Below are 56,460 nucleotides of genomic sequence, written 5' to 3'. Positions count from 1 at the left end.
AGACGTCCTCCAGCTTGTCGAGCAGCCTCTCGATCTCCTCGTAGTATCGCGCCCCTTCCGCCGTCAGGATTAATTTCGGACCGGCGCGCTCAAACAGGGTAAGGCCCAGAAAGCCCTCGAGATTTTTTATTTGGCGGCTGATCCCGCTCTGCGTGATCCCCATATCCTCTGCCGCCCGGGTAAAGCTTAGGTGACGCACGGATGCATCGAATGCATGAAGTGCGCTGAGGGACGGTAGAAAGCGACGCATCGAGAAACTCCCATCTGAAGAGCATGATTAAAAGTCATGAAGAACCTATTTTTCAATGCTTTTCTTTGGGAAGGTTTGGCCGCAAGCTCCCTTCAAAAGAAAGTGGGAACGCAATGGACTACGGCGACAGCATCGACCGCAATCTGCTCAGACTTCTGGAGGAAAACGCCCGCGCCCCCGCCAGCGAACTGGCCCGGCGGGTCGGGCTTGCGCGATCGAGCGTCCAGGAGCGCATCGAGCGGCTGGAACGCCGCGGCGTCATTCTCGGCTATCGCGCCATCGTCGGCCGTCAGAGCGCCGATCAGAGCGTTTCCGCCTATCTCTTCATCACGACTGCCTTGCGCGCCACACAGAGGCTGTTTGCAGCGCTGCGCCAATATCCCGAAGTTCTGACCGCCGACGCGATCAGCGGTCCGGCAAATATCCTCTGCCGTGTGAACGTCCATCTTCTAGAGGATCTAGAGGCGCTTATCGATGAGCTGGCCCGTATCGAAGAAATCGAAAGCGTGACCTACTCGGTCGTGCTTTCCAACAAAATCAATCGCGAAAACGCATTGATCGCCCGCAAGGCGCAATAGGGAACGACCAATCAACTGGGATATAACCATGAACAGACGCGATTTCGGAAAGGCAATGCTTCTGGCAGGTGCTGCCGCACTGCTTTCACCCTCCGTGCCTCTCGCAGCAACCGAAGGCCCGACGCTTGAAGCCATCCGGGCGCGGGGGACGCTGCGGATCGGCGTGTTTGCGGGTACGGAACCCTACTATCACAAGAACCTGGCAACCGGAGAATGGGAAGGCTTCTGCGTGGCGATGGGCCGCGACTTCGCGCAATATCTCGGCGTCAAGCTGGAACTGGTCGAAACGACCTGGGGCAATGCGGTGATTGACCTCCAAAGCAACAAGATCGACATGATGTTTGGGCTCAGCAACAACCCGGAGCGCGCCAAGGTTGTCGACTTCACCAAGGCATTGATGGACAACACCTTCACACTCGTTGCGCGCAAGGGCCTTGAGGTGACGAAATGGGAAGAAATGAACAAGCCAGAGATGCGAGTGGCGGTCGACCTCGGCTCGACGCAGGACGGCTTCGCGCGCAAGACCTTGCCGAACTGTACACTGGTTGCACTCAAGTCTGCGGATGAAACCATTCTGGCGCTTCAGTCGGGCCGCGCCGACGCCATCATCCAGGTCGCCCTCCTCGCGGTCGTGACGACCAAGCACCTGTCGCCAAACGTCAAGCTCATCATTCCAGAGCCACACGCAAGCCAGCCGACGACGATCGGCGTGCGCCGCGATCCAAATGGCGAGTTCCGCGATTACGTCGATACCTGGCTTGCCGAGCGTCGCGGGCAAGGCAAGGTCTCAAGCTGGATCGTCGACAGCCTCGCGCTTGTCGGCGTCGACAAGGCTGCGCTGCCCGCAAATCTGACCTTCTGACGGCGCCGCTTATGTCTGCTCCCTCCCGCGCCCTGGGCATCATCATGCTGGATACGGTATTCGAACGTCCAGCCGGCGATGTTGGCCATGCGGCATCATGGCGATTTCCCGTCAAATATCGCCATGTGCGTGGTGCATCTGTTTCCCTCGTCGTCCGTGCCGGCGGCGAGGGTCTCGTCGAAGACTTTATAGCCGCCGGCCACGAGTTGGTCGCCGACGGCTGTAGCGCAATCATCACATCCTGCGGCTTCATGGCCCGCCACCAGCGGAAACTGGCCGAGGCGCTGGGCGTGCCGGTGGCCGCCTCCAGCCTGATGCAACTGCCCATGGTCGAAATGGCACTCGGCGCGGGGCTACGCCCTGGCGTGATAACCTACGACGAAGCAAGCCTCAGTCCCGAGGTGTTTGAAGCCTCTGGCGCCGATCCGTCCGCGCCCGTGCGTGGCGTACCGGCGGGCGGAGCATTTCACGCGCTTATCGAGGGGTCTGCCGCCTACGACCATGCTGCGCTGGAGGCCGAGGTGATCGATGCCGCTCGACATCTTGTCGCCGCGCATCCCTACGTCGGCGCCATCGTGCTGGAATGCACCAATATGCCACCTTTTGCGCAGGCGATCTCGGCTGCCGTCTCCCGGCCCGTCTTCGATATCCTGACGCTGGGCGAATGGCTTTTCACATCAACCTCTCCCCGGACATTCCCCCGGGTCCAACAAGGCGCGGTGTGATGGAATATCAATGGGACTTTTCCGGCTTGTGGCAATACCGCGGTCTCTTTCTTCAGGGCTTGGGCTACACGGTCGGCTTTACCATTCTGACCATCGTCTCAGGAATCCTCGTTGGCACGGTCTTCGCTCTCGCCCGACTCTCGGGACAGAAAATCGTCACTCTTCCGATTTTGGCGGTGGTGGAACTGTTCCGCTGCACTCCTGTCCTCGTGCAGCTCGTCTGGTGCTACTATGCGCTGCCCATGCTGGTTGGGATTCAAATCTCCCCTGCGATGGCCGCCTTCATCACGCTGACCATGTACGGCGCCGCGTTCTATGCCGAGATCATTCGGGGCGGCATCGTCTCGATCGACGCCGGGCAATGGGACGCCGGTCGAGCGATCGGTATGCGCCGAAGCCAGTTGATGGCCAAGATCATTCTGCCGCAGGCTTTGCGTCGAATGGTGCCGCCGCTGGTTAACCAGTCTGTTCTCCAGCTCAAGAATACCTCCCTGCTCTCGGTGCTGGCGGTGCCTGACCTGCTCTATCAAGGTCAACTCGTCACCTCGGCTATCTACCGGCCGCTCGAAACCTATACGCTGATTGCGTTCATCTATCTGGCGGTCCTGTTCCCCATGACACGCCTCGCGCACTGGCTGGAGGGCCGCAAGGCATGAATGGCAAGGGACAGATGACGAATGGCACGGAAACGATGATCGAGGTCGTGAGCCTGAAGAAATCCTTCGGCCCGCTGGATGTCCTGAAAGATATCAACCTTTCAGTGCCGCGCGGCCATGTCGTGGCGATCATCGGGCCGAGCGGTTCGGGAAAGTCGACCCTCCTGCGCAGTCTCAATCTGCTGTCGCTGCCGGATGCAGGCTGCATCACCATCGGCGGACGAAGGATGGATTTTTCCGCCGGCCACGTTGCCATGCGCGACCGGGATCTGGCCGCCTTCCGCGCCAATACCGGCATGGTCTTCCAGAATTTCAACCTCTTTCCGCACATGAGCGTCATCGACAATGTGATGATCGGGCCGGTGTCCGTGCTGAAACAGGAAAAGAATGCGGCCCGCGACCATGCGATGCAGCTTCTCGCCAAGGTCGGCCTGGCCGACCGTGCCGATGCGCGACCTGAGCAGCTTTCGGGCGGACAGAAGCAGCGCGTGGCGATTGCGCGGGCGCTCGCAATGAATCCGGAGGTCATGCTGTTCGACGAGGCCACGTCCGCGCTCGATCCGGCACTTGTCGGGGAGGTTCTGGCGGTCATTCGCCAGCTTGCCGATCAAGGCATGACGATGATCCTCGTCACCCACGAAATGGCCTTCGCTCGTGATGTCGCCGACACGGTCATCTTCATGCAGGACGGGTTTGTCGTCGAGTCCGGCGATGCGCGGCAAGTCATCAACGAACCCCGCGAGACAGCAACGCGAGAATTTCTCAGCCATTTCCATGGCGGACTTTCCTGAGAGCAGGACGAAAACGGCAATGACAGGCAAGATAATCGTGGTCGGCGCCGGCATCATCGGTGCTACCGCAGCATTGAGATTGGCGGAAGCAGGCTGGGACGTCGCGCTTTGCGACGGCAATCCGCCAGGCAGCGAAGCCGGCGCAAGCTACGGCAACGGCGGCTGGATCAGCCCGGCATCGATCATTCCGATGAGCATGCCCGGCCTGTGGCGAAAAGTTCCCGCCTTTCTCCTGGATCGAAACGGACCTCTGACGATCGATTGGACATCGCTGCCGCAACTGGCGCCCTGGCTCCTGCGCTTCTTGTGGGCCGGGGCCAGCAGAACCCGCGTACGACGGACGGCGAAACTGCTGAACTTCCTGCTCCACGATGGGCCTGAGCGGCATCTGGAACTCGCGCGGAAGATCGGACAGGACCAGCTCATTCTTCAAAAAGGGCTGCTTTACGCCTATCCCGATCGAGCTTCGTTCGAGGCAGAAGCACTGAGCTGGGAGCTGCGTCGCGAGAACGGCGTCGCCTATGTCGAGTGGGACGAGGCGGAACTCCGCAAAAGGCTCCCCGCGCTCAGCCCCAGCTATCGGTTCGCCGTCCATGTTGTCAATGGTGCGCACTGCCGCGATACCGGACGCTATGTGGCCGGCATCGTAGAAGAAGCGCAACGCAAGGGAGTACAATTCCATCAGTCCACGGTGACGGCCATCCTGGATGGTGCGATGCCGCAGGTGGTGCTTGAGAGCGGTGAGACACTCTCTGCTGATCGCATCGTCATCGCCGCCGGCATATATTCTGGCCGCCTGCTGCACCGACTGGGCGTGCGCATTCCGATGCAGAGCGAACGAGGGTATCATGTGACCGTGGCGTCAGGACAAACGCCCTTCGAGATACCCGTGATGCCAAGCACTGGTCGGATGGCCAACACACCGACCGATATGGGACTGCGCCTTTCGGGCCAGGTCGAACTTGCGACGGTGGACAAGCCCCCCAATTGGGAGCGCGCGCAGGTGCTTCAGCGTCACGCCCTGGCTAGCTATCCGTATCTGTCCGAGGACAAGACACCCAAACTTCGACTGTGGATGGGACATCGCCCTTCCACACCTGACGGACTGCCGGTGATCGGGCCTCTGTCGCGGCATCCGGCTCTCATCGCTGCGTTCGGCCATGGACATGTCGGCATCGCCGCCGCCCCAAAGACGGCAGATCTGGTGCTGGAAGCGGTTGAGAACCGTGTCAACGATGACGCTCTCCCCTTTCTGCCGAGCCGCTTCCGACAATAACGAACCGATCCGATTTTCCTGATGTGTAGGAAACCGCCACATCTGGAAGCCATGAACCCATCGGTCCATGCCTTCAGCTATGGCGAGTTGTCGCCGGCTATTCAGGCAGCCAGCATCGCGCTGACCAATCGGGCAGTACGCGGCGCAAGGGTCAATCCTATATGCCCGTGGCCAAAGGCGAGAATGACGTCTTTTCCGCCTTTCGATGGCCTGATGACCGGTACGGAATCCGGCATCGAAGGGCGAAATCCGGACCATTTGCGGCTCGGCTCGCCAAGTTCCGGGAAATAGCGGCGCGCATTCGAGGACAAGGCCTGCAGGAGCCGCGGATTTTCAGGGGCAGCAAGACCGCCAAGCTCGACCAGGCCAGCGACACGAAGCCGACCTCGCATCGGGCAGAAATAGAAACCGCGTGCGGTGGGGCAAACCGGCCGCCCGATTGGCAAATCCGACATATCGAATTCGATATGGTAGCCGCGCTCTGTATCGAGCGGCACAGGATCACCAAGCTCAGCGGCCAGCTTGCGCGAACGGGCGCCGGCGGCGATAACCACTGCGCGCGCATGTATATCGTATGGCGAGGCAACGATGCGAACGCCCTTTTGCTCACGCGCAATCCCGGTAACGGAGGCCTGGACGAATTCAGTACCGGCCCGCTTCACCGCCGAAGACAGACGTCGCATCACCTCGCCTGGATCGCTCAGATTGATAGCCTCCGGAAAGAGGAGGCCGCCGCCCTCAAAGCGCGGGAGGGCAGGTTCCAGCTTGAGCACTTCGCTTGCGGAAAGAAACTCTTGTGAGACCCCATGGCTGCGACGCAGGTCGATGTCCGCACCGGCGGCCAGGAAAGCCTTTCGCGTATCGTAAAGGTAGAGGCAACCCTTCGCCGACAGGAGTTGCGATGCGCCGATCTCGGCGGCAAATTCAGTCCAGGCCGACGAGGCGTCCGAAACGAGCTCGGCAATTCGGCGGGCATTGTCGCGGTAGCGGTGTGGAAGGGATTCATAGGCAAACCGCGCCAGCCAGGGAAACAGTGTCGGCAGCGCCGAGGTCCTGATTGCCAAGGGACTGTTCGGATCGAGCAGCAGCGACAGGAAATTTCGCAGCACAGACGGCGTTCCCACCGGTATGATCGCGTAGTTTGCAATCGTCCCGGCATTCCCGTAGGAAGCGCCGGAACCTGGCTCGTTTGGCTCGATGACGATGACATCGCGGCCGTCAGCGCGAAGCCGAAGTGCTATTGCCAAGCCGATGACGCCGCCGCCCACGACGGCGATATCTGTCGAAATCGTTTTCATCTCACCCATGATCGTTGGAAGAAGCCATCAGAAATGCGCCCGGAAACCAAACCCGATGCGCTGATGGGGTTTTGCGTTCAGGCCGGTTTTGCGTATCTCGCAACATAGGCCGCCGTGCGCGGCTCCCGGGGATTGTCGAGCACATCGGCAGCTGGCCCCTGTTCAATAATCCGGCCGCCATCGATAAAAACGACCCAGTCCGATACTTCGCGGGCAAATGGGAGCTCATGCGTGACGATGATCATCGTCATGCCGTCGTCTGCCAGTTCGCGCATGACGCGCAACACCTCGCCGGTGGATTCCGGATCGAGCGCCGATGTCGGCTCGTCGAACAGGAGCACGGTCGGCGCGAGCGCAAGAGCACGCGCGATGGCCACACGCTGCTGTTCGCCGCCGGACATGCGCTCCGGATAGGCCATCGCCCGATGCACGAGACCGACCCGCGTGAGCAGCCTCACCGCCCGCTCGACCGCTTCACGCTCCACGACAGCCGCGGCGTGCATCTGTGCCAGCACGACATTTTCCACAGCGGTCAGATGTGGAAACAGGTTGAAGCGCTGGAACACCATGCCGACACGTTGGCGCAGCTTGGCAAGGTCCTTGCAGACCACCGCGCCCTTTGAAAAAATCGCTTCGTCATTGATTTCGATGGAGCCGTCTTCGGGTTGTTCAAGCAGATTGACGCACCGCATGAGGGTCGTCTTGCCGCCGCCGCTCTGGCCAATAATGCTGATGATACGGCCGGACGGCACATCCAGGTCGATCCCGTCGAGCACCAATCTTCCATCGAAGGATTTTCGCAGACCCCTGATTTTGATCGCGGGGGAATTATCGGATGGAGTTACACCGCGAGCAGTGTCGACTGTCACATGTCTCATCGCTCTGGCCCTCCACTTTCAATTAGAGTTTTGACCAGCCTCAGCCGGCGTCGGCGTCCAAGCGACAATGGTACGCCTGCGTGAATGGTGCGCTCGAGCCAGAGAAGACATTGCGAAACGGGGTAACAAACAGCAAAGTAGATTGCGGCGATCACCAGGTAGACTTCGAGTGCGCGGAAGGTTTCCGAGGCGATCAATTGCGCTCTGGTCATAAGCTCTGCGGCGGAGATGGTCACCAGCAGCGATGTCGACTTGAGCAGATCGACAAACATCGTGTTGGTACCCGGCAGCGCGAGACGAAGCGCCTGAGGCAGGACGACATGGCCGAATGTCGTAACCCGCCCGAGGCCGAGTGCTTGGGCCGCTTCGTTCTGGCCCGGATGAATGCCGGCAATAGCTGCGCGAAAGATCTCGGACAGATAGGCGGCATAGAACAAGATCAGGCTCAGTACACCAGCAACAAAGACGCTGAACCTTATCCCGACAGACGGCAAGCCGAAATATGTGACGAAGATAATGGCGAGTAGAGGTACATTCTTGAATATCTCCGTATAGATGACGGCAGGCAAGCGCACCGCTCGCAACCGATTGAGGCGCATCAGTGCAAGGACAAGACCGAGGGCTGCAGCGCCTATGAAGCTTGCTATCGTATAGGCAAGGGTCCGCAAGAGACCCTCGCCCAGATTGCCTGCATACTCACCCCAGGGAACTTGAAACATTTCAGCAAATGATTGCCAAAGGCTCATGTCCGCTCTCCCGGTATTCACTCAGCAATTGACGGCGGCACCCAAGTCTGCGGGCGGTCGACTCCACGGCGTTGGGCTGCCATGTCCGGCGAAGGAACCAGAAACTGCTTGGGATCTCCTCCCCATTTCGTCACCAGCGCGGCAAGCGAGCCGTCCTTGTACATGGTGTCGATCTGGTCGGAGATCGCCTGGGTGAGCTTCGGAGCCTGCTTCGGCAAATAAAAGCCGGTCATATAGGGCTGGAAATATTTATAGTCCGGATGTGCCGCAACCTGCTCGGCGGTCGGAGCATTCAGGTATGCGACCTGAAATTTCATGTCCGGCCGCTGCTTCTGTTGGTAGATGATCAGCAGAGGATCGAGGAAGCCTACATCCAGCCTTCCCGATGAAAGGTCTTCGAAGACGCTGTCGGCCGTCGGGAAGGTCCGCGCATTGGCCTTCGGGACTTCGGCGATCGACTTGGCCCAGACGTATCCGGTAACAGTGCCGAGTGCCTTACCCTCCAGGCTTTTGACGTCCGGGTAGGAGGCCGAGCCATGGACAGCCATGGCGGGCGGGGAATAATAGGGGGGATCTGTGAACAGCCCCGCCTTTTGGCGCGCATCCGACCAGGCGATGCCTCCGATCGTAATATCCACGCGTTGCGACTGCACGGCAGCGAGCATGCCGGGAAAATCCGTTACGGTGGTCTCGATCTTGAGGTCAAGCTTCTTTGCGACAGCATCAAGAATGTCGCTGTCGAGCCCGACAAGCTTGTCATCCTTCAGCGCCGTGTACGGCATATATGGCTCGATTGCGACCTGAAGCACGCCCGGCTTCAGCGTTTCGAAGTCTTCAGCCTGCACCGCCGCAGTTGTGGCGAGAACCCCAAATCCGAAGCCCAGCATCGCCACCACACCGCGTTTAAGCCGGGAATATCTGAAAATACCGTTGTCAGTCATCGTTCACCCTCCTTATATTTTTGTAATATATTACTGAGTATATTATTGATGTGCATTGTCAAGTGATTCTGCGCGCAAACGGACCGGATCACACTCAGGACGGAGACGACGTGGATGGACACTTGGATGTCTGAAGAAATGCTCGGCGACCCGGAAGCGTCGCTGACCTTGGCCGAGCGCACCTATTTGCAACTGCGCGAAGACATCATCACGGTACAGCTGCCGCCAGGCACGATCCTGCGTGAAAATGACGTAATGCGTCGCCTCGATGTTGGCCGCACTCCGGTGCGAGAGGCCTTCCTACGGCTACAACGCGACGGTTTCGTCGATGTCAACGCGCGTCGAGGCACCTTCGTCAGCAGGATCGACATCAGCGACCTGACGGCAATCTATGAGGCCAGAGCACGGATCGAATCCTGGGCGACCCGCCTGGCCGCAGAGCGTTTGCGTGAGCCCGAACGCCGCGAGGCCCGCCAGTTGATCGAAGCGCTGGAGGCGCTTTCCCTGCCGACGGAACTCGAGGCCTTGCTGTCGCTTGACCGGCGTATTCACCGCTTCATCTACCGAAGCGCCAAGAACCGGTATCTCTTTGACACGCTCGACCACTATCACAATCTCTCGCTTCGAATTCTTCACGTCGCCATCAGGCGATTTCCGGAACTGACGCCCGAGCTCGATAAGGTCGTACAGGAGCAGATACTCATGCTCGAGGCCGTCTGCCGCGGAGACGCCGATGCCGCCGAGCGCATTGCCTTGCATCATGTTCTGAGCTTCGAGCAGGAAGTTCGCAAAGTCATCTGACCGGCTTGAGGCGCCGCCCGTTGAATTCTATACGAAACGCACCCCGATTGCCGTTTCACGATAGCCCGCAATTGGTTCAAAATAGTGAAGCACTTCATAGGGCTGCCTCTGCCTAGCAGGGCCAGCACCAAGCGGAAGCAGGGTCAAAATCAAGGCGGCATTCAGCAGAACGTCACGCAAGCCGGGCAACACATCGCCCGACGGCTTCCCCCAATCACGCTGTCGGACGCATCTCTATCATTTCGGCGACTTGCTCAATTCGAGCTGGACTCTCCCTTTCCGACTGATAGGATCAGTCAGCGTCACTGACCAATCCTATTTGCGGTGACGACCGAGAGTTTTCGCCTGAAAGGATAGGAGGAGTGAACATGCCCCTTCAACGTCCGTCAGACATGCCACAAGATTCGCAACTTCGCGCTCTTCTTCGCGAGTGGGCCAGAAAGTTTGTCGACTCTGATGCGGCCGCAGACCGCGTGGTGCAGCGAACCATCAACGTCATTTGCGACAATCCAGAGCTTTTGGATGGAGCTCAAATGAATGAGGCGCTCTTCGCCCTCTTGCGCCGATACGCCTTCGGCGAAAACGATTTGCAAGCGAGCCAGCAGGATAAAGGTGCGTTTCCGGATTTCGGCCGCAGATTGGATAAAGAGGGCACCAGGTCGAAATAACGCTACCGCCAGAGCTTCTTAGGATAGACCGCGTCCCTCAAACTGAAAACGGCTTGCGCATCGCTATTTGCAAGCTGGGCAGGACTAGGGCCTCTTGCAACAATTTAGGGTTCTTCCACAATTTCTGTGATTCAGCGGCAGCATTGATTGCCGCAGGATTGTGTCGTCGCTGACCGGCATGCCGAGCCGATGCATTAAGTACTCGCCCGGGCGACCGCCCCTCCTGTGGCCAATCAAGCCTACAATCTCGGCCATCCGTTCAGTTCGTCGTGTGTAGGGTGACACAATCTCGGGCAACCTGTCTGTGAAAGTTCGTTGCCCGTATTTCCGGTGTCTACACGGCCACCTGTTCAGCGCGAGTTTGACTTTCACGACTTGGCCCTGAACTGGCAAGTCCCGGAGACTGCGGCTGTGCCAGCCATGCCGGTAACGACTTCGCGCTCCGCAATCCGGACAGATCGCGGCAGGTTTCGCAGCGGCGGAAACAACCCGGTTTTTTTCATCTTGAAGGGTGATACCCAGAATTCCGACCCTGGGCCGGGTGTCCAATTCGACTTCGTTCGCATTCACGCCGATAGCAACCTGCCCGCTAACAGTCCGCTGACCACAGAAATTGAGGAGGAATCCGGCCAATGCAATTCGTCCGTGAGCAGTTGGCCCTCTGTGAGGCTGAAATGAGCGTCCGCAAACTCGGTGGTTGTCTCACAGATGCGTAAGAGACGGTGGAGCGGATCACGAAAATTGAAGGTCATGCCCGAATAAACGCAGACCAAGATGATCGTCGGTTAGTATCACAATACGCCCTCGGGCTCTCGCCCGCACTCCATCAACAGCCGGATGAGCTCGCCCTGCCTACGTACGCCAGTCTTCTCGAATATGTGACTGAGATGCGCCCGGACTGTTGCAGCTGTGATACCAAGTCGGAGGCCCGCCGCGGCGCGTCCGTCACCCTTGAGAATCTCCATTGCAACGTCGGCCTCCGCCCTCGTCAACCCGAACCGGCGGCTCAGGTATTCTTTTGCTTCCGCGGGTGTCACGTCGAAAGCCGCGGCCATCGACGACCCAATGAAAACGGCGGCCATGGCCTCGGGCTCTAGTCGTGTACGCATCTCACTCCCGTTCAGAGGCAGGACATGCGCGAACAATGGCGGCGTTTGCGATGAGTTCAGACGTATGGAAAGGCCGACTTGCCCGAGTCTTGTTTCATCCCTTGCTGCGATGCGGATCGCGCTGCGAAGTTCCTGGGTTGCTTGTGGCGCTCTGGCGCCGAGTGCTCCATCCGTGTCCCGCAGCGCGTCGCCGTTTCGCAGCATGCTTTCGGCGGAGCGGTTCGCATGCAGGATCTTGCTGTCGCCATCGGCCAGCACGACGGCGCAGGGGAGCGCATCGAGCACTTCGGCCATGCGTGCTCGCTCGACGGCCTGAGCATCCAGTATGTTACTGATGGTCACCGCTCGGCGCAGATGCGGGAGCATTAGCATTCCGAGCTCGATCTCCCGATCAGTGATAATCCCGTGTTGCTGATGGCGTGCGACGACGATCTCAGAGAAATGTGCAGGCGTGTACATCAGAAAGAGATGCATGATGTCGACTATGCCGAGAGGCTTCAAACAGTGTTGAACGTAGGGGGCGCGCTCCAAATATTCAGCCGAGAGCTGCCTTGATGCGATAAATGGATCGTCGAGAGAGGGGCCTTTCGCGAACCATTCATTCAGCCGTGCGTGAATTTCCGGAATGTGTTTCTGCCGTTCTTCAAGCCCGAACTGACCCCAGCCAACGCTCTTGTCGATCACGAGGCGGTCGTTGCGGAGATCATTGAGAGAGAGGATGATGGATTCACCAGACATCGCCTCCATGAACTCGGCCAGCGTCCGCTCCCAGAGCGACGGATCAAGAGCGCAGTCGTAAATCGATCCGATCAGCCCCGAAACTATGTGGGGTGAGATACCAAGATCATTCTGGATCATGCTATTGGAGCTATGCATACCACGTCACCCCATGTCTCGTGATATCAAACAGGCCTAAGCTTGCACGCATTGGCCTCTGCATGTTCTCGCAATCTGAAGTTAATGGCACCTCGTTGTCGCATCGCATTGCTGCGAGAATAAAACCAATTCGTCGCATCAGCCGCTCCCCCGAGCCTGCCGAAAACACAGGATATAGAACGAACGTCCGATGCGCCAGCGGATAAGTTGTGACATGGTTCACTTGTTATCGCTGTTTGCGAGCATCCGCGCCGACAGTGGAAAGATTGGAATGAGAGTCATCACCAGCGGCATACGCGGGCCGAATTGGTGAGAAATGTGTACTAATGGCGCGTTCACGATCCGCCGTTGACTGTTAATAAGGGGACCGGATTTAACGCTAGAAGACATAGCGATGTCGAACATACCCGCTTATCTCGACATCGGTCTCACACGCAAAGTAAGACAGTGATGAGGATTCCATTTCTTGCATCATCTGAGACCTAGTATCTGCGATCGAGCAGGTCTGCGGCAGGATTTCCGTATGGATTCCAATAGGTAGAGTTTTGGCTTCTCCAGCAGTCGGCATATCAATCGAAGACCTGAAAGCCTTCGAGATTGGCGTCATTGTCATACAGAAAGCGACGATCGGCAATTTGCCGACTATTGATCAACGTCGTGGAGCAGCAGCCTAAATATCTATCAAGTCATGGTTAAACGAAATCTATCAATCGTCCGCACAAGCGGCTTCTCTACTATTCTACACCGTGATCCAAATCCAGATTGGGGAGGAAATTATGGCTACATGGCAGGACAATGCAAATCGAGGCCTCTATCTCTTCGAAGGAAGCGGCGATGATCCGGGCGACAAAACATGGCAGATTCTGAACCATATCCTCGATGAGAACAACTCGGATGCCTATATCAGTCGAGACTTCTATAACGTGCAGCAGACCGCCGGCGGCCTTCCTGATGGTATGAGCTTCGACCAGTTCCTTGAGATGATCCAGGGCCATGTGCGAAGCGAACTGGAGAGCAGCAGCTTTGGCGCGGACGTCAGCGACGAAGACTTCAAGCAGGCCGCACTGACATTCGACGACAACATCCGCCGACATATCCGCTTCTTGAACGGGGTCGTTCATCAGGGAGCGCCAGGGGAGGTTCACGTCGCCTTGTGGAATCTGATCCTGGAAGGCCGAAGCCACAGCCGCAGCATCTACTCCTGCTACAGCGACTATCTCGTCGACGCTTGAATGCCAGGCGGGCGCCTGGCCGCCTGAGATAAATGACGGTGCCGGCGGTGACACGCCGAGTGAATACCACTGAACAGCGCTCAACATCGAATTCGGCCGCGACGGCCGATGCTAGGCTTCGGCATTCGGCCGATGCCATCGATCGGCCTTGCCTAAACTCATCGAGGCAGCCGCATCAGCAGCAACATGCGTCACCAATTAGGGAGGCACAAATGCCTGGAAGCGATCTTCAGATTACCGGCGGGATAACGCAGGCGTTACTCGACGCACTCGACCAACTCCACACGGCGGTGGCCGCACAGCTCGTCAACCCTGACGGATCACCATCAAATACGGCCGTCTATATGCATCTTCCGATCGGTCAGCCGGTCGATCCGAAAATGTACGCCAATCCGTGGACTCCGGCCGGCGGCAGTGCCTATGGCGCGGTATCCAATACCGGCGCCTTCGCGGCGCCAGCACCAGCGGCGCTACCGCAGGGAACGCCAGCGACCCCTGCCGGCCAGCTTGCCGCGATACCCGCGCCCGATCCGAAACTGCAATTGGCCATCAACAGCGCCTTCAACACGGCGCAGCGGGTGGACAATATGCTGATGGTGACGAACAAGGGCGTCGCCGTCTCATGGCCTGAGCGGACAGTCAGCATCGAATATTTCGCGGCTTTATCGGGAATGCAGGCCGAACCCATCCCTGAGCCCTCTGCCGACGTCAAAAAGCGCATCGCGGATGCCGAGAAGACGCTCTATCTGATGGATGCGGACGGCAATTTTACCGGCTACACGCAGCGCCATACCGCATATCGGCACAATCAGAAGGTTCTTGCCGATGCACGTAGCGAGTACGCACTCGCCTATTCCCTGGCTATGTCCGATCCAATCCAAGGTCAGTCCTGGCCAATAACCAGCGCCAGATATCAGAATGCTGTCGATCAAGCTTATAACGATTTCAGGGACATGGGTGGGCAGCAGATCGACGACGCCATCGCAACGCTTCAGTCAATCGGTGGCAGCGCAGCCGCAGCGCTCATCGCCAAAGCCCGCAAGATGTATGACGAGTATAGTATCGGCCTTGGGGGCGCCATCGCCATCAGAGTACCATGGTCATACATCGATCCTGTCTCGTGGTGGGATCATACAAACGACGATTTCGGCATCATGAAAATCACAGCCACGTCGAAGCGATATCAAGCGGCTGGCGGCAGCGGCCAGCACAGTTTTTCCCACAGCTTCTATAACAATGAATCGTCGTCAACGTCAGGCAGTGTCGGGTACAGCGTGTTTGGCTTCGGGGCATCGGCCAGCGCCTCGCATAGCTCCTCCAACCATGATGACGGCTGGAATGCCGATCAATCGTCCTGGACCTCGCATCGGGATCAGAGCTCGTCGGCGGAGGTCCGCTTCGAATGGTTTCTGGCCAGCATCGAGAGACCCTGGCTTCTGGGCGACCTGTTCCACATGGAAGGTTGGTATTTGGCCGGACAGAAGAAGAATGCCATCAGCGATGGCACCATAGAGGGCCAGATCGGCGACGTGCCGAAACTCCTGCCGATGATTCCGAAAGCTTTTCTGGTCATCCGCAACGTCAGGATCACCGCCGATTCCTGGGGTAGCATGGGAAGCGCCTTCCAGAGTGCCACCGATAGCGCCAGTGGGCATACCGAAAGCAGTTCTACGTCATTTGGCGGCAAGGTGGGCTGGTTCGGCCTCGGCGGCTCGGTGCAACATTCGAGTTCCGAAAGCAGCGGCGCCTTCACCAGCCAGCACGACGCAACGCAAGGTTTCTCCTTTACCAGCAGCGGGAATGGTGGAACGCTCGAACTGCTTGGCTCGCAGATCGTCGGATGGATCGGCCAGATCCAACCCGCTGCACCGCGCAAGGACGATCCGGCGCTTGCGGCGGGCGGAACGACAGCCGGCGCTGGTGGCGCACCTGCCGTGCCGACCGACGCCCATGCAGCACCTGAAAGCTGAGGCGCGTCATGGGCGACAATACGGATCAGCTCGCGATCCTCGGCCAAAAAGTGATTGATACTCTGATCGCGACCTACAACCCGAGCAACGATCCGTCGGTGGCGCTTGCCCTTCATCCGGGGCAGGCGCTGGCCGATGACATAGTCCAGAACGGAGTGACGAACCCCCTGCGGCTGTCGGAATGGATCGAAGACCAATACGACTATCCGCTGTTGCTGAAACGCTCAGACGCTTCATCCATCTCGGCAGCATCGGTCGGCAGCCTGTCTGCCAAGTCGGCCTATTTGGCAATGGTGCCTTGGGCGCAGCCGAGCATGCCCACGGATTCGCCGGCCTTCGCCCGCATCGCCGCCCTGATAGCCGAAGCACGCAAGGATCTCGGTGACAATCCCGACGCCTTGCCCTTCAGTTGCGAGCCGACCGACTTCGCCGAGCCCGACAGTACGGCCTGGCATGTCTTCGACCAGAGGATTTCGGCCAGCACCTCGACGACAACCACATCTTCCCCGCCAGTAAAATCAAATCCGCAATTGTGGAAGATGCGCCAGTTGACGGACGACGTCCTGTCAACTCTGACACCCGCCAACGAGCTCGCAAGGGAGCGCAGGGCATTTGCCGCGGAATTGGCGAGGGAGCCGCGTAGCGAAGTCGTCAAGAAATTACGCACGCTGCCGACCCCGGCGGAGTTCGCCGTTCAGCCCATCGAGTTCATGACGGTTGCACCACCACCGGCAACGTCGCCTGCGCGGCCAGTCACGGCCCGACTGTCAGGCCTATCAGTCACGGATACGCTGCGGGTTTCTGATGCCCCCGTCCTGCGGACCGCAACCCTTCGGCAGGCAAGCCGCCGCCGGCTCGTCTTCAACCCCGGGCATTCGCTCAATCCGGAGGAGCCGCCATTTGTCGTGGCGGGCCATACCGGCGAAGTGGCACCGGTCAAAACCGTCGACAGGATGATGCTCAACAGGCTTTCGACGTTGCAGCTGCATGATCTGGTACAAGTTCCGGCGGTCGCCGAGGTGACGACGTCTGACAGCGAGCTTCACGTGCATTTCGAATATTGCCTGCTGACCATCACCCGTCGTCTTGCTGGTACCCGATGGTGGCGTCCCGATCTGATCTCGGAAGACGACTGGTACGTGCCAGGCATGAAGCGGGGCGATATGGTCAAACCATCGACCGACGAAGCCTATGCATATTGCCTGCCGCAAGGCCTGCTAGTGGTCCGCAATGTTGAGTTCAGCGGCTCCTGGTCGGCTGAAGCACGGGCTGCGATGGACAATGCGGTATCGTTCCTGGGGCCTTTCCTGATGCAAGCACCCCGGACCACAATGGCGAGTATGCAGAACGCGGAGCAAATCAGTGTACTCGGTGTTGGGGTTCAGGTAATCGGCGAACTTTGCTTTACATTACCGCCCCTACCGCCGGGCGACGATCCGGCTTTGGTCAGCTAGGAATGCGCTGATATGCTGCGCCAACGTACCTCATAAGAAATTACGTGGCGTTCACCGCATCGTCGCTCTTCATAATATATGAACTGTCGATACTATCAGTTAGTTGGTCAAATCGGCTTTAATATATATTCGAGTATCGCTTCTCATTGGCCTCGACCTTAGCCCCAAGTTTCCTTCGCGCGTGATAGCCCGCTCTGGTCTCTCGCCCAATTCTATCGCGCCGGCAGGAAGGGTATAGCCCTTCCCGGATGCCTCTTGTTGAAGAAGCAGCCGTTCTTGCGAGTTCGAAATGCCGCTATCACTGACGGAAAAAATCAACTGAAACCCTATCTTCGAGCGAAGCGATTTTGCGTCGTCTGACTACGTGGCAGTTCGCGCAGTGTTTTGGTCCGGTTGTTCTACTGGCAATGAACAACGAGCAGGGGCCGACGGGCGATGTATTGATTTCACAGACACGCTCCTAAACGTCGCTCGCCCAACGGATCGGAACTCCGATCTCCCGCCGCAGCCAGGGGTAGAAGCCGTTGAGGAAGCGAGTGGCTGCGGGAATGTAATAGCCGCCATGATGCATATGTGGATCAAGCGTCGTTGCGATCAGCCGGCCGCGGAAGCCGCGGCGGTCGTCGAAGAGGATATCGCCGATGCGTTCCTCGCTGTGCGGCCGGCATAGTTCGACGATCGTGTCCGCCGTCCCGGCCTTCAGATAGTAACCATGGCGGTGCCACTGCATATCCTTCAGCCCGATATAGCGGTGCAGGCTGTGGTCAATGGTTCGCAGACGGTGGCCGCTGTCCGGATTTTCCTGCATGAACCAAGTGAAATTGGTCGGCGTCGGCATGAAGGTCAGCCGGGGATCGATGATGTCGGCTCGCATGCCGCCCATGATTACCAGCAGGCCGCCGTCGTCGAGGAAGGCGCGCAGACGGCTCGCGTGGCGCTTCAGCTGGTCGTTGTCGGAGCGACAGGCGATAACCACAGCCTTGCTGTGGGCGAGATCGTCCTCGACCAGTTCCGGGAAATAGGCAGTCCGGTCGATCATCCGGCCGTAATCGCGCAGGAAATTGAGATGCTGCGGCAAGCCATTGTGGATCACGGTGACGCTCATGCCCGTGCCTCCACCAGCCAGCTGATCAGCTCATGGGTCAGGTTCGGCGTGTCTTCCTGTCCGCTATGAAAGGCGGAAATGTCTGGACCGCCGTGGCAGAAGAAAATGCCGCCGGCCTCGTTTTCAAGATACCAGTCGATCGCATAGGCGCCGCGCCCGATGGTGTTGACCACCGTGGCGCCTGGCGGCGGCGGATTGTGGCCGACCCCGTAGACGCCGGCCATGCCCTCAAGCAAATGGAACCGGTCGACTGGCAGGCGGTCGAAGGCGAGATGGGAGCTGTGGCGTTCGACTGAATAGTCGCCGAGGCCAGGCTGTGGGATCGGCTCGAACGGACGCAGGAAGGACATATAGGGGCGAGCGACGATATCATTCGCGAGGATAGACGCGCCTTTCAGCCAAACGTCCTCCAGCCAGGCACCCTTGCGCGAGAGCATGATCTCGTCGCTCTGCATGGGGATGATAATCAGCCGGTGGCGAAGCGCCGACGGCGCTTCGGGCAGATCGCGAACGTGAACGATCTCCAGCGTCAAGGGCGCCGTCCGATAGGCCTCGGCCGGGGGCTCGTCCTCGTTGCGGCTGCGGATATAGAGGGCGTCGACCATGACTAAGTGCTCGCGTGCTGTTTCTACAAAAGGGTCCGCCGTAGCGGACCCTCCTATCGTTTTACTTGGTGGCGAAGCGCTCGTAGCCCTTGGCGCCGGCATTCATGTCCATACGAAGGATAGCGTCGATCTGCTTGTCGGTCGGAGTCTGCCCGTAGAGTTTCGGGTACCAGGCCTTGACCTCGGCACGCAGGTCGAAATTGAAAAGATCGGGCTGCAGGATATCGGCAAGCCACATCCAGCCGAGCGGCGATTCCGCGCTACCGGGGTCCCAGCGATAACCGCCCATCGGCACCTGATAGACCCGCTTGTTCTTCGCCGCGTCGGTCAGGCCAAGCACTGGATCGTCATAGAAGCGCTTGACGCTCGCCTTTTCCTCGAAGGTGCTGATGAAGATCACCTCCGGATTCCATTCGGCAACCTGCTCGACGCTGACCTGCTTCCACTTGTCGATATCGGCGGCGGCGTTGCGGCCACCTGTCAGCTGTATCTGCCAGCCGTCATGGTAGTTGTTGCCCACCGTCCAGAGCTTGTCGACCGAATAGAAGAAGTAGGCAACCTTCGGCTTCTTGTCCTCTGCCACGCTCTTCAACCCTGCCTGCAGCTTGCCGATGACATCATTGTGCCAGTCGTTGATCATCTTCGCGCGGTCCGGCTTGCCGATCGCCTGCCCGAGCATGGTCAGGCTCTGCTGCACATAGGTGTCGTCGTCGCCGCTGACGACGATGGCGGTTTTGATGCCGGCATTGACCAGCGGCGCAATATTGTCATTGCCCGCATGAGCCCATTGCAGCACAAGATCCGGCTGAAGCGCGGCGATCGCCTCGACATTCGGCTTGCTGCCCTGGGCGGCACCGCCGGCGAGAATTCCGGTTCCAAGTGCCTTGGCCTTGGGAAAGAACTCGCCGAGAATGCCCTGTTCGATAGCCGAGTAAGCTTCGGGATGAGCGGCGATCAGGCGGTCTGCGCTCTGGTCCAGCGCAATCACCATCGATGCCATCGGCACCGGAAAGGCAATGATGCGCTCGGCCGGCTTTTGGAGCGTGATCGTCTTGCCGGTAAGATCGGTGACGTTGATCTCCTCGGCATGGGCGCATGTCCCGACAAACAGCGACAGGGTGGCCAGCAATCCGGCAAAGCCCAGCTTTCTCATATTCGTTTCGACTTTCCTTGATGAGTGTGTTGGCAAGTTCGTGAGTGCGAGGGTCGCTCAGGGCAGCAATCGCGCTGTGTAGATGTCGGCAGCCGGCAATGGCAGCAGACGGGCCGCCATTTCAGCCTTCAGCTCTTCGAGCCGGGCGTCTTCTTCGGCAGTCCTGTTCGTCTGGGCGCCGAGCCTCACGAACTCCTCGCGCACATGGCCGGGCTTGATAATGGCTTCGGCGGTTCTGCCGCGATAGGTAAAGCGGAAGACGTAGGGGCCTGGGGGTTCGCTGATCACGTCCTTGCCGCCAATCGAGCGGTCGACAACAAACCGACCGTCCGTCAGCGCGCGGGTCGCCATCTCAATTGCGTCGCGCCCGCCTGGGCCGGAGAAAGCCGTCAGAACGGAAATCTCGCGACGTTCTAGCGGCGTCTCCGAAAGCAGGGGAAAGGCGGCCTGCATGGATTTCAGGCCGTGCGCGACGCCGCCCGGAAAGCCGCCGCCATGGAAGGTGTTGATATCATCGAAGGAGAAGGTTAGGTCTCTGCCGTTTTCGCGGACAGTAATGGTGTCATGCATGGAGATAGGCCTTCAGGTTGGGCACGAAACGGTCGAGAAACCGCGTCGTGGCGGGCATGAAATGCGAACCGTGGTGGAACATCGGATCTAGTGAGGAGAGGATCATGCGCCCCGGCGTCGAGACCTCGTCGACATAGAGAATGGCGCGGCTCTCGGCGTCTGTCGCCAGCACCTCCGCCCCGGCAGGCGGGACGAACCAGCCGTGCAAATGCCAGGTGATGTCTTCCTTGACCATGCCATGCATCAGTGGATGGTCGGGCGCGACGATCTTGACGCCGAGGTCGGCCTCGGAATCCTGCCACCACCACCAGTTCGTTGGCGTCTCCGTGAAATCGATTGACGGAAGCCAGAGATCGGAGCGGCTTTCGCCGAGCGCCACCACAGTTCCGCCGGCCTGCAGATGTCTGGCGATGACTTCGCGCTGCGGCATCATCCGCTGGGCCGGCGTGCGGCAGGGAACCCAGAGGATGTCATCAGGACGAAGTATGTCTGCGAGCTCCTCGGGCGCCGTAATCACATCGAAAGCGGCGGCGTAACGCGGTCCTTCGAGGCTGCGGATGATATGGTAGGAGCCGACCGAGGGAGCGACGATGCTACCGACCCTGCCGGCCGCTGACCTGGCGCCGGCAAAAATCTCCGGCTCCTCCAGGGTTCGCTCGCCCGCTGCACGTGCGGGATTGGAGGGCCATGGGTCAAGGCAGGCGCCGCCGCCGGCCCAGTCGAGAATCCGACGCGTGAGTTCGGGCGAAAGCCCCCAATCCTGGCCCATCGCGCCGAGATCGTTGCCGGCATGTGAGAAGACACGGCCGCCGCCGGGTCTTGCCCAGACCCAGTCGACCGCCACCTGCGCTTCGCCGAGACCGTTGACGGCGACAGCACCCGCAGGCAGCGGATTGCAACCACGTCCATAGAAGCCGGCAACGCCCTTGTTCGTCTCGATCTGCGTGAGATCGATGCCGGCAAAGATCGGGTGTGGATTGACCGATGTCAGGACGAAATCCGCTCTTCTCGGAGTATCGATCGGACGATACTGCGCCATGCCATCGAGGATCGGACGCACGATGTGCCCGTTGAGGAACCAGCGGCCGCCAGCATCAAGGAAGGCCGCGAGAGCCTCCCTCATGCCGAGCATCGCGTTCTGGTCCAGCTGATTGCCGGTGATTAACCCTCGGCTGGCAAGCAGCCGCTCGCGTGTCAGCTCGACCTGCTCGATAATCTCGACGGCCCCTCCGGCGGCGGCCTCCAAGACCGTTGCCGAGGGAGTGTCATAGGCGGATTTCAGATAGATGACGGTCATGCCGCCACCTCTATGCCGGCAAAGGCTGGCAGGATGGCTTTCCGGGTCTTGCTGTCGACACTCGCCACATCGACCCAGCGCATGGGAACGCCATAAAGTTCGGAGAGTTTTTCCGGCTCGATCATGTCGGCGACCGCGCCACTGATTTCGCGCCCACCAGGCATCATCAGCAGGACGTCGTCGGCAGCAGCAAGTGCATGGTTCGGATCATGGGTGGTGAACAGAACCGCCTTGTCGCGCCGGTGTCTAAGCGCATTCAGAAGGTCGAGGGTTCGTGACTGGTTGCCGAGATCTAGCGCGGAGGTCGGCTCGTCGAAGACCAATGCCGGCGATCCGGTCGCAAGCGCCCTGGCAATCAGCACCATCTGGCGCTGGCCACCCGACATGCGGTCATAACGCAGATCTGCCAGCTCACTGGCGCCGACTACCACCAGCGCCTCCTGTGCCGCGGCTCGATCCGCCGCTTTCGGCTGGCCGAACAGGCCGAGGCGGGCAGCTCGGCCCATGACGACCACTTCAAGACCGGTAAGCCTGGCCTGCGAAGCGCCGTGCTGTGGCACGTAACCGGCAACATCAGGCGCCTGTCGCGTGCCGCTTGCCAGAGTCTGGAAGCCGAGAAGCGCCCGAAGCAAGGTCGTCTTGCCGCGGCCGTTGGGACCGAGGATCGCCATGGAGCGGCCGACCGGCACGGTGAAGGAGATGCCGGAAAAAAGCGTCCGGCTGCCGAACGCGACCGATGCATTGTTGAGCCCGATCATGCGCGGTTCGCCTCCTTGAAATGGCGGCGCAGCAGATAGCCGAAAACCGGTGCGCCGATCAGGGCGGTCAGAACTCCAAGCGGGATTTCCGCCGCCGTCAGCGTTCGCGCCAGCGTGTCGATAAAGGTAAGGTAGGCAGCGCCAAGCAAAGCGGCGGCCGGGATCAAGGCGCGGTGATCTTCGCCGACGAGAATGCGCGCCGCATGCGGCACGACGAGGCCGATCCAGCCGATGATACCGGCGATGGAAACCGACGTGCCGGTCATCAAGGCGATGGCGATGAAGACATACCAGCGCTCGCGATCCGGATTGACTCCAAGCGAACGAGCCTCCTGCTCTTCGAGCGCCAGAAGATTCAACCGGTAACGCAGCAGGAATATAGCGCAGAGACCGATCGCCATACCCGGAATGGCAAGACCGAGCCGAGCCCAGGTGGCGGTGGAAAACGATCCCATCAGCCAATAGACGATGGCGGGAAGCGACGTGTTGGGGTCTGCCACGAACTGGACGACAGACACGAGGGCTGCGAAGAGCGCGCCGACGACCATGCCGGAAAGAATGACGGTGATGACCTCGGTTCGCCCGTTGATGCGCGCGAGCATGCCCACAAGCACCAAGGCCGACAGGCCGAGCACGAAGGCCATACCGAGCATCTCGACACCTGAATAGCCAAAGAGGATGGCAAGCGCGCCGCCGAAGGCCGCCCCCTGGCTGATACCGAGCACCTCGGGTGCCACGAGCGGATTACGGAACACACCCTGCAGCGCAGCACCCCCGACGGCAAGTGCTGCGCCGGACAGTGCTGCCAGCAGCACCCGGGGCAGGCGGACCAGCAGAACGATACGCTCATCCATCTGCGCCGGCATGGCGTGGGGATGACTCAGCGCGCCCAGCAGAATTTCGCCGATCCGCGGAATCGTGACGGAAAAGCGTCCCGCTCCGATCGAGAACAGCATGGAGGCGATGAGCACGAGGATCATGGCGCCAAAGACGCCGATACGGACACCCATCATCCCGCGGCGCCCGCTTTCCGCTACAGCCAGGCTCATCTCACTTCGCCTTGAACTGTGCGTAGTTCGCAGTATCGCCCTGCATGCCGATCCAGAGGATTCCGTCGATGTCGGCGTCGGTCAGCTGGTAGCCGTAGAGGGTCGCATAGGCCTTTTTCATTTCCGCCCTGAGGTCGTAGGAAAAGACGTCAGGATGCAGAAGGTCGGCAAGCCACATCCAGCTCAGCGGGCTTTCCTGGCTCGGCGGGTCCCAGCGGTAGCCGCCGAGCGGCATCTTGTAGACCTTGTTATTGCGCGCCGCATTGGTGAGCGACAGGATCGGATCGTCATGGATACGGCTGATCGAAAGCTTGGCCTCGAAGGCGTTGAGCAGAATGACGTCCGGATTCCATTCGGCGATCTGCTCCGGGCTGACCGTCGTACCCTGCCCCACGACATCGGCAGAGGCGGATACACCGCCAGCGAGCTCGATGGAATAGGCATTGTAGTTTCCCTTGTTGCCGGAGGCGCTGAGTGACTCGAGCGCGCGGCCGAGATAGAGCACCTTCGGCCTCTTATCGACAGGAATAGCCTTGCCCTTTTCCAGCATCGCCGCCTCGACCTCGGCACGCCAGCCATTGACCATCTCAGCCCGCTCCGGCTTGCCCATGGCGGTCGCCACCATGGCTTGATATCCGCGCGCTTTTTGTTCAGTACCGTAGGAGATCAGCAAGGAGGTGAGGCCAGCGTTGTTGATCGGATCGACGATATTGGCGCCGTAGTCAGCCCATTGCACCACAAGGTCAGGATTGGTTGCCGCCAATTCCTCGACATTCGGGATAAAATTCGGCGCGGTGATGCCGGAGGGAATATCCTTCGCCTCGGGAAAAATCTTCCCGAGGATGCCCTCGACGATCGCGCTTTTTGCGGTTGGGTTCATACCCACCAGCCGCGACGTGCCGCCATCCATGGAGATGATAGTCGAGGCCATCGGGATCGGAATAGAAGCAATCCGCGCTGCTGGCTGCTTCAGGCTGACGACACGATTTCCCTGGTCGGTGATCGTGATAGGCTCGGCAGAGGCTTTACCCTCAATACTGATAGCCGCAAGGGTCAGGGAAATGAGGAACGTGGCGCGCCTTATAGACATTGAGGAACCCAAAAAATATAGGAGTAAAATTATCTTGTTTAGCCTCCATCACAAACTTGATTACTATTGTCAAGAAATTGGCGATTGTATCAGTGATACCTGTTGGATCAGCCAGGGGCGCCGATCACGTCATCAACTTGGGCTCTGTGGTTCCTCCTCAATTTCTGTGGTCAGCGGACTGTTAGCGGGCAGGTTGCTATCGGCGTGAATGCGAACGAAGTCGAATTGGACACCCGGCCCAGGGGTCGGAATTCTGGGTATCACCCTTCAAGATGAAGAAAACCGGGTTGTTTCCGCCGCTGCGAAACCTGCCGCGATCTGTCCGGATTGCGGAGCGCGAAGTCGTTACCGGCATGGCTGGCACAGCCGCAGTCTCCGGGACTTGCCAATTCAGGGCCAAGTCGTGAAAGTCAAACTCGCGCTGAACAGGTGGCCGTGTAGACACCGGAAATGCGGGCGACGAACTTTCACAGACAGGTTGCCCGAGATTGTGTCACCCTACACACGACGAACTGAACGGATGGCCGAGATTGTAGGCTTGATTGGCCTCAGGAGGGGCGGTCGCCCGGGGCGAGTACTTAATGCATCGGCTCGGCATGCCGGTCAGCGACGACACAATCCTGCGGCAATCAATGCTGCCGCTGAATCACAGAAATTGTGGAAGAACCGATTTGAACTTACGACCGCTGTTTAGCTCGGGCTATTGCGGCTACGTCGGCAATCAGTAGCAAGCAATCGCGGCAACAAACGTGAGTTTGGCACTATCCCCACAGATCGTTCCATAGTCGGCAAGCCTGCTAATATCCTTAAAGATTTTGGGCGGTAACCGTCAGGAAGCGAACGGGCTCGAGATCGACGTCGTTTGCAATCAAACCCAGCCGCTTCAGCGTCAGGTCGATGGCACGGCGGGCCTGAACTTCCGGAGCTTGATCGAGAACGATCGTCATCACACCTTCCTTCAGGTAGCCGCGTGTCGCATCGGAAAGCTCATGCCCGACCCACAAGACAGGCCGTTTGCGATGTCGGCGCAGAACGGTCGCGATCGCGGCGTTGTCGCCGCCGGCGCTATAGAGGCCGACGATATCGGGATATCGGGCGAAGGCACTCGTCAGCAGCTCCATCGTCTTCATTTCATCGTCCTCGTCGAACATGACTTCGGCGAAGCGATGCGACGGGCTGGCATGATCCAGCAGATAGTCGGAAAAGCCGCGGATGCGCGCCTTGTGGTTCTCGTAAGCGCCGCTGTGACAGAGCGCGAGGAAGGTGCCGGAGATGTTGGCCTGCATCTGCGTCATGTAGAAGCCGGCGGTGCGACCGGCAGCCTGGTTGTCGATGCCGACGTAAGGCAATTCCGGCGCCGGCCGCGTCATGATCTGCACGACGGGTATGCCGCCGCCGGCAGCTTTGCGAACACTGCCGACCACATCGGGATGATCGGGCGCAACGACGATCAATGCGGAGCGCCGCGCCTGCGGATTTGCGATATGGCGCGAAAAATCGGCGGGATCATCCTCGTGCGCGAAGGTCCGCTGGATCAAAATATCCTTGTCGAGCAGGGCTGCGATGCGCTCGAAGGCGCGATTGAGCCTTGAGTAGAAATAGGTCTCGGGCCGCAGGAGGACCACCTCGATACGCACCAGGCCGTGTCTCGTGCCGGCAGGCGGCGCGCGATAGCCAAGCCGCTTGGCCGCGATGAAGATCTTCTCCGCCGTTTCCGGCAAGACGTTGCCGCGACCGTTCAGTGCGCGCTCGACCGTCGCAGCGCCGACGCCGGCCGCAGCCGCCACATCCTTCAGCGTAACCTTGACCACGCTCCCCTCGCCCTCCCAAGCCGATGATCAGATTTGATCATGAATTCGCGACCAGCGAAAGAGGTTCAGCCGTCAGCCGAAGCGGTCCACGAGAAAATCGATGACACTACGCAACATCGCTGTCGGACGCCGATCCGGCGCATAGACGAGGTGCATCGGCGTCGGCTTGTAGGACCATTGCGGCAACACGGGCTCCAACCGCCCGGCGTCGAGATCTGCGGCCAAAAGCAGCTCCGGCTGCAGCGTGATGCCGGCTCCGTGCAGGGCGGCAACGCGCAGAGCCCCACCCTGGTTCGTGGTAAACCTGCCGTTGATGGCGACTTCGCAGGTCTGCCCCTCCGGGCCGACGAGATGCCAGCGCCCTTGCAGACGCCAGTAGGAATGGCCGAGGCACATGTGATTGGCGAGATCCTCGGGGGTTTGCGGCCTGCCGCAGCAGTCAAGATAATCCGGCGATGCCGCAAGCACACGGCGATAGGGCTTCAGCGGCCGCGCCACCAGATTGGTGTCCGTCAGCTCGCCGATGTGGATGCCGAGCTCGTAGCCCTCGCCGATCAGATCATGCGGGTTGTTGTCGAGCGCCAGATCGACACTGACGTCGAGATTCTCATGCAGATAGTCGACAAGTGCCGGCACGAGGCTTTGTGTCCCGAAGCTGACGGGCGCGACGAGCCGCAACCGCCCGCGCGGGGCCGATTGCAGCTCGGATGCCGACTGCTCGGCAAGCTCGACCTCAGCGAGAGCCGTCCTGCAGCGCTCGTAATAGAGCTTGCCGACCTCGGTCAGCTGGTGGCGGCGTGTCGTGCGGTGAAGCAGACGCGCGCCGAGGCGCTGCTCGATCGTCCTCACATGCTTGGCGACCATGGCCGACGACACCTCACTGACGTCAGCCGCGGCGGCGAAACTGCCAAGCTCGACCACCCTGACAAACATCGCCATGCCCGCCAACCTGTCCATGATTGCATACCCATAGGTTCGGAATGAAGCAAACAGAAGCCTATTTATCGCCCTATGGTTTTGCAAGATAGTCCGTAGTGCCTAACGTCAGGCATTTATCGATACAGGAGCTACCATGCCTATCCTTCGCTTGGAAATGCATCCCGGACGCACACAGGACCAGAAGCGCGCCTTCGTCCGCGAAGCGACCAAGGTTGCCGTCGAAACGCTCGCCTGCCCGCCGGAATCGGTGGAAATCGTCATTACCGAGATCTCGAAGGAGTCCTGGGCGACGGCAGGCAAGCTGAAATCGGATAGCTGAAAAGATCCGATCGGGTCATCACGGAACCTGGCGGTTGCAACGCGACCGTCAGGCTTCGTTCGGCGTGAGCTTCTGGCGCCCCCAGGCCTCGGCCCATTCCATCAGGCGGGTCAGTTCCTGCTTGAGGGCATGCGAGCGGATAATATCGGCGGCATGATCAACATTGGTGCGTGGATTGTAAAATGCGCCGATCTCTTCGCCGCGTTCCCTTCTTGCCGCCTCGAGGCGGGCCTTCACATCATCCACTTCGGCCTTCACCGCAAAGTACCGCTTCATGACTTCGACAAGGTCGCGGTCGCTTGCATTGGTCTCCATGCGTACTCCATCCTACTCATTTCAGCGTTTCCGCAATGATCCGATTCGGATGGCGAAATCTAGGTCATCGTTTAGCCGGCAAGGTGAGTAGGTGGACGATAGCCTCGTCAAATGGGCTCGGAAGTACAAGAAATAGGACGCGGATTCATGACCAGTTTTCCTTGACCGACTGCATCACCACATTGGTCGATGTGCTTGCCACGAACGGCAGGCTGGAGATCTTTTCGCCGAGAACGATGCGGTAGCGGCGGATGTCGGACGTCCGCACCTTGAGCAGATAATCGAAGCGACCGGCGATCATGTGGCACTCTTCGATTTCCTTGATTTTCTTGATGGCATTGTTGAAGCTGAGCAGAGCCTCCTCGCGCGTATCCGTCAGCTTCACCTCGGCGAAGGCGACGTGGTTGAGGCCAAGCTTGATCGGATTGAGGATGGCCTTGAAGCCGTCGATGTAGCCGGAATCGATCAGTTTCTTGAGGCGCGCCTGGCATGGGGTCTTGGAAAGGCCGACCCGCTCGGAAAGCTCCGTGATCGACATGCGGCCGTCCTCGACCAGCGCGTCGAGGATTTTTTGGTCGAACTGGTCAATTTCACTGGATTTGGTCATTCTTGCAGGCATTCCTATTTGATATTGGCATTATTGAAGTTCAATATGACTGGAAAGCCGCAGTTTCAAGGCGGAACGCTTTCCCGGAATGAACTATGTTCTGATCGAAGCAACGGGAGGGCTGCGTGAGGCGATATCGCTGACGCCCACTTACGCCATCGGGACCCTTGCACCTTGAGGATATCATGACTGTCTCTGCCAAGCTCGCCACCGAAGAACCAGCTCCAGACGTTGCCCCATTTTCGCATTTCGCACCGCCCATCCGTGAGCAGAGCCCGCTCCGCCAGGCAATCACCGCCGCCTACAGACGCCCTGAAACCGAGTGCCTGCCCGCCCTGATCGAGGCTGCCACCTTGCCGGAGGCTACCCGCGAGGCTGCAAGGAAAACAGCCAGGAAGCTGATCGAAGCGCTGCGCGCCAAGCACAAGGGCGATGGCGTCGAAGGGTTGGTGCAGGAATATTCCCTTTCGAGCCAGGAGGGCGTTGCGCTCATGTGCCTCGCCGAGGCGCTGCTGCGCATTCCCGACACGGCAACCCGCGATGCGCTGATCCGCGACAAGATCGCCGGCGGCGACTGGAAGTCGCATATTGGCGGCGGCCGCTCGATGTTCGTCAACGCCGCCACCTGGGGATTGGTCGTCACCGGCAAGCTGACCTCGACCGTCAACGAAAGCGGACTTTCCGCCTCGCTGACGAAGCTGATCGCCCGCGCCGGCGAGCCGGTCATCCGGCGTGGTGTCGACATGGCCATGCGCATGATGGGCGAGCAGTTCGTCACCGGCGAGACCATCGATGAAGCGTTGAAGCGCGCTCGTGCGCTAGAAGCAAAGGGTTTCCGCTACTCCTACGACATGCTTGGCGAAGCCGCGACGACCCATGCCGATGCCGAACGCTACTATCGCGACTACGAAAACGCGATCCATGCGATCGGCAAGGCATCCGCCGGCCGCGGCATCTATGAAGGCCCCGGCATCTCTATCAAACTTTCCGCACTGCACCCGCGCTATTCGCGCTCGCAGGCCGACAGGGTCATGGGTGAGCTTCTGCCGAAGGTGAAGGCGCTGGCGCTGCTCTCCAAGGGCTACAATATCGGCCTGAACATCGATGCCGAGGAAGCTGACCGGCTCGAACTCTCGCTCGATCTCCTGGAAGAACTGTGCCTCGATCCAGATCTTTCCGGCTGGGACGGCATCGGCTTCGTCGTGCAAGCCTACGGCAAGCGTTGCCCCTTCGTCCTCGACTTCATCATCGATCTTGCCCGTCGCTCCGGCCACCGCCTGATGGTCCGTCTCGTCAAGGGCGCCTATTGGGACGCCGAGATCAAGCGCGCGCAGCTGGACGGCCTGGAAGGCTTCCCCGTCTATACCCGCAAGATCTATACCGACGTATCCTATGTCGCCTGTGCCAAGAAACTGCTTGCAGCGACCGATGTGGTCTTCCCACAGTTTGCCACTCACAACGCCCAGAGCCTGGCCACCATCTACCAGATGGCCGGCAGCGACTTTTCGGTTGGCAAGTACGAATTCCAGTGCCTGCATGGCATGGGCGAACCGCTCTATGAAGAGGTCGTCGGCGCCCAGAACCTCGGTCGCCCCTGCCGCATCTATGCTCCGGTCGGCACGCATGAGACGCTGCTTGCCTATCTCGTGCGACGCCTGCTCGAGAACGGCGCCAATTCGTCTTTCGTCAACAAGATCGCCGATCCCGCCGTGCCGGTCTCCGAATTGACAGCCGATCCCGTCGAGCGCGTGCGCGCGATGACCGTTGTCGGCGCGCAGCACGATAAGATCGTGCTCCCTGCCGACCTGTTCGGCGGTGCGCGGCAGAATTCTGGCGGCATCGACCTCTCGAATGAGACCACGCTCCTCGAACTATCCGCGCAGCTGCAGGCCTCGGCGGCGAAGGACTGGATCGCAAAGCCGCTCCTTGCCGATGGCTCCGAACGTGGCACCACCCGTGCCGTTCTCAATCCCGCCGACCACGCCGACGTCGTCGGCCAGGTCACCGAACTTGAGCCGCAGGATGCGGCCGACGTCATGCGGCTCGCAGCCGCCGCTGCCGAGCGTTGGGCGACAGTAAGCCCCGACGAGCGCGCCACCATCCTGGAGCGTGCCGCCGATCTCATGCAGAGCGAGATGCCTGCCCTCGTCGGCCTGACCATCCGCGAAGCTGGCAAATCGGCTGCGAATGCCGTCGGCGAGATCAGGGAAGCGATCGACTTCCTCCGCTACTACGCCACGCAGGCACGCAAGGTGCTGAATCCGGAAAGCATCCCGCTCGGCCCTGTCGTCTGCATCAGCCCGTGGAATTTTCCGCTGGCGATCTTCACCGGCCAGGTTGCCGCCGCGCTGGTCGCCGGCAATCCTGTCGTCGCCAAGCCCGCCGGCAATACGCCGCTGATTGCCGCTCAGGGTGTCCGCATCCTGCATGAAGCCGGCATCCCGCGCGATGTCCTGCAGTTCGCGCCCGGCAGCGGCAGAATGGGTGCCGCACTCGTCGGCGCGCCCGAAACCGCCGGCGTCATGTTCACCGGCTCGACCGAGGTCGCCCGGCTGATCCAGGCACAGCTAGCCGAACGGCTGTCCAAATTCGGCAAGCCGATCCCGCTGATCGCTGAAACCGGCGGCCAGAACGGCATGATCGTCGACTCCTCCGCCCTTGCCGAACAGGTGGTCGGCGACGTGATCGCCTCGGCCTTCGACAGCGCCGGACAGCGCTGCTCGGCACTGCGCGTTCTTTGCCTGCAGGAAGAAGTGGCGGATCGCACGCTGACCATGCTGCGCGGCGCGCTTCGCGAGCTCTCGGTCGGCAGGACCGATCGTCTCGCCATCGACATCGGCCCGGTCATCGACGATAGTGCCAAGCGCGGCATCGACGAGCATATCGAGCGCATGCGCCAGCTCGGCTGCAATGTCGAACAACTCGATCTTCCTTCCGCCGCCGACAAGGGCACCTTCGTCGCCCCGACCATTATCGAGCTGAAGAAGCTCAGCGATCTCAAGCGCGAGGTCTTCGGCCCGGTTCTCCATATCATCCGGTATCGGCGCAAGGGTCTCGACAAGCTCATCGCCGATATCAATGCCTCCGGCTACGGCCTGACCTTCGGCCTTCACACCCGGCTTGACGATACGATCGCCCATGTCACCGAGCGCGTGCGCGCCGGCAATCTCTATGTCAACCGCAACATCATCGGCGCCGTCGTCGGCGTACAGCCCTTCGGCGGCCGTGGCCTGTCCGGCACCGGTCCGAAGGCAGGCGGCCCGATGTATCTGCGTCGTCTGGTCGCCTCCCCGACCGAACCGTTGCGCGACGCCTCTGTGCAAAGCGATCCGGCCGCACAACAGTTCATCGCCTGGCTCGAAAGCAAGGGGGCTGCGGACGCGGCCAAGCAGGCCCGTGCCGTTGCTGCCCGGTCGTCGTTGGGCTTCAACACAGAGCTTCAGGGCCCGGTTGGCGAATTGAACCTTTACGCGCTGCATCCGCGCGGCAGAATCCTGCTTGCTCCGCAGACAGCCCTTGGCCTGCATGTCCAGATCGCTGCCGGGCTTGAGACAGGCAATTCGATCATCATCGATGCCGCATCGGGCCTGCAGGACGAGCTTCGCAATCTGCCGGCGCAGGTCGCCAACCGCATCTCCTGGTCGAAGGACTGGGCAGCGGATGGACCTTTCGCCGGCGCTCTCATCGAGGGCAATGCCGAGCGGGTCCAGCAGGCGATCAAGGTGATCTCGGCAATTCCAGGCCCGCTGGTTCTCACCCAGGCAGCCTCGAGCGAAGAAATCGCTAAGAATGCCGACGCCTATTGCCTCAATTGGTTGCTTGAAGAAGTGACGACGTCGATCAACACCGCAGCGGCCGGCGGCAATGCCAGCCTGATGACGATCGGCTAACACCAGCCGCAATCTGAAATTTACGCGGCGGCCGGACCGGCAAGGTCTCGGCCGCTGTTTTTTTGGGAAAACGCGGGCCATCCTCGCCCTTCGAGGCTTCGCACCTCAGGGTGAGGATGGAGCACACGTCGTCACATAAAGAAGATTCCTGCTCCATGAGACCAGTTCAGTGTGGCGCATTGTACAAGAGGTTAGCCCTCATGGTGAGGTACGCAGGCTCCCGAGCTTGTCGAAGGGGCCGGCGCCTCGAACCACGAGGGCGGGTGGTGAAGGACCGCACCCCACTCAAATCTCCCACTTCGCATCGGTCTCGTGCTCAATGCACGTTTCAACATAGTCCGCGCATCCGCATCCGCCTTTCACGGCGTCATTCTCCTCCATGCAGAAAATTTTGAGAAAAGCTTTTCTCTAGTTGACTCCTGCGATGAGAAAAGCTTTTCTCAAGAAAATCGAGTGGGAGAAGACATCTGGAAAATCAGCGTGCGAAAAGCGGGCGTGCAACGATTCACGACGTTGCGGCGGCCGCGGGTGTGAGCATTTCGACGGCATCGAAAGCCCTGAACAATACCGGCCGCATGGGTGACGACACCCGCGAGCGGGTCAAGCGGGCCGCTGCCGAGATCGGCTTCCGGCCGAATGCTCTCGCCAAGGGATTGCTCAGCAATCGCACGTTCACGATCGGTCTTTTGACCAACGATACATATGGCCGCTTCACGCTGCCGGTCATGGCCGGCATCACCGAAGCGCTCGTCGATCATGGGGTTTCGGTCTTCCTCTGCACAATCGAGGATGATCCGGCGCTCGGAAAGGTTCATGTGGACGCGCTACTGGACAAACATGTGGACGGCATCATCGCCTCGGGCAAGCGGATCGACCGCCGCCTGCCGGTCGATCTGTCCAATCTGCTCGTGCCCGTGGTCTATGCCTTCACCGAGGGTGCGCCTGACAGCGTCACCTTCTGTGCCGACGATTTTCAGGGAGCGGTCCTCGCCGTCGAATGGCTGCAGCGCCTCGGTCGTCGCCGGATCGCTCATGTCACCGGGCCGGACAGCTTCGTCTCGGTGCGCGAGCGCGCCAAGGCTTATCGTGGCCTTGCCGGCGACGCGCTGCCGGTCATGTACGGCAGCTGGTCGGAGGCTTGGGGCCATCAGGCGGTGGCGCAGCTTTGGAAGGCGACCGGCGCAAAACCGGACGGCATCTTCTGCGGCAACGATCAGATCGCGCGGGCGGTCGTCGATGCGCTGCGCGAGCGCGGCGTGCGGGTACCGGAGGACGTCTCGGTGGTCGGCTTCGACAATTGGGAAATCGTCGCCGCGCAAACAAGACCGCCGCTGACGACGGTCGACATGAATCTCAAGGCGCTCGGCAGGGAGGCCGGGCTGACGGTTTTGGCGCTGGCGGAAGGACGTAGTGTCGAACCGGGGATCAGGACATTGCCCTGCGAACTTATCGTGCGGCAATCATGCGGGGGAGACCCCGAGCTTTAATCAAGAAGGGGCAATGGGAGTTGCCCCACGGGAGGAGAACATGATGAAGCGATTTCTGGCCGCAACCGGCCTCATATCCTTAATGCTTGCATCCGGCGCATCTGCGGAGAACATCTCCATGTGGGTGCGCAGCGGCATCGGCGATTCCTTCAAGAAGGTCGTCGAGGCCTATAATGCCGGCCATGACGACAAGGTCACGCTGACAGAAGTGCCCTTCTCGGAACTCGTGCAGAAATACGCAACCTCCATCGCCGGCGGCCAGGCGCCCGACGCGCTGTCGATGGACCTCATCTACACGCCGGCCTTTGCGGCAGCCGGCCAGCTCGCAGACCTGACCGACTGGGCCAAGAGCCTGCCCTATTTCAACTCGCTTTCACCCTCGCATGTGAAGCTCGGCACCTATGATGGCCATATCTATGGCCTGCCACTCTCCGTCGAGACTTCGGTCTTCGCCTGGAACAAGGACCTCTATAAAAAAGCCGGTCTCGATCCGGAGAAGGCGCCGGCCAGCTGGGACGAGATCGAGCAGAATGCCGAGAAAATCCGCGCGCTCGGCGGCGATACCTACGGCTTCTATTTCTCAGGCGGCGGTTGTGGCGGCTGCATGATCTTCACCTTCACGCCGCTCGTCTGGGGTGCTGGTGCCGACATTCTCTCGGTCGACGGCAAGACAGCGACGCTCGACACGCCGCAGATGCGCAAGGCAGTCGGCATCTACCGCGACATGGTCAAAAAGGATCTGGTGCCAGCGGGTGCCGCGAGCGACACCGGCGCCAATTTCCTCAGCATCAGCAACGGCAGGATCGGCCAGCAGAGCATCGGCGCCTTTTCGATCGGCACGCTGATCACGCAATATCCCGACATCCATTTCGGCGTGACGCTGATCCCCGGCGTCGACGGCAAGCCCTCGTCCTTCGCTGGCGGCGACAATTTCGTCATCTCCAAGGGCACCAAGAAGCTCGATGCGGTGAAGAAATTCCTCGAATATACCTATTCGCTCGAAGGACAGAAGATCATGGCGAAGTACGGCAGCCTGCCGACGCGCGGCGATATCGCCGATCAGGTGCTCCAGGGCCTCGACCCGCGCATGCAGGTTGGCCTCAAAGCCATATCGATCGCCAAGACACCTTACACGCTGCAGTTCAACGATCTGATCAACAGCGCCAACGGCCCCTGGGCAGGCTTCACCAATGCGGCGATCTTCGGCAGCGACGTCGACGGAGCCTTCGCCAACGCCCAATCGGAAATGCAATCGATCATCGACAACGCCCAACAGCAATAAGCGCAAGAATGCCGGGAGGCTTCAGGCTTCCCGGCCCTTCCATCGCAACATCGGGAGCATTCCATGGCTGGTCCTGGAGCTATCGCAGCCGCACGGCCTCGCAAGCGGCGAAGGCGTGCCAGCTGGCACGGATTTCTCTACATTGCGCCCGCCATGGCGCTCGTCATCGTCTTCTTCATTCTGCCCGTCGCCTATACCGTCTGGATGAGCCTGCATAACTGGCCGCTGCTCGGCAATCCGCGCTGGATCGGCTTCGGCAACTATACGCGCATGCTCTCCGACATGCGTTTCATGGCAGCCTTGCGCTTCACCGCCTATTACACGGTCATCGTCACCATCGTCATCTTCGCCGTGGCCTTTCCGCTCGCACTCTATGTGGAGAAGCCACGGCCTTTCGTGGGCTTCTATCGGACGATCATCTTCCTTCCCGTCGTGGTTGGGCTCGCGACGGCCTCGCTGCTTTGGGTCTGGCTCGCCAATGTCGACAGCGGCTTTTTCTCGCCAGTTGCGCAGGCCCTCGGTCTGGTCGACAAGAGGCCGAATCTGCTCGCCGATTTCGACATGGCGTTTGCCACGATCATCGTCATGGTCGTCTGGAAGATCGCCGGCTTCACCATGATCATCCTGCTCACGGGCCTGCAGGCGATCCCTTCCGAATTGACCGAGGCCGCCCGCATCGATGGCGCCAAGCGCTGGCAGCGCTTCCGGCACCTAACCTTGCCACTGATGCGCCGCACCATCGCGCTCGCGCTGATCATCTCCATCACCGGCTCGGTGCTCGCCTTCGACCAGTTCTACATCATGACATCAGGTGGGCCGCAGAACCGAATGATCTCGGTGGTTTACTACATCTTCAACCAGTCCTTCGTCTCCTTCAATCTCGGCTATGGCGCCGCACTGTCGATCGCGCTGCTCGTCATTCTCGTGCTGATCAGCATCGTCCAGCTCTGGCTGCTGCGCGGCGGGGAGGACCGGCCATGACCACGGCAAGGGAGCGCCGGGCAAGGCGCAAGCTCTGGGGCTGCGTTGGCTATCACGGCATCGGCGTCATCATCGTCATCGTCTTCTTCGCGCCCTTCGCGATCGCGCTCCTGTCTTCATTCCGACATGGTTCCGAGGCGAGCCTGCCGCCGCTGCCGCCATGGCCGACGACCGGCTTCAGCTTCGATGCCTATCGCTCGCTCGATGGCTTCGGCGCCGGTATCCTGCAGCATACGCTGAATTCGCTTTTCGTCTCGGTCGGCACGGTGCTGCTGACCGTCATCATCAGCCTGCTCGCCGGCTACGGCTTCTCGCGCTACCAGTTCCCCTTCAAGGGCGCGCTCTTCATTCTCGTCATCGCAACGCTGATGATCCCGTTCCAGTCGATCCTGACGCCGCTCTTCATCATTCTGGCGAAGCTCGGCCTCAACAATTCGCTGATCGGGCTGACGCTGGTCTATGTGACGCTGCAATTGCCCTTCTCGGTCTTCATGATGCGCAACGCCTTCGACGCGGTGCCGAAGGAAATCGAGGAGGCGGCGCGCATCGACGGCGCACGTGATCTTAAACTTCTCTTCCGCGTGCTGTTTCCGCTGGTGCTGCCGGGCGTGGCAACGATCGCGATCTTCGCCTTCCTCAACGCGTGGAACGAATTCCTGGCAGCACTGGTGCTGCTGTCGAGCAATGAGAAATTCACCCTTCCGGTGCTGATGATCGCCGTCAGGACCGGTCGCCTCGGCGCCGTCAACTGGGGCGCGGTCCAGGCCGGTATAACCGTCATGACCATCCCCTGCGTCATCGTCTTCCTGCTTCTGCAACGTTACTACATGCGCGGGCTGATGGCCGGCGCGGTGAAATGACCACCTTCAAACAAACGGATGAAAGCCATGTCAGACAAGCAAAGCCGCCAGTTCCGCCCCCTGCCCGTTCCGAATGTCGAGCTCGCGGGACTGTTCGGCGATCGTCAGGATGCAATCTGCAACTCCACCGCGGCGACCCTGCTCGATCGCTGCGTCGAAGCCGGCATGATCAAGGCGATCGATGTCGACCAGCCAAGCCCGGGTATCGTCATTCCCCAAAAGAGTATGAGCCCTACCATGCCGGCGACGGAGCAAAAGGCCATGGTGTCCACACAGATGTTCTGGGACAGCGATCTCGGCAAGTCGATCGAGACCATTGCCTATTCGCTCTACCGCCGCCGCAACCCGGAGCTTGAAGCGCGCGCGGATGCGATCATCGACATGTATGAAAAGATGCAGGACGAGGACGGCTATCTGAATGCGTGGTTTCAACGGGTCCATCCCGATCGCCGCTGGACCAATCTTCGGGATCACCACGAACTCTATTGCGCTGGGCACCTGATCGAGGCGGCGGTCGCCTACTATCAGGCGACCGGAAAACGCAAGCTGCTCGATATCATGAGCCGCTTCGCCGACTATATGATCACCGTTTTCGGCCATGGCGAAGGTCAATTAAGGGGCTACTGCGGCCACGAAGAGATCGAACTGGCGCTTGTCAAACTTGCGCGGGCTACGGGCAACAAGACTTATCTGGATCTCGCAAAATACTTCATTGACGAGCGGGGCACCCAGCCGCACTATTTTGACACCGAGGCCCGACGAGACGGGCGAGACCCCCAAAATTATCTGTTCGGTACTTATGAATACAATCAGGCCCATCAGCCGGTGCGCGACCAGACCAAGGTGGTGGGTCATGCGGTGCGCGCCATGTATCTCTATTCCGGCATGGCCGATATCGCCACGGAGTATAACGACGACACCTTGACCTCAGCACTCGAGACACTGTGGGACGACCTGACGACCAAGCAGATGTATGTCACGGGCGGTATCGGCCCGGCCGCTTCCAACGAAGGCTTCACCGACTATTACGATCTGCCCAACGAGAGCGCCTACGCCGAGACCTGCGCCTCGGTCGGCCTCGTCTTCTGGGCCAACCGCATGCTCGGGCGCGGCCCGAACCGCCGCTATGCCGACATCATGGAAGTGGCGCTCTACAATGGCGCGATGGCGGGACTGTCGCAGGACGGCAAGACCTTCTTCTATGAAAATCCGCTTGAGAGCGCCGGCAGGCATCATCGCTGGACCTGGCATCATTGCCCCTGCTGCCCGCCCAACATCGCCCGCCTGCTCGCTTCGGTCGGCTCCTATATGTATGCTGCCGCCGACAACGAAATCGCCGTCCATCTCTACGGCGAGAGCAAGGCTCGCGTACCGCTGGCAAATGGCGTGACTGTCACCCTCTCCCAAACGACGCGTTACCCCTGGGACGGCGCAATTCGTTTCGAGGTCAATCCCGATCGCGCAGCCAGATTTGCGCTGTCGCTGCGCATCCCCGAATGGGCCGAAGGTGCCACGCTTGCCGTCAATGGCACGCCGGTCGATCTGGCAACGGTAACCGTCGACGGCTATGCCCGCATCGAGCGGGATTGGCGGGCGGGCGACAGCGTTGATCTCACCCTTCCGCTCATTCCGCGCGCGCTGTTTGCCAATCCGAAAGTCCGCCAGGACGCCGGACGCGCTGCGCTGATGCGCGGCCCGCTCGTCTATTGCGTCGAGACCACGGACAATGGCCATGACCTCAACGGCATTTCGCTTTCCAGCAATCCGGCATCGGCCAAGACGACGGAAATTGCCGCGCTGGAGGGTGCGGTCGCGCTCGATGTTGCCGTCACACGCGAGACGGCTGACTGGGGCGCGGATCTCTATCGGACGGCACCACCGAAGGGTATTCCTTCCACCGCGCGTTTCGTCCCCTACCATCTCTGGGACAATCGCGAGCCCGGCGAGATGCTTGTCTGGCTCCGCGCTGATCAGATGCAGCGCGGAGCCTGACATGAAGAAGAACGGAATGAAGCTCACCGGCGTCCGCAAGAGCTTCGGCGGGCTCGAGGTCATTCACGGCATCGATCTCGACATACCGGAAGGCGCTTTCGTCGTCTTCGTCGGCCCCTCCGGTTGCGGCAAGTCCACGCTGTTGCGCATGATTGCCGGGCTGGAGGAAGTCACCGACGGCGAAATCGCCATCAAGGGCCTAGACGTCACCGATCTCGATCCGTCCGAGCGCGGCATCGCCATGGTCTTCCAGTCCTACGCGCTCTATCCGCACATGAGCGTTCGCGACAATCTCGGCTTCGGGCTGAAGATGGCCAGAACGGAGGCATCAGAAATCGAAAGGCGCGTACGCTCCGCCTCAGCAATCCTCAAGATCGATCACCTATTGGACCGCCGGCCGGGGCAGCTCTCCGGCGGCCAACGCCAGCGTGTCGCCATCGGCCGCGCCATCGTTCGCGAACCCGATGTCTTTCTCTTCGATGAGCCGCTCTCCAACCTCGATGCTGAACTGAGGGTCTCGATGCGCATCGAGATTGCCCGGCTGCATCGCGAGCTCGGCAATACGATGATCTACGTTACCCACGACCAGACCGAGGCCATGACACTTGCCGACAGGATCGTCGTGCTGAGAGATGGCCGGATCGAGCAGGTGGGCAGTCCGCGCGAGGTCTATGAAGATCCGGCCAACAGCTTTGTCGCCGGCTTCATCGGCTCGCCCAGGATGAACATGGTCGAAGCCATGTGGTCTGATGAAGGGGCAGCGAAGGTCGGCGGCGGCGGCATCAAGGTCGACCTAGCGCAGGACAAGCCGCCATCCGGCGAAAAGATCCTGCTCGGCATGCGTCCGGAACATCTCGTCGTCACATCTGATCGGGAGGATGCAGTCCGGGTCACGGTCGACGTCACCGAATATCTGGGCGGCACCCGCTATCTCTATTGCCAGACGGAAGATGGCCAATCACTGATTGCCGAATACCGCGACGGGCCTGATATCGAGCGCGGCGACACGCTCCACCTACACTGCCCGGCCGAGCGGCGGCGCTATTTCGACAAGCAGGGAGAAAGGCTGCGCTAGGTATTGTGACTGAGTTGATGCTCCTCGCGAAGGACGGCTTCAAAGTCGATATCGTCATCGTCGCTCATGGCCATTCGAGCATGGAAGACGATGCGGGTTCGCGACGAGCCTCTCGAATAACATGGCTTCAAGCGCACGCTCGACAACATTGGCAATCGGGCGGTTTTCGCGCCGGGCAAGCCGATGCGCGATGTCTTGTACCTTAGCGCATTTCAAGTTTTACCGGAATCATATCCAGCATTTGTGAGATAGTTGGCGCATTCGTGGGGTTGGATTGCTTCGACCAGGCTGCCGATGTGACGCCACGTGTCATCGATGGTCTGCTTTTGTGCGTTGCGCATCCAATGCTTGATCTTGGAAACGGCCTCTGGAGCTGGTCGAAGGTTTGATCGGATTGAGGTCGGGCGAGTAGGGTGGCAGGAACCGGAGCCATGCACCTACCGCTTTGGTCGCCTGACGGATTGTCTCCGACTTGTGGCTGCCGAGATTGTCCATGATGACGATGTCGCCTGGCTTGAGCACAGGAACCAAATGCCGTTCGACATAGGCGCGAAAGCGCTGACCGTTGATCGGTCCGTCGAAGACACAAGGCGCTGCCAGCCGGTCGCTTCTCAGGACACCGAGGAATGTCAGCGTGCGCCAGTGGCCGTGCGGCGCAAACGCCCGCAGACGCTTGCCCTTTGGTCCCCAGCCCCGGATGGGTGCCATGTTGGTTTTGATCCAGGTGTCGTCGATGAAGACAAGCTGTCCAGGGTTGAGATGATGTTGCAAGGTCTTCCATCGCTATCTTCTACGAGCGACATCGGCGCGGGCCTGCTCAAGGGCGAACAGCGTTTTCTTTGAAGCGCAGCCCCTCGCTGCGGATGAACTCCCAGACGGTGTTGTGGGAGACGACGATGCCGCGCGATGCCAACTCAGCCTTCAGCCCATGCGGCGTCAGATGTGGGTTCTGATCGAGTCGCGCGGCAAAGAAGCTACGAGCGACTCCAGGATGCGCTTGCGATAGCCGCCCATCTTGCTGGGACGAACCGATCCGGTCGCGCCATGGCGCTGGGACCACTTCACGGCCGAGGACGCGGCCAATTCGAAACGCGCAGCCGCCGCACGAATGCTTTCACAGCAAAACATCGCGGCTACAACACGCTCACGAAGATCATTCGATAATGGTGCGGTCATGGGACGCTGACTTCCTTCAAGCCAGCGTCAATGAATCAGGATCAAGTCGACCTGGGAATCCCATTCGATTCAGAAAAGGACGGAAATGATCTAGCTATCGATCTCGACAATGATCGACGTGCATTTGTCGCCGTTGGTCGGATGGAAGTCGACTGAGCAGGCGGTCAGGACGAGAATCAGATCGGCTTCGGCGCGCAGGAGAACATTGCCACCGGGCGGATTGACGGATGCAAGCACATCGAGCCGGCCGTCGGGCTGCGGCGGCGAGTTCTGGAAGAGGTTCACCGGATTGGGCACGAAGGGCACGGAAATCCCGGCTTCGCGCAAGGCGCCAAGGAAATTGTCCTGGCAGTTGGGATGATTGGGCAGCCCGGCACGCTCGTAAAGAGCGGTGCTGCACGGTGGAAACAGCATGTCGTGAGGGCCGGGGGAGTTATCCTCCACCAGCGTCAGAAGTGGATGTCCCTTCTCGCTATAGAAGCTGTGGCCCGTTTGGGGAAACATGCGTTCGGTAATATCGCGGGTCTGCGAGGTGCTGAGCCAATCCACATCGTCACCATTCACTGCGAATGCCCACATGTCCGCGACCTGCTGGCCTTCCGGATCGATCACGCGCGCGTGCTGACCCTTGCGCAACCGGAACCAGCCGCCCGACTGCGGTGGGATGACTGAGTGTTGGTGTTCTTGCATTTGAGCCTCCGGATTCTGCGGGATCGCAGCAAGATGAGAGTGTTAGAGCAATTTCAGGAAAAGTGCTTAGCGGTTTTCCGTCCGGAATTGCGGGAGAACAAAGAGATAGAGCGTTTTCGCGATTTGAAGAAAAGCGGAAAGGCTCTAGCGCTCCGAACAGGCAATCATGGCTCAACCATATTGTGGTCTCCTACCCGATCAATATGACCCCTCACATCCAGCCACCGACATGTCTGGATGACACAGATAGATGAGTGTCACACCGGCTCGAACAACGGTGCGATCGTCATTTCCGGCACAAGCACGAGGCCCTTGTCAGTGATGCGGATTTCCGGGATGACGGAGAGCGGGATCAGGTTGAAGCCCATATAGGCGATGGTGCAGCCGGCCTTCTCCCATTCGACCTTCAGCGCCTTCACCTCTTCCGCTACGTCGTGCACGCGCTTGTCGGAGAGCAGTCCGGCGATCGGCAGCGGCACCATGGCTGTGACCTTGCCGTCCATGACGACACAGACGCCGCCTTGTACCGCCTCGATCGCATCAAGCGCGACCTTCATATCCGCCTCGTTGGTGCCGGCGATGATGATGTTGTGGCTGTCATGGCCGACGGAGGAAGCAACCGCCCCCTTCTTCAAATTGAAGTTGTTCAGAAGGCCATAGGCTACATTGCCGGACGACTTGCCATGACGCTCGACGACCGTCACAAAGCAAAGACCATGGCGGTCAAAATGCGTCTGCCAGTCGTTTGCAGGCTCAAGCTCAACCCTGACATGTCCGAGTATGATACCCGGCAACTCGGTCTTGATCGTATGAGCAATCACAGGCTCGGTCGGCAACTCAGGCGTCAGCTTCAGCGACTTGGGTAGCTTCACCGTGTGATAGGCGGCTTCCGGATAGCGATAGGGATTGGACAGCGCCGCATCGAGGACGGGGGTGATCTTGCGGTCCTCGACCACCAGCTCGCCACCATACCAGGTGCTGACGGGCTTCAGATCGTCGCGCAGCAGCACCAGATCGGCACGGCGACCGCCACCGAGGCCGCCGATCTCGCTCTCCATGCCGAAGCGGGTCGCACCGTGCAGCGAGCCCATCGCCCAGGCCTGCTCCCGCGTCATGCCGGCCTTGACCGCCTCGCGCGTTACCCAATCGAGACCGAAGAGCAGAAGGTCCTCGGCATCGCGATCATCGGTGCAGACGGCGATCCGTTTGTGAGACGCGCCGAGTTCGGTAATCGTCTTGATGGCATGCGGCAGGCTGTGCCAGGGCGTCGTCGGCGGGCCGCCGCGCAGGAACAGCCATATGCCCGCCTCCAGCATATCGTCGGCGATCTCACGGTCGATGGCTTCGTGTGTATCCGTCACGCCGGATGCCGCATAGGCGGCAACGAATTCGCGGCCGTAGACATGGCCGGAGACCGGTCGTCCTCGCTCCAGCGCCGCCGCCAGGATCGCATGGCTGCGCTCGTCGCCCATCGCCACCTGTACGAAATCCATCTTCTCGCCGAGCGCCAGGGCTTCCGGCCATTTGTCGAAGAGATCGGCGATCTTCTGCGGCGTCAGGTCGCCGCCCGCCGTCTCCAACTGCGGCGAGGTTGCCGGCACCGTGCTCGGCACCGTCAGGAAGATCGACAGGGGCGCATGGCGCGCATCCTCAAGCATCGCCTCGACGCCGGCGACGTCCATGACATTGCCGATCTCGTGGCTGTCACAGAAAATGGTCGTCGTGCCGTTCAAGAGAGCGGCCTCGGCATAGGCGCAGGCCGTCACCATGCTCGATTCGATATGAATATGCGGATCGACGAGGCCCGGCGCGATGATCCCTCCTTTGGCATCATAGAGCTTCGCGCCGCTGCCTCGGTAACTGCCAGCCGGCTTGACGGCGGCAATGCGACCTCCCGAAACCCAGATCTCCTTGTCCGGCAGAATCCGCTCCGAATAGGTCGACAATACGCGCGCGCCCTTGATCACCAGATCCGGCTCGCGACGCGCCGAGGCAACGTCGGCGAGCATGCGGGTCATGGTCGAAAGCGGCTTGACGGAAAAACGTGTGAGCGTCATCGAATCCCCCATTCGAAATCAGTGATAGTCGGGTATGCCCGGCATGGTGCGGAAGCCTTCGACGGCACGAAAACGCCGCACCCAACGGCGCAGCGCCGGATAGTCGTCGTGATCGATACCATAGTCGCGGCTGAGCGCGAAAGACGGAAACAGCGTCAGGTCGGCAAGCGTCGGGCCATCGCCGACAAACCACTCGCGGCCATCGAACTGACGCAGCGTCATATGGTCGTCCATGAGGCGGAAAGCCTTGCGCGCGCCGGTATGAAGGGCCGTTTCATCGCCGGGCGTATCGAACAAGGATTTCAAGCGTGCCGCCATGGCGGGCGCAAGCGCCGTCGCCGAAAAATGCAACCACATCATCGTCGCGCCGAAAGCGGGCGCATCCTCCGGCAGCCAGAGACGCGAGGGATCGTGGGCCTTGGCGAGATAGGCAAGGATTGCTTCAGTGCCATGCAGCACGAGGTCACCGTCGCTTAGCAGAGGCATCGTTCCCAAGGGATTGAGCGCCAGCATGGGCTGCCTCGTCTCCTCTCGGCCCGGAAACATATCGACGGCGATCGTCGCATAGGCGAGCTTCAGCATTGAAAGCAGCAGGCGGACGCGATAGCTGCCCTCGTCCATCTCGTAATTGTAGAGCGTGATGCCGGCCATCAGGCAACCTCCGCTTTCTGTTCGAGATCGAAACGCAGCCTTTCGGCCCAAACAGCATAGTGTTTCTGCTTGGCGCCAGTATGCGCGGCCGGCGCGCCGGCTATGACGATATGAAGGCCTGTCTTGTTTTGCGAGATGCTTTGCAGCGCCACCAGCAGACAATCATCCCCTACATGCAGCAAGCCCATATCGGTGGCGCCGCTCTCGCACAGCGCGGCCGCGACGTCGTCTGCGCGGCGATCGATGTAGAGGCTACGCACAGGAGTTACGTCTGTAACCCCGTCGATGTCAGGCAATGAAGCCTCACCTGCGGCTGTCGCCCAGACGATCCCGTATTTCTCCTCGGCTAAATAGGTCGGCACCTTGATAGTCTGCGGCACCTCAAGGGCGGGATGTGCCGGGATATAACGACATTGCCCGGCGTTATCGTATTGCCAGCCGTGATAGAGGCAGGCGATGTGATCGCCGCGAACGAAACCAAAGCTCATGCGCATGCCCCGATGCGGACAGCGATCCTCCCAGACATGCGCCTTGCCGCTACTGTCGCGCCAGACGACAATCTCGCTGCCATCGACCACGGCGCCAGCCGAGGTCCCTGCCTCGATCGACGCCGAAAGCGCCACCGGCACCCATTCTGTTTCCAGTTTCATAAACCACTCCGCTCGATATCGAGGATGACGCAATCATAGGGGCCAAGGCTGCAGGCCATTTCGAAAGCGTCGACAAGATCGTTCTGGCCTCTGACGGCAAGCGTCGCCGATCGCGCGTCGCAGGCGCCGACGTCGATGTCCAGATCCAACCGACGGGCGCGATGCCGAGCAAACTCGACGAAACTGTCGCACACCATCCGTCCCCGAAAGACAAAACGCGCCGCCTCGATCATGCCTCGAAGATCTCGCCCGTTCTATCCATGCCAACGTTGCGCATCAAAAATGCCCATTTTGCATAAAAAATAAACATGCTTCACTTTTAGGCATTCTAGCCGCGCTGGCTTTCGAAATTCAAGAGGCTTTGCAGCGCGGATTGATATCGAGCAACAGACATCCGGCCGATCCCCGCGCGGCAACTGGCATAATTGTTGCGTCGATCAGATCCGGGCGCTGCTGGCGCACCTAATCAAAAGAGGGGTCCCATGATTGACTTGCGTTCGCTGTCCCGTCGCGGATTTCTAAACATGAGCGCTGCCGGTGCGGCGTCCCTGATGCTACCGGCAGGCCTTGCCAGCCGTGCCTACGCCGCAGCCTCCTTTCCGGCGATCAAGGAAGAGGATGCCGTCGTCGGTTTCGGCCATGTCGGCCCGATCTCGGACGAGGGCTGGACCTGGGCGCACCATCAGGGCCTGCTTGCAGTCAAGGCCGCCTACCCGAAGCTGAAGAAGGTTCTTGAGGTCGAGAACATCCCCTATTCCGCCGATGCCACCCGCACCTATCGGCAATTCGTCAGCGAGGGCGCCAACATCATCTTCGACACCTCCTCGAACGGCGACTTCCTGCACGCCGTCGTCAAGCAGGCCCCTGACGTCGCCTTCCTCGAATGCGATGGCCGGGTCGATATGGATAATCTCGGCTGGTACTATCTCGCCCATTGGTATCCGACCTATGTTATCGGCGTCGCGGCGGGCCATCTGTCGAAATCCGGCAAGCTCGGCTATGTCGCCTCCTTCCCTGTCGCTTCGGTCTTTGCCTCGACCAACGCCTTTCTGATGGGCGCACGTTCGGTCAATCCGAATGCAACGCTGCAGACCATCGCCATCAATTCCTGGTTCGATCCGCAGGCGGCAACGCAGGCCGGCACGGCGCTGATCGACAATGGCTGCGATTTCCTTTTCGGCATCATGGACGAAGCCGGCTATCTGCAGGTCGCCGAAAAGCGCGGCGTCTGGGCGGCCATGTGGAATACCGACATCCGCCGCTACGGCCCGAACTCCTATGTTTCGTCCGTTCTCATCGACTTCAGCAAGTATTATGTGGATCAGGTCGGCAAACGCCTGGCCGGCACCTGGGCGCCGAGCAATGCGCTCTTTGCCATGGGCGCTGGTGTCGACAGAGACAGATGGGGCGAAAAGGTCCCGGCCGATGTCGCGGCGGCGGCCGATGCTGTGCGCGACAAGATCATCGGCGGCTGGTCGCCCTTTGCCGGTGAAATCAAGGATTCGACCGGCAAGGTTCGCGTCGCCGCCGGCCAGGCGATGACCGATAACGACCTCTATGGCTGGGATTGGTCCGTCGAAGGCGTCACCGGGCTCAGCGCCTGAGCAAGCCAATTGAGAATTGCGCCTCGGCCGATCTGTGCCGGGGCCTGTCCCATGACTGTCTGGTATGCATTCGATGACCGAAACCGCGACACCCTTCTCCGCTCCTCCCGGCGCGCCGCCCCTGGTCCAGCTCAAGGGTATCGCCAAGTATTTTCCGGGCGTCATTGCCAACGAGAATGTCGATCTTGAGGTTCTGCCTGGCGAGATCCACGCCCTGCTCGGCGAAAACGGCGCCGGCAAATCGACATTGATGAACATCCTCACGGGCATCTATCAGCCCGATGCCGGCGAGATCATCATCGACGGCTACGCCAGGCAATTTGCCACGCCACTTCAGGCGATCGCCGCCGGCATTGGCATGGTGCATCAGCATTTCAAGCTGGTTCAGGCCTTCACCGTTGCCGAAAACATCCATCTCGGATGGTCGGAGACGCCTCGGCGTGCCTCCGCACAGGTGCTGGAAGCGCGCACGGCAGCGCTCGCTGAAAAATTCAATCTTCAGACCCGCCCCGCCGCCCGCATCAGCGATCTTTCGACGGGCGAGCAGCAGCGTGTCGAGATTCTGCGGGTGCTGGCGCGCCAGGCTCGCGTCCTCATCCTCGACGAGCCGACCGCCGTGCTGACACCGGCAGAGGCCCGCGAGCTCTTCAAGGCGCTGCGCGACTTCGTCTCCCATGGCAATGCCGTCATCTTCATCAGCCACAAGCTCGACGAGGTGCTGGAGATTTCCGACCGCATCAGTATTCTGCGCGGCGGCCGCAAGGTCGCGACCGAAAGGACCGCCGATTGCAACGCCCGCATGCTCGCCAAGCTGATGGTCGGCCGTGACATCGTGCTTGCCGACATGCGCCAGCGCGCGGCCGGCGCAGCTTCGATCTCAGCGAAGCCGGTGCTGAGCCTGGAAAGCGTATCGGCAAGGAACGACGCCAGCACCGAGGTACTGCATGATATCTCGCTTGCGGTTCATGCCGGCGAGATCCTTGGCATTGCCGGTGTCGCCGGAAACGGCCAGCGCGAATTGAGCCAGGTACTGGCTGGCATGCGGCCGATCAGCGGCGGGCGCGTCCTCATCGACGGATACCCCGTCGAGCGCAGCAATGCGGCGGCATTCGCCGACAATGGCATCGGCCATATACCGGAAGACCGGCTTCACAGCGGCCTTGCTCCAGCGCTCAGTATCACCATCAATGCCGTGATGCGCGAATACAAGACGCCATTGATCTCGGCCGGCGGGGCCTACCGGCCGGGAGCTGCGGCCGCACTCGCCAGGGAGATCGCGGCGGCGGCGGAGGTGACCATTCCCGACTTCAACATGCCGATCCGCAATCTCTCCGGCGGCAACCAGCAGCGCCTCGTCGCCCGGCGTGAGATGCGCATCGCCAGCAAGGTCTTGATCGCAGCCTATCCAAGCCGCGGCCTCGATGTCGGCGCCATCAACACCATGCTGCGCTACATCGTCGAGCTGCGCGATGCTGGCGCGGGGATCATGCTAATCTCGGAGGAACTGGAAGAGCTCCTCAATCTCTCCGACCGCATCGCCGTGCTCTACGAAGGCAGGATCATGGGAGTAGTCGACAATGACAGGACCGATATCGACCAGATCGGTCTGTTGATGGGTGGACGCACCCTTGCGCGCGAGGTTGCCTGAGATGAGCGGGTCCTGGCGTCTTCACCGCTTGCCTTCGGCCTCGCCCAGCAAGGCATTCGCCGCTCGCATCCTGGCTATCCTGCTGGGACTCGTGTTTGCCGGTCTAGTCCTCGCCGCAACCGGCGCCAATCCGCTCGAACTCGCCTCCGAGGTGATCAGTTCAAGCCTCGGCTCCAGTTTCGGCCTGCAGGATCTTGGTGTGCTGCTGGTCCCCCTCATCCTGACGGGACTGTCCGTCGCCGTCGGCCAGCAGATCGGTGTCTGGAACATCGGCGCCGAGGGGCAATTCTATGCCGGCGCCTTCGGTGCCGCCGTGGTCGGCCTCTTTGTACCCGGTCCGCCCGTCGTGATCCTGCCGCTGATGTTTCTTGCTGGCCTCATCGGCGGAGCGGCATGGATTCTTGTCCCGACGCTGGCGCGCGCCTATGCCGGCGTCAATGAACTGATCACGACGCTGTTGCTCAATTTCGTTGCCGTGCTTCTGGTGTTCTACGTCTCGACGAGCGCCTGGCGCGACCGCACGGCGAATTCGGCAACGGCGCGATTGTCGGCCGAGATACCGGAGCTTTGGGGCTCGATCCATTGTGGCCTCCCCGTCGCCATTCTGGCCGCCATCATCGTCGCCGGCCTATTGGCGTTCTCGCGCTGGGGTTATGAAGTGCGCCTCGTTGGCTCCAACCCCGCTGCGGCCCAATATGCCGGCATACCGGCGCGCCGCCATCTGATCACCGTCATGCTTCTGTCCGGTGCCATTGCCGGCCTTGCCGGTATGCTGGAGATCGCTGGCACCGTGCATCGCCTGCAGGGCGGCATTTCCAACAATTATGGCTATCTCGGCATCATGGTCGCGGTACTGGCGCGCAATTCGGCCGTCGGCGTCATCTTCTCGGCGGCATTGATGGCCTTCATCCTGAATTCCGGGATCATCCTGCAAACGCAGGGGCTGACCACCTCGGCTGTACTCGCGATCACCGGGCTCATCCTGTTCCTGACGGCGATCGGCGATGAGCTTGCTCATTATCATATCGCCCGCGACAAGACCTGAAGGACAAGAGACCATGGATCTTCTCACCGGCCTCCTGACCACAGCCTTTCTCGCCGGCGGCGTGCTGGCGCTTGCGGCTCTAGGCGAAGTGCTGGCCGAACGGGTCGGCGTCGTCAATCTCGGCGTCGAAGGGCTGATGGCGATGGGGGCACTGACGGGCATAGCCGCAACCACGATCTATCCCTCGCCGACGCTCGGTTTCCTCGCGGCCTTGCTGGTCGGCGCATTTTTCGGGGCGATCTTCGCCGCAGCCACCGTCCTGCTGCGTGCCAATCAGGTGCTGTGCGGCCTGGCGTTGACGTTGATGGGCAATGGCATCGCCTCCAGCATCGGCCGCGCCTATTCCGGCATGCCAGCGCGCGCTACCTTCCCCGGCATCGAGATCCCGCTGCTCAGCAATCTTCCGATCCTCGGCAAGGCCTTCTTCTCGCAGAACATCCTCGTCTATCTGATCTATATTATCCTGCCGATAGCGCTGAGCTACATCATGTTCCGCACTCGTCACGGACTCAATCTGCGTGCCGTCGGCGAGAACCCGGCAGCGGCGGATGCGGCCGGCATTTCGGTCAATCTCATCCGCTGCACCTATGTTACGGCCGGCTCTGCCCTTGCCGCCGGCGCGGGTGCTTACCTGACACTCGCCTTCGTGCCGTCCTGGTCCGATGGTGTCATTGCAGGTCGCGGCTGGATTGCGGTGGCGCTAGTGATCTTCGCCGGCTACCGACCGATTGCGGCCGTTCTCTCGGGCCTTCTGTTCGGCCTCATCACCGCAATCGGCTTCGTCGGCCAGGCGCGTGGCTGGCCGATCGCGCCCGCCTTCCTGTCGATGTTGCCCTATCTCGGCACGATGGCCTTCATCATCGTGCCGGTGTTGGCATGGCAGCGCATGCGCCGCATCATGGCAGCACCGGCTGCCATCGGACTGCCCTATTATCGCGATGTCCGCTAAAGTGAACCGATAGACAAGAAAAAGGAGCCTCGCATGAGTCAGTGTCTGGACAAGGCAGCCCTTGATCAATGGTATGCGCTGGAAACCGAGAGCGAGATTCCGTTCGGTAGATCGAGGAACCGTCTTCTCGGCACAGATCTCACCGTAACGCGATCAAACGACGGCACGATGCTCGTAGAGGCCGACGGACGCGCCGAGCCCTTGCCGCTGCTCCATCGCTTCGGTCTCGTCTGGACGACGCTCGGCACACCGACGGGAGGCTTGTTCGACTTGCCCGAGGCCGATGAACCGGATCGCCGGATCGTCAATTGCGGTACCGTGGCGGTGCGCGCCTCCGGGCTCCGGATCGTGGAAAACTTCCTCGATCTGGCGCACTTTCCCTTCGTCCACACCGATATCCTCGGTGCCGAGCCGCACACCGAAGTGGCGCAGTATAATGTCGAAATCCGCCGCGATGTCGACGAGGTATGGGCGACCAATTGCCAGTTCTTCCAGCCGCAGGCGGCACTTTCGGCCAGCGAAGGCATCATGACGGATTATATCTATCGGGTGATGACGCCATTTGCGACGCTGCTCTACAAGACCTGCCCGAACGCCGCCAATCGCTGGGATGTTATCTGCCTTTTCGTGCAGCCGCTGGACCCGGATCGCTGCCGCGCGCATCCGGTCATGTTCCTGATCGACGATGTCTCGACGACGACGGAGCTGGTGCATTTCCAACAGCTCATCTTCCTGCAGGACCGCATCATCCTTGAAAACCAGCGCCCGGTGCTGCTACCGCTGGAACCGCGCGCGGAAATTCCGACTCGCGCGGACGCCACCTCGATTGCCTATCGGCGCTGGCTGAAGGAAAAAGGCATTACCTACGGCACCACCATCATGGCTGCCTGAAACAGAGAACAGCAATGGATTTGCGTGGCAAGACCCTGAGCGCCTCGGGCTTTCATTCGCGCGTGCGCGGCAAGATCGACATTCTGGATGACGTTCTGATCGAGATCGATGCGGCCGGCGCGATCAAGGCGCTTCATCGCCACGGCGACCCCAACTATCGTGCCATTCGCGAGGCCCGCGAAGCCACCGGCGAATTGGTGACGCTTCCAACAGGGTCCTATCTTCTGCCTGGTTTCGTCGACCTGCATGTGCATGCGCCGCAATATCCGCAGCTCGGCGACGCCCTTGACGTACCGCTGGAAGTCTGGCTGCAGAAATACACGTTTCCGCTGGAGGCGCGCTATGAGGATGTCGCCTTCGCCCGCCATGTCTATGGCCTGCTGGTCGAGGACCTTCTTGCCAACGGCACGACAACGGCGCTCTATTTTTCCACCATCCATCAGGAGGCAACAAGGGCGCTGGTCGACATCTGCCTCGAAAAGGGCCAGCGCGCCCTGATTGGCAAGGTGGCGATGGACAATCCTCAGGAATGCCCCGACTACTATCGCGACGCCTCGACCGAGGCCGCGCTGGAAGGTACCCGCGCGCTTATCGATTATGTGCGCGGCCATCCCGACAATGATGAGGGCCGCATCCTGCCTGTGGTCACGCCGCGCTTCATTCCCTCCTGCACGGATGCCACCCTCGAAGGACTCGGCGCGATCGCCCGGGAATGCGACTGCCACGTGCAAACCCATTGCTCGGAAAGCGATTGGGCTCATGGTTATGTGCTTGCCCGCCACGGCATGACGGATACCGAGAGCCTCGATCGCTTCGGTCTGCTTCGCCGCGGCACGGTGCTGGCGCACGCGAATTTTCTGACACCGAAGGACATGGAGACGATCAAGGCCCGCGAAGCCGCCGTTGCCCATTGCCCGCTTTCGAACGCCTATTTCGCCAATGCAGTCTTCCCCTTGCGCAAGGCGCTGGAGAAGGGGCTGCATGTCGGCCTCGGCACGGATATATCAGGCGGGCCGAGCGCGTCGATGCTGGAAAACGGCCGGGGCGCCATTCTCGTCTCAAGGATGCTGCAGAGTGGTGTCGATCCGAATATGCCGGCCGAAAGCCGCTCCGCATTCGGAGCGGCGCGGATCGATTTCCGCGATGCCTTCTATATAGCGACAGCCGGCGGCGGTGCAGCACTCAACCTGCCTGTTGGACAATTTGCGCCCGGCTATCAATTCGATGCCGTCGTTGTCGATGCCACGAGCGAAAAAGGTACGATCAGGTTGTTCGAAGATCGCGATGCAGGGGAAGGCATCCTGCAGAAGATCATCTATACGGCCTCGCGACCAAACATCGCGGCCACCTGGGTCGGCGGCCGCAGCGTCTAACGCAGTTTTACGCAGCCTTGCTGATGCGGACCGGAACGGACTTGTACGACGGCGTGCCACTTTCCTTGTCCTGGTAGTCGAGCGGGATCAGACAATTGGCTTCCGGATAGTAGGCGGCGACGGAGCCCTCGGAAATGTCGTAGGAGATGGCCGTCAGCTTCAATAGTCGCTTCGTCCCGGAGGGAAGCGCCGTCTCTATCTCGACGAGATCGCCGTGCTCCAGCCCCTTGGCACTCAAATCCTTGTCGTTCATGAACAGGACGTCGCGACGGCCAAATACGCCGCGATAGCGGTCGTCCAGGCCGTAGATCGTCGTATTGTACTGGTCATGGCTGCGGATGGTGGCGAGCTTGAGGATGGTTCCATCTGATAGCGAAACATCCTCGTTGAGGCCGGAGAACAGCTTGAACTCGGCCTTGCCGGACGGCGTCTTCCAGATACGCTCGGTCGGCCCGAGTGGCAGACGGAAACCGCCCGGCACGCGGATGCGCTCGTTATAGCGGGCGAAATCGGGATAGACGACTTCGATCTTGTCGCGGATCAGATCGTAATCGTTGATGAGCTCCATCCAGGCAACCTTGCTTGCCGGCAGGGTCGCTTGCGCCATTGCGGCGACGATGGCCGGCTCGGAACGGAGTTGATCGGAGGCCGGTTTCAGCCTGCCGCGCGAAGCATGCACCATCGACATCGAATCCTCGATCGTCACCGATTGGGCTCCGGTCGCCTGAACATCCTGTTCAGTACGACCGAGCACCGGGAACAGGAAGGATTCCTTGCCGATCAGCAGGTTCGACCGGTTGAGCTTGGTGTTCATGTGGACGGCGAGATCGAGCTTACGCATGCTCTCGGCGCATAGTTCCGGGTCCGGAAGCGCGATCGAGAAATTGCCGCCGAGGCACAGCAGCACCTTGGAGCGGCCTTCCGCCATCGCCTGCATAGCGGCGACGGCATCGTGGCCGTGATGGGCCGGCGACTTGAAGCCGAAGGCGCGCTCGATGCCTTCGATCAGCGCAGGCGTCGGCTTTTCGGTGATGCCGACGGTGCGGTTGCCCTGCACGTTGGAATGTCCGCGCAGCGGGCAGATACCGGCGCCCGGCCTGCCGAAATTACCGCGCAACAGCAACAGATTGGCGATCTGTTGCACGTTGGCCGTACCCTTGGCGTGCTGGGTGATGCCCATGCCATAGGCGATGATCGTCGCCTTCGACCTGACATAGATGGCGGCAACCCGCTCCAGATCGGCGCGGGCAAGGCCTGAGACCCGCTCGATATCGGCCCATTCCGTCTGGTTGAGGTCAGCGACGAGAGCATCGAAGCCCGTTGTATGCTCGGCGATGAATGCCTGATCGAGGGCGTCCGGCTCGGTCTCGGCCAGCACCAGAACAGCCTTCATGATGCCCTTGAGGGCAGCTGCATCGCCACCGATCTTGACCTGATAATAGGAGGAGGCAATCCGGGTCGATCCGAAAGTTCCCATTTCGATCGGGTTCTGCGGATCGGCGAAACGTTCCAGCGCCCGCTCCTTCAGCGGATTGAACACGATGATCGGCACGCCGCGGCGGGAACATTCGTGCAGCGTACCCATCATGCGCGGATGATTGGTGCCGGGATTGTGCCCCATTGAGATGATCAGATCGCACTCATCGAAGTCGTCGAGCGACACCGTACCCTTGCCGATACCGATCGATTGCGGCAGGCCGACGCTGGTCGCCTCATGACACATGTTCGAGCAATCGGGGAAATTGTTGGTGCCGTATTCGCGTGCAAAGATCTGGAAGAGAAAGGCAGCCTCGTTGGAGGCGCGGCCAGAGGTGTAGAATTCGACCATGTCAGGGTCGGGCTGGCTCCTCATAACCTCGCCGATACGGACAAAGGCATCTTCCCAGGCAATCGCCCGATAGGTATCGGAGGCATGGTCATAGACCATCGGATGGGTGAGCCGACCGGCATTTTCCAGATCGTAGTCACTCCAACTCAGAAGCTCGCTGACCGTATGCTCGGCAAAGAATTCCGGCGTCACGCGCTTGTTCGTCGCTTCCCAGGTCACGGCCTTGGCGCCGTTTTCGCAAAATTGGAAGGTGGAGGTGTGCTCCTTGTCCGGCCAGGCGCAACCGGGGCAATCAAAACCTGCCGGCTTGTTGGTACGAAACAGCAGACCGGGCGCCTCGGTCACATCCATCTGATCGCGAACCGCCTTGGCGGTGGCTTTCAACGCGCCCCAGCCGCCGGCCGGGCTGTTGTAGGGACGGATACCAGGGACTTCACGTTTCTGCGCCATTGTACGCTCCTTTGGTTACCCACCGACGTCCTCCCAAATGCCGGTACTTAACGAATAGGCGCGTGGCGGGAGGGAGTAAAGCACTACCAATAGGCACTTGACAAAACAATCGATAAGCGTCGCGGGGCCACACGACGCAGGTATTGCCGCGCGCCAAACTCAGTTCTTGAAGACCAGGCAAGTGCCGCCCTGCTGCCGGACCTGGGTACAAACGGCATCTGCCTCCGCTCGCGTCTGACGTCCGATACGCGCCGCAAAGCGAATGCGCCGCCCGAAATCGGCATTGCGCTGGCGCACGATCAACGGCTTTTCCGAATTCAAGGGAGACGGCAGCTTTTGAACATTTGCCGCGAAGAGACGGCGGGCGGCATCGACCTGGAAATGCTCGGCCAATTGCACCCCCCAGGGCGCCCAAGGTCGCTCCTGCTCGAAAGGAACCTGCTTCAACCGCCGGCTTTCCGCAAGCGCTACACAGGAGGGAACGAAGGGTTTGCCCTTGTCCAGAGCCGGCGCCGCGACATCAGGCGGATCATCCCGCCATTCCTCGACGCTGTGGGCGGTGATCGCGCTCACATAGTTGCGCGTTTCGAAGGGCAGTCCGCCGGAATTCAGGAAATTGGCAAGACCCGCTTCGCCGGCATTGTAGGCGGCAGCAGCCAGCCCCAGATTGCCGAAACGGTTGCGCAGCTCATCGAGATAGGTCGCCGCCTTGCCGAGCGCTTCAAGCGCATCGTAGCTGTCGCGGACACCACGCAACTTTGCCGTTCCCGGCATGAACTGCGCGATGCCGCGAGCACCCTTGGGGCTGACCGCATCCGGCCGAAACGTACTTTCGCGCCAGACCAGCCGGGCCAGATACTCCGGCGGCAGATGATTAGCGTGCGCAAAGTAATCAATGGCTGTGCAGAGATCGCGATTATAGCTTTCCTTGCGCAGGCAAAGCGTCTCGCCGGTCTCCGTCGTCAGCGGGCCGGAGACGCAGACAGGCGGCGCAACGCTCCATTCCGGCTGCGCGATTGCGGGGTTGCTCGCCGAAATACCAATGATGCATGCGATCGCAAGGGCGACAATGATGCCGACGAAGCCCGCCCTATGCTGCCTGCCTGCCATCAAAGCGATATCCGTCCGAGACCAACCGATCGCAAATTCGCG

At 60.4% G+C, this 56,460-nt stretch carries 51 protein-coding genes and 4 pseudogenes (1 of these 55 only partly in view); 26 read left to right on the top strand and 29 right to left on the bottom strand.

Annotated elements, in window-relative coordinates; all coding sequences use genetic code 11:
* Positions 1–250 carry the 5' portion of a LysR substrate-binding domain-containing protein gene (locus ACIQWP_RS03900; RefSeq protein WP_402782590.1) on the bottom strand. The gene continues 680 nt to the left of window position 1, outside the view, so 250 of the gene's 930 nt are visible here — the first part of the coding sequence; its start codon is at positions 248–250; its stop codon lies off the left edge, out of view.
* Positions 251–363: 113 nt separating this feature from the next.
* Here ACIQWP_RS03900 and ACIQWP_RS03895 point away from each other — a divergent pair, with 113 nt between their 5' ends.
* The 6 genes from ACIQWP_RS03895 to ACIQWP_RS03870 are packed head-to-tail and all read left to right on the top strand — an operon-like array spanning position 364 to position 5,138.
* Positions 364–828, top strand: a complete 465-nt coding sequence (locus tag ACIQWP_RS03895) for an Lrp/AsnC family transcriptional regulator (protein WP_402782588.1) — start codon at positions 364–366, stop codon at positions 826–828.
* 28 nt (positions 829–856) lie between these two features.
* Complete coding sequence (locus tag ACIQWP_RS03890) at positions 857–1,690, top strand: transporter substrate-binding domain-containing protein (RefSeq protein ID WP_402782586.1); 834 nt, start codon at positions 857–859, stop codon at positions 1,688–1,690.
* Between the two features lie 11 nt (positions 1,691–1,701).
* On the top strand, positions 1,702–2,415 hold the full coding sequence (locus ACIQWP_RS03885) for an aspartate/glutamate racemase family protein (RefSeq protein ID WP_402782584.1): 714 nt from the start codon (positions 1,702–1,704) through the stop codon (positions 2,413–2,415).
* Complete coding sequence (locus ACIQWP_RS03880; RefSeq protein ID WP_402782582.1) at positions 2,415–3,071, top strand: amino acid ABC transporter permease; 657 nt, start codon at positions 2,415–2,417, stop codon at positions 3,069–3,071. Before ACIQWP_RS03885 ends, ACIQWP_RS03880 begins: the two co-directional genes overlap by 1 nt.
* Positions 3,068–3,862, top strand: a complete 795-nt coding sequence (locus tag ACIQWP_RS03875; RefSeq protein ID WP_402782580.1) for an amino acid ABC transporter ATP-binding protein — start codon at positions 3,068–3,070, stop codon at positions 3,860–3,862. The genes ACIQWP_RS03880 and ACIQWP_RS03875 overlap by 4 nt, the downstream gene beginning before the upstream one ends.
* On the top strand, positions 3,783–5,138 hold the full coding sequence (locus ACIQWP_RS03870; protein WP_402782577.1) for an NAD(P)/FAD-dependent oxidoreductase: 1,356 nt from the start codon (positions 3,783–3,785) through the stop codon (positions 5,136–5,138). The genes ACIQWP_RS03875 and ACIQWP_RS03870 overlap by 80 nt, the downstream gene beginning before the upstream one ends.
* Positions 5,139–5,239: 101 nt before the next feature.
* On the opposite strand, the gene ACIQWP_RS03865 is transcribed toward ACIQWP_RS03870, so the two are convergent.
* From ACIQWP_RS03865 to ACIQWP_RS03850, 4 genes are all read right to left on the bottom strand, one after another.
* A complete protein-coding gene (locus tag ACIQWP_RS03865; protein WP_402782575.1) occupies positions 5,240–6,436 on the bottom strand; it encodes an NAD(P)/FAD-dependent oxidoreductase in 1,197 nt (398 codons plus the stop codon).
* Positions 6,437–6,513: 77 nt separating this feature from the next.
* The gene (locus ACIQWP_RS03860) at positions 6,514–7,314 is read right to left on the bottom strand and encodes an amino acid ABC transporter ATP-binding protein (RefSeq protein ID WP_402782573.1); all 801 of its coding nucleotides are present in this window, start codon (positions 7,312–7,314) and stop codon (positions 6,514–6,516) included.
* The gene (locus tag ACIQWP_RS03855) at positions 7,311–8,060 is read right to left on the bottom strand and encodes an amino acid ABC transporter permease (protein WP_402782571.1); all 750 of its coding nucleotides are present in this window, start codon (positions 8,058–8,060) and stop codon (positions 7,311–7,313) included. Before ACIQWP_RS03855 ends, ACIQWP_RS03860 begins: the two co-directional genes overlap by 4 nt.
* A gap of 17 nt (positions 8,061–8,077) precedes the next feature.
* Positions 8,078–9,001 (bottom strand): substrate-binding periplasmic protein, encoded by a 924-nt coding sequence (locus ACIQWP_RS03850; RefSeq protein ID WP_402782569.1) that lies wholly within the window; start codon positions 8,999–9,001, stop codon positions 8,078–8,080.
* A 114-nt stretch (positions 9,002–9,115) separates the two neighbouring features.
* Here ACIQWP_RS03850 and ACIQWP_RS03845 point away from each other — a divergent pair, with 114 nt between their 5' ends.
* On the top strand, positions 9,116–9,802 hold the full coding sequence (locus ACIQWP_RS03845) for a GntR family transcriptional regulator (RefSeq protein WP_402782567.1): 687 nt from the start codon (positions 9,116–9,118) through the stop codon (positions 9,800–9,802).
* A 368-nt stretch (positions 9,803–10,170) separates the two neighbouring features.
* Positions 10,171–10,470 carry a hypothetical protein gene (locus ACIQWP_RS03840; protein WP_402782565.1) on the top strand — a complete coding sequence of 100 codons (300 nt, stop codon included), beginning with the start codon at positions 10,171–10,173 and terminating at the stop codon, positions 10,468–10,470.
* A gap of 147 nt (positions 10,471–10,617) precedes the next feature.
* Here ACIQWP_RS03840 and ACIQWP_RS03835 read toward each other — a convergent pair.
* Both ACIQWP_RS03835 and ACIQWP_RS03830 read right to left on the bottom strand, forming a co-directional pair.
* Positions 10,618–10,986 (bottom strand): annotated as a pseudogene (locus ACIQWP_RS03835) (transposase family protein); the annotation flags it as partial.
* Between the two features lie 275 nt (positions 10,987–11,261).
* A complete protein-coding gene (locus tag ACIQWP_RS03830; protein ID WP_402782563.1) occupies positions 11,262–12,437 on the bottom strand; it encodes a PAS domain-containing protein in 1,176 nt (391 codons plus the stop codon).
* Positions 12,438–13,231: 794 nt separating this feature from the next.
* On the opposite strand from ACIQWP_RS03830, the gene ACIQWP_RS03825 reads away from it, so the two are divergent.
* From ACIQWP_RS03825 to ACIQWP_RS03815, 3 genes are read left to right on the top strand one after another with little or no spacing between them, the layout of a single operon-like run.
* A complete protein-coding gene (locus tag ACIQWP_RS03825) occupies positions 13,232–13,687 on the top strand; it encodes a hypothetical protein (protein ID WP_402782561.1) in 456 nt (151 codons plus the stop codon).
* A 32-nt stretch (positions 13,688–13,719) separates the two neighbouring features.
* Positions 13,720–15,657 (top strand): hypothetical protein, encoded by a 1,938-nt coding sequence (locus tag ACIQWP_RS03820; protein ID WP_402782559.1) that lies wholly within the window; start codon positions 13,720–13,722, stop codon positions 15,655–15,657.
* 8 nt (positions 15,658–15,665) lie between these two features.
* Complete coding sequence (locus tag ACIQWP_RS03815) at positions 15,666–17,111, top strand: hypothetical protein (protein WP_402782557.1); 1,446 nt, start codon at positions 15,666–15,668, stop codon at positions 17,109–17,111.
* 99 nt (positions 17,112–17,210) lie between these two features.
* Here ACIQWP_RS03815 and ACIQWP_RS03810 read toward each other — a convergent pair whose 3' ends face one another.
* The 9 genes from ACIQWP_RS03810 to ACIQWP_RS03770 form a co-directional block, all read right to left on the bottom strand.
* A complete protein-coding gene (locus tag ACIQWP_RS03810) occupies positions 17,211–17,429 on the bottom strand; it encodes an NUDIX domain-containing protein (RefSeq protein ID WP_402782555.1) in 219 nt (72 codons plus the stop codon).
* Positions 17,430–17,571: 142 nt separating this feature from the next.
* Positions 17,572–18,216, bottom strand: coding sequence for a hypothetical protein (locus tag ACIQWP_RS03805; protein WP_402782553.1), 645 nt, complete (start codon positions 18,214–18,216; stop codon positions 17,572–17,574).
* Positions 18,213–18,821 carry a hypothetical protein gene (locus tag ACIQWP_RS03800; RefSeq protein WP_402782551.1) on the bottom strand — a complete coding sequence of 203 codons (609 nt, stop codon included), beginning with the start codon at positions 18,819–18,821 and terminating at the stop codon, positions 18,213–18,215. The genes ACIQWP_RS03805 and ACIQWP_RS03800 overlap by 4 nt, the downstream gene beginning before the upstream one ends.
* Before the next feature lie 61 nt (positions 18,822–18,882).
* Complete coding sequence (locus tag ACIQWP_RS03795) at positions 18,883–19,974, bottom strand: ABC transporter substrate-binding protein (protein ID WP_402782549.1); 1,092 nt, start codon at positions 19,972–19,974, stop codon at positions 18,883–18,885.
* Positions 19,975–20,031: 57 nt separating this feature from the next.
* Positions 20,032–20,544 (bottom strand): hypothetical protein, encoded by a 513-nt coding sequence (locus ACIQWP_RS03790; protein ID WP_402782547.1) that lies wholly within the window; start codon positions 20,542–20,544, stop codon positions 20,032–20,034.
* Positions 20,537–21,841 carry a hypothetical protein gene (locus ACIQWP_RS03785; RefSeq protein ID WP_402782545.1) on the bottom strand — a complete coding sequence of 435 codons (1,305 nt, stop codon included), beginning with the start codon at positions 21,839–21,841 and terminating at the stop codon, positions 20,537–20,539. Before ACIQWP_RS03785 ends, ACIQWP_RS03790 begins: the two co-directional genes overlap by 8 nt.
* A complete protein-coding gene (locus ACIQWP_RS03780) occupies positions 21,838–22,599 on the bottom strand; it encodes an ABC transporter ATP-binding protein (RefSeq protein WP_402782543.1) in 762 nt (253 codons plus the stop codon). Before ACIQWP_RS03780 ends, ACIQWP_RS03785 begins: the two co-directional genes overlap by 4 nt.
* Positions 22,596–23,648, bottom strand: a complete 1,053-nt coding sequence (locus tag ACIQWP_RS03775) for a FecCD family ABC transporter permease (protein ID WP_402782540.1) — start codon at positions 23,646–23,648, stop codon at positions 22,596–22,598. Before ACIQWP_RS03775 ends, ACIQWP_RS03780 begins: the two co-directional genes overlap by 4 nt.
* Before the next feature lies 1 nt (position 23,649).
* A complete protein-coding gene (locus ACIQWP_RS03770; RefSeq protein WP_402782537.1) occupies positions 23,650–24,738 on the bottom strand; it encodes an ABC transporter substrate-binding protein in 1,089 nt (362 codons plus the stop codon).
* A 208-nt stretch (positions 24,739–24,946) separates the two neighbouring features.
* Here ACIQWP_RS03770 and ACIQWP_RS03765 point away from each other — a divergent pair.
* A pseudogene (locus ACIQWP_RS03765) lies at positions 24,947–25,367 on the top strand (transposase family protein); the annotation flags it as partial.
* 177 nt (positions 25,368–25,544) lie between these two features.
* On the opposite strand, the gene ACIQWP_RS03760 reads toward ACIQWP_RS03765, so the two are convergent.
* Together ACIQWP_RS03760 and ACIQWP_RS03755 are read right to left on the bottom strand one after the other, a co-directional pair.
* Positions 25,545–26,549 carry a LacI family DNA-binding transcriptional regulator gene (locus tag ACIQWP_RS03760; protein ID WP_402782534.1) on the bottom strand — a complete coding sequence of 335 codons (1,005 nt, stop codon included), beginning with the start codon at positions 26,547–26,549 and terminating at the stop codon, positions 25,545–25,547.
* Positions 26,550–26,621: 72 nt separating this feature from the next.
* Entirely contained in the window at positions 26,622–27,506 is an 885-nt protein-coding gene (locus ACIQWP_RS03755; protein WP_402782531.1) for a LysR family transcriptional regulator, read from the bottom strand.
* A gap of 115 nt (positions 27,507–27,621) precedes the next feature.
* On the opposite strand from ACIQWP_RS03755, the gene ACIQWP_RS03750 reads away from it, so the two are divergent.
* Positions 27,622–27,807 (top strand): 4-oxalocrotonate tautomerase, encoded by a 186-nt coding sequence (locus ACIQWP_RS03750; RefSeq protein ID WP_402782528.1) that lies wholly within the window; start codon positions 27,622–27,624, stop codon positions 27,805–27,807.
* 48 nt (positions 27,808–27,855) lie between these two features.
* Here the strand turns inward: ACIQWP_RS03750 and ACIQWP_RS03745 are convergent, their stop codons facing one another.
* Both ACIQWP_RS03745 and ACIQWP_RS03740 read right to left on the bottom strand, forming a co-directional pair.
* Entirely contained in the window at positions 27,856–28,122 is a 267-nt protein-coding gene (locus ACIQWP_RS03745) for a hypothetical protein (RefSeq protein WP_402782525.1), read from the bottom strand.
* Between the two features lie 145 nt (positions 28,123–28,267).
* Positions 28,268–28,729 (bottom strand): Lrp/AsnC family transcriptional regulator, encoded by a 462-nt coding sequence (locus ACIQWP_RS03740; protein WP_402782522.1) that lies wholly within the window; start codon positions 28,727–28,729, stop codon positions 28,268–28,270.
* A 185-nt stretch (positions 28,730–28,914) separates the two neighbouring features.
* Between ACIQWP_RS03740 and putA the strand changes: the two genes are divergently transcribed.
* The 7 genes from putA (at position 28,915) to ACIQWP_RS03705 (ending at position 40,296) form a co-directional block, all read left to right on the top strand.
* Positions 28,915–32,619 (top strand): trifunctional transcriptional regulator/proline dehydrogenase/L-glutamate gamma-semialdehyde dehydrogenase, encoded by a 3,705-nt coding sequence (gene putA / locus ACIQWP_RS03735; RefSeq protein ID WP_402782519.1) that lies wholly within the window; start codon positions 28,915–28,917, stop codon positions 32,617–32,619.
* Positions 32,620–33,149: 530 nt separating this feature from the next.
* On the top strand, positions 33,150–34,106 hold the full coding sequence (locus ACIQWP_RS03730; RefSeq protein ID WP_402782516.1) for a LacI family DNA-binding transcriptional regulator: 957 nt from the start codon (positions 33,150–33,152) through the stop codon (positions 34,104–34,106).
* A 40-nt stretch (positions 34,107–34,146) separates the two neighbouring features.
* Positions 34,147–35,388 carry an ABC transporter substrate-binding protein gene (locus ACIQWP_RS03725; RefSeq protein WP_402782513.1) on the top strand — a complete coding sequence of 414 codons (1,242 nt, stop codon included), beginning with the start codon at positions 34,147–34,149 and terminating at the stop codon, positions 35,386–35,388.
* A 63-nt stretch (positions 35,389–35,451) separates the two neighbouring features.
* Positions 35,452–36,369 carry a carbohydrate ABC transporter permease gene (locus ACIQWP_RS03720; protein ID WP_402782510.1) on the top strand — a complete coding sequence of 306 codons (918 nt, stop codon included), beginning with the start codon at positions 35,452–35,454 and terminating at the stop codon, positions 36,367–36,369.
* Positions 36,366–37,229, top strand: a complete 864-nt coding sequence (locus tag ACIQWP_RS03715; RefSeq protein WP_402782507.1) for a carbohydrate ABC transporter permease — start codon at positions 36,366–36,368, stop codon at positions 37,227–37,229. Before ACIQWP_RS03720 ends, ACIQWP_RS03715 begins: the two co-directional genes overlap by 4 nt.
* 27 nt (positions 37,230–37,256) lie before the next feature.
* A complete protein-coding gene (locus ACIQWP_RS03710; protein WP_402782504.1) occupies positions 37,257–39,221 on the top strand; it encodes a glycoside hydrolase family 127 protein in 1,965 nt (654 codons plus the stop codon).
* 1 nt (position 39,222) lies between these two features.
* The gene (locus tag ACIQWP_RS03705; RefSeq protein ID WP_402782501.1) at positions 39,223–40,296 is read left to right on the top strand and encodes an ABC transporter ATP-binding protein; all 1,074 of its coding nucleotides are present in this window, start codon (positions 39,223–39,225) and stop codon (positions 40,294–40,296) included.
* Here ACIQWP_RS03705 and ACIQWP_RS03700 read toward each other — a convergent pair.
* The 7 genes and pseudogenes from ACIQWP_RS03700 to ACIQWP_RS03670 all read right to left on the bottom strand — a co-directional run bounded on the left by ACIQWP_RS03700 (position 40,293) and on the right by ACIQWP_RS03670 (position 45,753).
* Positions 40,293–40,512, bottom strand: a pseudogene (locus ACIQWP_RS03700) (plasmid stabilization protein). The gene ACIQWP_RS03705 and the pseudogene ACIQWP_RS03700 overlap by 4 nt on opposite strands.
* Positions 40,509–41,472, bottom strand: a pseudogene (locus ACIQWP_RS03695) (IS630 family transposase). The pseudogenes ACIQWP_RS03700 and ACIQWP_RS03695 overlap by 4 nt, the downstream one beginning before the upstream one ends.
* A 90-nt stretch (positions 41,473–41,562) precedes the next feature.
* Positions 41,563–42,162, bottom strand: a complete 600-nt coding sequence (locus tag ACIQWP_RS03690; protein ID WP_402782498.1) for a DUF1989 domain-containing protein — start codon at positions 42,160–42,162, stop codon at positions 41,563–41,565.
* A gap of 257 nt (positions 42,163–42,419) precedes the next feature.
* Positions 42,420–44,219: an adenine deaminase gene (locus tag ACIQWP_RS03685; protein ID WP_402782495.1), complete on the bottom strand. Its 1,800-nt coding sequence runs from the start codon at positions 44,217–44,219 to the stop codon at positions 42,420–42,422.
* Between the two features lie 18 nt (positions 44,220–44,237).
* Entirely contained in the window at positions 44,238–44,870 is a 633-nt protein-coding gene (locus ACIQWP_RS03680) for a glutathione S-transferase family protein (protein ID WP_402782492.1), read from the bottom strand.
* The gene (locus ACIQWP_RS03675) at positions 44,870–45,520 is read right to left on the bottom strand and encodes a Rieske 2Fe-2S domain-containing protein (protein ID WP_402782489.1); all 651 of its coding nucleotides are present in this window, start codon (positions 45,518–45,520) and stop codon (positions 44,870–44,872) included. The genes ACIQWP_RS03680 and ACIQWP_RS03675 overlap by 1 nt, the downstream gene beginning before the upstream one ends.
* Positions 45,517–45,753 carry a hypothetical protein gene (locus tag ACIQWP_RS03670; protein ID WP_402782486.1) on the bottom strand — a complete coding sequence of 79 codons (237 nt, stop codon included), beginning with the start codon at positions 45,751–45,753 and terminating at the stop codon, positions 45,517–45,519. The genes ACIQWP_RS03675 and ACIQWP_RS03670 overlap by 4 nt, the downstream gene beginning before the upstream one ends.
* Before the next feature lie 249 nt (positions 45,754–46,002).
* Here ACIQWP_RS03670 and ACIQWP_RS03665 point away from each other — a divergent pair, with 249 nt between their 5' ends.
* From ACIQWP_RS03665 to guaD, 6 genes are all read left to right on the top strand, one after another.
* On the top strand, positions 46,003–47,124 hold the full coding sequence (locus tag ACIQWP_RS03665) for a BMP family ABC transporter substrate-binding protein (protein ID WP_402782483.1): 1,122 nt from the start codon (positions 46,003–46,005) through the stop codon (positions 47,122–47,124).
* A gap of 73 nt (positions 47,125–47,197) precedes the next feature.
* Positions 47,198–48,772, top strand: coding sequence for an ABC transporter ATP-binding protein (locus tag ACIQWP_RS03660; protein ID WP_402782480.1), 1,575 nt, complete (start codon positions 47,198–47,200; stop codon positions 48,770–48,772).
* 1 nt (position 48,773) lies between these two features.
* Positions 48,774–49,817 (top strand): ABC transporter permease, encoded by a 1,044-nt coding sequence (locus tag ACIQWP_RS03655; RefSeq protein ID WP_402782477.1) that lies wholly within the window; start codon positions 48,774–48,776, stop codon positions 49,815–49,817.
* 13 nt (positions 49,818–49,830) lie between these two features.
* Positions 49,831–50,766, top strand: coding sequence for an ABC transporter permease (locus ACIQWP_RS03650; RefSeq protein WP_402782474.1), 936 nt, complete (start codon positions 49,831–49,833; stop codon positions 50,764–50,766).
* A 33-nt stretch (positions 50,767–50,799) separates the two neighbouring features.
* Complete coding sequence (locus ACIQWP_RS03645; protein WP_402782471.1) at positions 50,800–51,657, top strand: aromatic ring-hydroxylating dioxygenase subunit alpha; 858 nt, start codon at positions 50,800–50,802, stop codon at positions 51,655–51,657.
* A 14-nt stretch (positions 51,658–51,671) separates the two neighbouring features.
* Positions 51,672–53,030: a guanine deaminase gene (guaD, locus tag ACIQWP_RS03640; protein ID WP_402782468.1), complete on the top strand. Its 1,359-nt coding sequence runs from the start codon at positions 51,672–51,674 to the stop codon at positions 53,028–53,030.
* Between the two features lie 7 nt (positions 53,031–53,037).
* Here guaD and ACIQWP_RS03635 read toward each other — a convergent pair whose 3' ends face one another.
* On the bottom strand, positions 53,038–55,308 hold the full coding sequence (locus tag ACIQWP_RS03635) for an FdhF/YdeP family oxidoreductase (protein ID WP_402782465.1): 2,271 nt from the start codon (positions 55,306–55,308) through the stop codon (positions 53,038–53,040).
* A 159-nt stretch (positions 55,309–55,467) separates the two neighbouring features.
* Entirely contained in the window at positions 55,468–56,418 is a 951-nt protein-coding gene (locus ACIQWP_RS03630) for a transglycosylase SLT domain-containing protein (protein ID WP_402782462.1), read from the bottom strand.
* Positions 56,419–56,460: the final 42 nt, after the last annotated feature.

The organism is Rhizobium sp. NPDC090279, assembly GCF_044769665.1.
Classification (GTDB): Bacteria; Pseudomonadota; Alphaproteobacteria; order Rhizobiales; family Rhizobiaceae; genus Rhizobium.
The sequence above is the reverse complement of the archived record's forward strand: the minus strand, read 5'-3'. Positions and strand labels throughout refer to the sequence as shown.

Excerpts from the sequence above, each read along its gene's own strand:
- ACIQWP_RS03895 (WP_402782588.1), top strand. The coding sequence starts at position 364 with ATGGACTACGGCGACAGCATCGACCGCAATCTGCTCAGACTTCTGGAG.
- ACIQWP_RS03890 (WP_402782586.1), top strand. The coding sequence starts at position 857 with ATGAACAGACGCGATTTCGGAAAGGCAATGCTTCTGGCAGGTGCTGCC.
- ACIQWP_RS03885 (WP_402782584.1), top strand. The coding sequence starts at position 1,702 with ATGTCTGCTCCCTCCCGCGCCCTGGGCATCATCATGCTGGATACGGTA.
- ACIQWP_RS03880 (WP_402782582.1), top strand. The coding sequence starts at position 2,415 with ATGGAATATCAATGGGACTTTTCCGGCTTGTGGCAATACCGCGGTCTC.
- ACIQWP_RS03875 (WP_402782580.1), top strand. The coding sequence starts at position 3,068 with ATGAATGGCAAGGGACAGATGACGAATGGCACGGAAACGATGATCGAG.
- ACIQWP_RS03870 (WP_402782577.1), top strand. The coding sequence starts at position 3,783 with ATGCGCGGCAAGTCATCAACGAACCCCGCGAGACAGCAACGCGAGAAT.
- ACIQWP_RS03865 (WP_402782575.1), bottom strand. The coding sequence starts at position 6,436 with ATGAAAACGATTTCGACAGATATCGCCGTCGTGGGCGGCGGCGTCATC.
- ACIQWP_RS03860 (WP_402782573.1), bottom strand. The coding sequence starts at position 7,314 with ATGAGACATGTGACAGTCGACACTGCTCGCGGTGTAACTCCATCCGAT.
- ACIQWP_RS03855 (WP_402782571.1), bottom strand. The coding sequence starts at position 8,060 with ATGAGCCTTTGGCAATCATTTGCTGAAATGTTTCAAGTTCCCTGGGGT.
- ACIQWP_RS03850 (WP_402782569.1), bottom strand. The coding sequence starts at position 9,001 with ATGACTGACAACGGTATTTTCAGATATTCCCGGCTTAAACGCGGTGTG.
- ACIQWP_RS03845 (WP_402782567.1), top strand. The coding sequence starts at position 9,116 with ATGGACACTTGGATGTCTGAAGAAATGCTCGGCGACCCGGAAGCGTCG.
- ACIQWP_RS03840 (WP_402782565.1), top strand. The coding sequence starts at position 10,171 with ATGCCCCTTCAACGTCCGTCAGACATGCCACAAGATTCGCAACTTCGC.
- ACIQWP_RS03830 (WP_402782563.1), bottom strand. The coding sequence starts at position 12,437 with ATGATCCAGAATGATCTTGGTATCTCACCCCACATAGTTTCGGGGCTG.
- ACIQWP_RS03825 (WP_402782561.1), top strand. The coding sequence starts at position 13,232 with ATGGCTACATGGCAGGACAATGCAAATCGAGGCCTCTATCTCTTCGAA.
- ACIQWP_RS03820 (WP_402782559.1), top strand. The coding sequence starts at position 13,720 with ATGACGGTGCCGGCGGTGACACGCCGAGTGAATACCACTGAACAGCGC.
- ACIQWP_RS03815 (WP_402782557.1), top strand. The coding sequence starts at position 15,666 with ATGGGCGACAATACGGATCAGCTCGCGATCCTCGGCCAAAAAGTGATT.
- ACIQWP_RS03805 (WP_402782553.1), bottom strand. The coding sequence starts at position 18,216 with ATGAGCGTCACCGTGATCCACAATGGCTTGCCGCAGCATCTCAATTTC.
- ACIQWP_RS03800 (WP_402782551.1), bottom strand. The coding sequence starts at position 18,821 with ATGGTCGACGCCCTCTATATCCGCAGCCGCAACGAGGACGAGCCCCCG.
- ACIQWP_RS03795 (WP_402782549.1), bottom strand. The coding sequence starts at position 19,974 with ATGAGAAAGCTGGGCTTTGCCGGATTGCTGGCCACCCTGTCGCTGTTT.
- ACIQWP_RS03790 (WP_402782547.1), bottom strand. The coding sequence starts at position 20,544 with ATGCATGACACCATTACTGTCCGCGAAAACGGCAGAGACCTAACCTTC.
- ACIQWP_RS03785 (WP_402782545.1), bottom strand. The coding sequence starts at position 21,841 with ATGACCGTCATCTATCTGAAATCCGCCTATGACACTCCCTCGGCAACG.
- ACIQWP_RS03780 (WP_402782543.1), bottom strand. The coding sequence starts at position 22,599 with ATGATCGGGCTCAACAATGCATCGGTCGCGTTCGGCAGCCGGACGCTT.
- ACIQWP_RS03775 (WP_402782540.1), bottom strand. The coding sequence starts at position 23,648 with ATGAGCCTGGCTGTAGCGGAAAGCGGGCGCCGCGGGATGATGGGTGTC.
- ACIQWP_RS03770 (WP_402782537.1), bottom strand. The coding sequence starts at position 24,738 with ATGTCTATAAGGCGCGCCACGTTCCTCATTTCCCTGACCCTTGCGGCT.
- ACIQWP_RS03755 (WP_402782531.1), bottom strand. The coding sequence starts at position 27,506 with ATGGACAGGTTGGCGGGCATGGCGATGTTTGTCAGGGTGGTCGAGCTT.
- ACIQWP_RS03750 (WP_402782528.1), top strand. The coding sequence starts at position 27,622 with ATGCCTATCCTTCGCTTGGAAATGCATCCCGGACGCACACAGGACCAG.
- ACIQWP_RS03745 (WP_402782525.1), bottom strand. The coding sequence starts at position 28,122 with ATGGAGACCAATGCAAGCGACCGCGACCTTGTCGAAGTCATGAAGCGG.
- ACIQWP_RS03740 (WP_402782522.1), bottom strand. The coding sequence starts at position 28,729 with ATGACCAAATCCAGTGAAATTGACCAGTTCGACCAAAAAATCCTCGAC.
- putA (WP_402782519.1), top strand. The coding sequence starts at position 28,915 with ATGACTGTCTCTGCCAAGCTCGCCACCGAAGAACCAGCTCCAGACGTT.
- ACIQWP_RS03725 (WP_402782513.1), top strand. The coding sequence starts at position 34,147 with ATGATGAAGCGATTTCTGGCCGCAACCGGCCTCATATCCTTAATGCTT.
- ACIQWP_RS03720 (WP_402782510.1), top strand. The coding sequence starts at position 35,452 with ATGGCTGGTCCTGGAGCTATCGCAGCCGCACGGCCTCGCAAGCGGCGA.
- ACIQWP_RS03715 (WP_402782507.1), top strand. The coding sequence starts at position 36,366 with ATGACCACGGCAAGGGAGCGCCGGGCAAGGCGCAAGCTCTGGGGCTGC.
- ACIQWP_RS03710 (WP_402782504.1), top strand. The coding sequence starts at position 37,257 with ATGTCAGACAAGCAAAGCCGCCAGTTCCGCCCCCTGCCCGTTCCGAAT.
- ACIQWP_RS03705 (WP_402782501.1), top strand. The coding sequence starts at position 39,223 with ATGAAGAAGAACGGAATGAAGCTCACCGGCGTCCGCAAGAGCTTCGGC.
- ACIQWP_RS03690 (WP_402782498.1), bottom strand. The coding sequence starts at position 42,162 with ATGCAAGAACACCAACACTCAGTCATCCCACCGCAGTCGGGCGGCTGG.
- ACIQWP_RS03685 (WP_402782495.1), bottom strand. The coding sequence starts at position 44,219 with ATGACGCTCACACGTTTTTCCGTCAAGCCGCTTTCGACCATGACCCGC.
- ACIQWP_RS03680 (WP_402782492.1), bottom strand. The coding sequence starts at position 44,870 with ATGGCCGGCATCACGCTCTACAATTACGAGATGGACGAGGGCAGCTAT.
- ACIQWP_RS03675 (WP_402782489.1), bottom strand. The coding sequence starts at position 45,520 with ATGAAACTGGAAACAGAATGGGTGCCGGTGGCGCTTTCGGCGTCGATC.
- ACIQWP_RS03670 (WP_402782486.1), bottom strand. The coding sequence starts at position 45,753 with ATGATCGAGGCGGCGCGTTTTGTCTTTCGGGGACGGATGGTGTGCGAC.
- ACIQWP_RS03665 (WP_402782483.1), top strand. The coding sequence starts at position 46,003 with ATGATTGACTTGCGTTCGCTGTCCCGTCGCGGATTTCTAAACATGAGC.
- ACIQWP_RS03660 (WP_402782480.1), top strand. The coding sequence starts at position 47,198 with ATGACCGAAACCGCGACACCCTTCTCCGCTCCTCCCGGCGCGCCGCCC.
- ACIQWP_RS03655 (WP_402782477.1), top strand. The coding sequence starts at position 48,774 with ATGAGCGGGTCCTGGCGTCTTCACCGCTTGCCTTCGGCCTCGCCCAGC.
- ACIQWP_RS03650 (WP_402782474.1), top strand. The coding sequence starts at position 49,831 with ATGGATCTTCTCACCGGCCTCCTGACCACAGCCTTTCTCGCCGGCGGC.
- ACIQWP_RS03645 (WP_402782471.1), top strand. The coding sequence starts at position 50,800 with ATGAGTCAGTGTCTGGACAAGGCAGCCCTTGATCAATGGTATGCGCTG.
- guaD (WP_402782468.1), top strand. The coding sequence starts at position 51,672 with ATGGATTTGCGTGGCAAGACCCTGAGCGCCTCGGGCTTTCATTCGCGC.
- ACIQWP_RS03635 (WP_402782465.1), bottom strand. The coding sequence starts at position 55,308 with ATGGCGCAGAAACGTGAAGTCCCTGGTATCCGTCCCTACAACAGCCCG.
- ACIQWP_RS03630 (WP_402782462.1), bottom strand. The coding sequence starts at position 56,418 with ATGGCAGGCAGGCAGCATAGGGCGGGCTTCGTCGGCATCATTGTCGCC.